At 52.9% G+C, this 57,671-nt stretch carries 45 protein-coding genes, 1 tRNA gene and 1 pseudogene (1 of these 47 only partly in view); 18 read left to right on the top strand and 29 right to left on the bottom strand.

The window, feature by feature from the left end; genetic code table 11:
- Both msrB and CA13_RS10940 read right to left on the bottom strand, forming a co-directional pair.
- A protein-coding gene (gene msrB, locus CA13_RS10945) for a peptide-methionine (R)-S-oxide reductase MsrB (protein ID WP_146396323.1) crosses the window boundary here: on the bottom strand, positions 1-87 show its start. 483 nt of this gene lie to the left of the window's left edge; the window shows 87 of its 570 coding nt (coding positions 1-87); it begins with the start codon at positions 85-87; its stop codon lies beyond the left edge, outside the window.
- Positions 88-245: 158 nt separating this feature from the next.
- Positions 246-995, bottom strand: coding sequence for a carboxylesterase family protein (locus CA13_RS10940; protein WP_419194185.1), 750 nt, complete (start codon positions 993-995; stop codon positions 246-248).
- Positions 996-1,274: 279 nt separating this feature from the next.
- On the opposite strand from CA13_RS10940, the gene CA13_RS10935 reads away from it, so the two are divergent.
- The 3 genes from CA13_RS10935 to CA13_RS10925 all read left to right on the top strand — a co-directional run bounded on the left by CA13_RS10935 (position 1,275) and on the right by CA13_RS10925 (position 6,520).
- Positions 1,275-3,377, top strand: a complete 2,103-nt coding sequence (locus tag CA13_RS10935; protein WP_146396319.1) for an elongation factor G — start codon at positions 1,275-1,277, stop codon at positions 3,375-3,377.
- 253 nt (positions 3,378-3,630) lie between these two features.
- On the top strand, positions 3,631-5,175 hold the full coding sequence (locus tag CA13_RS10930) for a sensor histidine kinase (protein WP_146396317.1): 1,545 nt from the start codon (positions 3,631-3,633) through the stop codon (positions 5,173-5,175).
- Entirely contained in the window at positions 5,165-6,520 is a 1,356-nt protein-coding gene (locus CA13_RS10925) for a sigma-54-dependent transcriptional regulator (RefSeq protein ID WP_419194184.1), read from the top strand. Before CA13_RS10930 ends, CA13_RS10925 begins: the two co-directional genes overlap by 11 nt.
- A 35-nt stretch (positions 6,521-6,555) precedes the next feature.
- Here CA13_RS10925 and CA13_RS10920 read toward each other — a convergent pair whose 3' ends face one another.
- From CA13_RS10920 to CA13_RS10885, 8 genes are all read right to left on the bottom strand, one after another.
- On the bottom strand, positions 6,556-7,413 hold the full coding sequence (locus tag CA13_RS10920) for a DUF1559 family PulG-like putative transporter (protein WP_146396312.1): 858 nt from the start codon (positions 7,411-7,413) through the stop codon (positions 6,556-6,558).
- 131 nt (positions 7,414-7,544) lie between these two features.
- Positions 7,545-9,341, bottom strand: a complete 1,797-nt coding sequence (locus tag CA13_RS10915) for an SLC13 family permease (protein ID WP_146396309.1) — start codon at positions 9,339-9,341, stop codon at positions 7,545-7,547.
- Between the two features lie 9 nt (positions 9,342-9,350).
- Positions 9,351-11,024 carry a sodium:solute symporter family protein gene (locus tag CA13_RS10910; RefSeq protein ID WP_146403596.1) on the bottom strand — a complete coding sequence of 558 codons (1,674 nt, stop codon included), beginning with the start codon at positions 11,022-11,024 and terminating at the stop codon, positions 9,351-9,353.
- 8 nt (positions 11,025-11,032) lie between these two features.
- Positions 11,033-11,284: a DUF3311 domain-containing protein gene (locus CA13_RS10905; protein WP_146396306.1), complete on the bottom strand. Its 252-nt coding sequence runs from the start codon at positions 11,282-11,284 to the stop codon at positions 11,033-11,035.
- 212 nt (positions 11,285-11,496) lie between these two features.
- Complete coding sequence (locus CA13_RS10900) at positions 11,497-12,267, bottom strand: hypothetical protein (RefSeq protein WP_146396304.1); 771 nt, start codon at positions 12,265-12,267, stop codon at positions 11,497-11,499.
- A gap of 292 nt (positions 12,268-12,559) precedes the next feature.
- On the bottom strand, positions 12,560-13,960 hold the full coding sequence (locus CA13_RS10895) for a S41 family peptidase (protein ID WP_146396301.1): 1,401 nt from the start codon (positions 13,958-13,960) through the stop codon (positions 12,560-12,562).
- A 182-nt stretch (positions 13,961-14,142) separates the two neighbouring features.
- The gene (locus CA13_RS10890; protein WP_419194183.1) at positions 14,143-14,997 is read right to left on the bottom strand and encodes a class I SAM-dependent rRNA methyltransferase; all 855 of its coding nucleotides are present in this window, start codon (positions 14,995-14,997) and stop codon (positions 14,143-14,145) included.
- Positions 14,998-15,020: 23 nt separating this feature from the next.
- Positions 15,021-17,840 (bottom strand): 2-oxoglutarate dehydrogenase E1 component, encoded by a 2,820-nt coding sequence (locus tag CA13_RS10885; protein ID WP_146396298.1) that lies wholly within the window; start codon positions 17,838-17,840, stop codon positions 15,021-15,023.
- A 293-nt stretch (positions 17,841-18,133) separates the two neighbouring features.
- On the opposite strand from CA13_RS10885, the gene CA13_RS10880 reads away from it, so the two are divergent.
- A complete protein-coding gene (locus tag CA13_RS10880; RefSeq protein ID WP_146396295.1) occupies positions 18,134-19,909 on the top strand; it encodes an ABC-F family ATP-binding cassette domain-containing protein in 1,776 nt (591 codons plus the stop codon).
- A 45-nt stretch (positions 19,910-19,954) separates the two neighbouring features.
- Here the strand turns inward: CA13_RS10880 and CA13_RS10875 are convergent, their stop codons facing one another.
- Positions 19,955-20,281, bottom strand: coding sequence for a hypothetical protein (locus tag CA13_RS10875; protein ID WP_146396292.1), 327 nt, complete (start codon positions 20,279-20,281; stop codon positions 19,955-19,957).
- A gap of 122 nt (positions 20,282-20,403) precedes the next feature.
- A tRNA-Ala gene (locus CA13_RS10870) sits at positions 20,404-20,476 on the bottom strand.
- A gap of 152 nt (positions 20,477-20,628) precedes the next feature.
- Here CA13_RS10870 and CA13_RS10865 point away from each other — a divergent pair.
- Positions 20,629-22,005 carry a 3-keto-disaccharide hydrolase gene (locus CA13_RS10865; protein ID WP_419194182.1) on the top strand — a complete coding sequence of 459 codons (1,377 nt, stop codon included), beginning with the start codon at positions 20,629-20,631 and terminating at the stop codon, positions 22,003-22,005.
- A gap of 73 nt (positions 22,006-22,078) precedes the next feature.
- Here CA13_RS10865 and CA13_RS10850 read toward each other — a convergent pair whose 3' ends face one another.
- Positions 22,079-22,807: a sensor histidine kinase gene (locus CA13_RS10850; RefSeq protein WP_146396289.1), complete on the bottom strand. Its 729-nt coding sequence runs from the start codon at positions 22,805-22,807 to the stop codon at positions 22,079-22,081.
- Between the two features lie 113 nt (positions 22,808-22,920).
- Here CA13_RS10850 and CA13_RS10845 point away from each other — a divergent pair, with 113 nt between their 5' ends.
- Positions 22,921-23,517 (top strand): hypothetical protein, encoded by a 597-nt coding sequence (locus CA13_RS10845; RefSeq protein WP_146396286.1) that lies wholly within the window; start codon positions 22,921-22,923, stop codon positions 23,515-23,517.
- Positions 23,518-23,594: 77 nt separating this feature from the next.
- Positions 23,595-24,854, top strand: a complete 1,260-nt coding sequence (locus tag CA13_RS10840; RefSeq protein ID WP_146396283.1) for an LL-diaminopimelate aminotransferase — start codon at positions 23,595-23,597, stop codon at positions 24,852-24,854.
- A 113-nt stretch (positions 24,855-24,967) separates the two neighbouring features.
- Here the strand turns inward: CA13_RS10840 and rpsT are convergent, their stop codons facing one another.
- Positions 24,968-25,240, bottom strand: a complete 273-nt coding sequence (gene rpsT, locus CA13_RS10835) for a 30S ribosomal protein S20 (RefSeq protein ID WP_146396281.1) — start codon at positions 25,238-25,240, stop codon at positions 24,968-24,970.
- Between the two features lie 158 nt (positions 25,241-25,398).
- Between rpsT and cobA the strand changes: the two genes are divergently transcribed.
- Genes cobA through CA13_RS10820 form a run of 3 tightly spaced genes read left to right on the top strand, consistent with a single transcriptional unit; the run spans position 25,399 to position 28,644 of the window.
- Positions 25,399-26,901 carry a uroporphyrinogen-III C-methyltransferase gene (gene cobA / locus CA13_RS10830; RefSeq protein WP_419194181.1) on the top strand — a complete coding sequence of 501 codons (1,503 nt, stop codon included), beginning with the start codon at positions 25,399-25,401 and terminating at the stop codon, positions 26,899-26,901.
- Positions 26,898-27,485, top strand: a complete 588-nt coding sequence (locus tag CA13_RS10825; protein ID WP_146396278.1) for a molybdenum cofactor guanylyltransferase — start codon at positions 26,898-26,900, stop codon at positions 27,483-27,485. The genes cobA and CA13_RS10825 overlap by 4 nt, the downstream gene beginning before the upstream one ends.
- Entirely contained in the window at positions 27,454-28,644 is a 1,191-nt protein-coding gene (locus CA13_RS10820) for a molybdopterin molybdotransferase MoeA (protein WP_146396275.1), read from the top strand. The genes CA13_RS10825 and CA13_RS10820 overlap by 32 nt, the downstream gene beginning before the upstream one ends.
- Before the next feature lie 114 nt (positions 28,645-28,758).
- Here the strand turns inward: CA13_RS10820 and CA13_RS10815 are convergent, their stop codons facing one another.
- From CA13_RS10815 to CA13_RS10795, 5 genes are all read right to left on the bottom strand, one after another.
- Positions 28,759-29,856, bottom strand: a complete 1,098-nt coding sequence (locus CA13_RS10815) for a Gfo/Idh/MocA family oxidoreductase (protein ID WP_146396272.1) — start codon at positions 29,854-29,856, stop codon at positions 28,759-28,761.
- On the bottom strand, positions 29,853-30,662 hold the full coding sequence (gene lpxA / locus CA13_RS10810) for an acyl-ACP--UDP-N-acetylglucosamine O-acyltransferase (RefSeq protein ID WP_146396269.1): 810 nt from the start codon (positions 30,660-30,662) through the stop codon (positions 29,853-29,855). Before lpxA ends, CA13_RS10815 begins: the two co-directional genes overlap by 4 nt.
- A 70-nt stretch (positions 30,663-30,732) precedes the next feature.
- A complete protein-coding gene (gene lpxC, locus CA13_RS10805) occupies positions 30,733-31,629 on the bottom strand; it encodes a UDP-3-O-acyl-N-acetylglucosamine deacetylase (protein ID WP_146396266.1) in 897 nt (298 codons plus the stop codon).
- A gap of 149 nt (positions 31,630-31,778) precedes the next feature.
- Positions 31,779-32,402, bottom strand: coding sequence for an OmpH family outer membrane protein (locus CA13_RS10800; RefSeq protein ID WP_146396262.1), 624 nt, complete (start codon positions 32,400-32,402; stop codon positions 31,779-31,781).
- A gap of 324 nt (positions 32,403-32,726) precedes the next feature.
- Positions 32,727-34,805 (bottom strand): M28 family peptidase, encoded by a 2,079-nt coding sequence (locus CA13_RS10795; protein WP_146396260.1) that lies wholly within the window; start codon positions 34,803-34,805, stop codon positions 32,727-32,729.
- 185 nt (positions 34,806-34,990) lie between these two features.
- On the opposite strand from CA13_RS10795, the gene CA13_RS10790 reads away from it, so the two are divergent.
- Positions 34,991-36,439 carry a DUF1501 domain-containing protein gene (locus CA13_RS10790; protein ID WP_146396258.1) on the top strand — a complete coding sequence of 483 codons (1,449 nt, stop codon included), beginning with the start codon at positions 34,991-34,993 and terminating at the stop codon, positions 36,437-36,439.
- Complete coding sequence (locus CA13_RS10785; RefSeq protein ID WP_146396255.1) at positions 36,436-38,901, top strand: PSD1 and planctomycete cytochrome C domain-containing protein; 2,466 nt, start codon at positions 36,436-36,438, stop codon at positions 38,899-38,901. The genes CA13_RS10790 and CA13_RS10785 overlap by 4 nt, the downstream gene beginning before the upstream one ends.
- A gap of 80 nt (positions 38,902-38,981) precedes the next feature.
- Here CA13_RS10785 and ppnP read toward each other — a convergent pair whose 3' ends face one another.
- From ppnP to CA13_RS10745, 8 genes are all read right to left on the bottom strand, one after another.
- A complete protein-coding gene (gene ppnP, locus CA13_RS10780) occupies positions 38,982-39,266 on the bottom strand; it encodes a pyrimidine/purine nucleoside phosphorylase (RefSeq protein ID WP_473087455.1) in 285 nt (94 codons plus the stop codon).
- Complete coding sequence (locus tag CA13_RS10775; protein WP_419194180.1) at positions 39,263-40,612, bottom strand: FAD:protein FMN transferase; 1,350 nt, start codon at positions 40,610-40,612, stop codon at positions 39,263-39,265. Before CA13_RS10775 ends, ppnP begins: the two co-directional genes overlap by 4 nt.
- Positions 40,613-40,778: 166 nt before the next feature.
- Positions 40,779-42,002 (bottom strand): NADH:ubiquinone reductase (Na(+)-transporting) subunit F, encoded by a 1,224-nt coding sequence (nqrF, locus tag CA13_RS10770; protein WP_146396253.1) that lies wholly within the window; start codon positions 42,000-42,002, stop codon positions 40,779-40,781.
- Positions 42,003-42,096: 94 nt separating this feature from the next.
- Entirely contained in the window at positions 42,097-42,735 is a 639-nt protein-coding gene (nqrE, locus tag CA13_RS10765) for an NADH:ubiquinone reductase (Na(+)-transporting) subunit E (RefSeq protein WP_146396250.1), read from the bottom strand.
- A gap of 4 nt (positions 42,736-42,739) precedes the next feature.
- Positions 42,740-43,366, bottom strand: coding sequence for an NADH:ubiquinone reductase (Na(+)-transporting) subunit D (locus tag CA13_RS10760; protein ID WP_146396247.1), 627 nt, complete (start codon positions 43,364-43,366; stop codon positions 42,740-42,742).
- Between the two features lie 2 nt (positions 43,367-43,368).
- The gene (locus tag CA13_RS10755) at positions 43,369-44,238 is read right to left on the bottom strand and encodes a Na(+)-translocating NADH-quinone reductase subunit C (RefSeq protein ID WP_146396244.1); all 870 of its coding nucleotides are present in this window, start codon (positions 44,236-44,238) and stop codon (positions 43,369-43,371) included.
- A complete protein-coding gene (locus CA13_RS10750) occupies positions 44,225-45,502 on the bottom strand; it encodes an NADH:ubiquinone reductase (Na(+)-transporting) subunit B (RefSeq protein ID WP_146396242.1) in 1,278 nt (425 codons plus the stop codon). The genes CA13_RS10755 and CA13_RS10750 overlap by 14 nt, the downstream gene beginning before the upstream one ends.
- Positions 45,503-45,541: 39 nt before the next feature.
- Positions 45,542-46,888 (bottom strand): Na(+)-translocating NADH-quinone reductase subunit A, encoded by a 1,347-nt coding sequence (locus CA13_RS10745; RefSeq protein ID WP_146396239.1) that lies wholly within the window; start codon positions 46,886-46,888, stop codon positions 45,542-45,544.
- A 595-nt stretch (positions 46,889-47,483) separates the two neighbouring features.
- Between CA13_RS10745 and typA the strand changes: the two genes are divergently transcribed.
- Entirely contained in the window at positions 47,484-49,337 is a 1,854-nt protein-coding gene (typA, locus tag CA13_RS10740; protein WP_146396236.1) for a translational GTPase TypA, read from the top strand.
- A 38-nt stretch (positions 49,338-49,375) separates the two neighbouring features.
- Here the strand turns inward: typA and CA13_RS10735 are convergent, their stop codons facing one another.
- Entirely contained in the window at positions 49,376-50,971 is a 1,596-nt protein-coding gene (locus CA13_RS10735; protein WP_419194179.1) for an SHD1 domain-containing protein, read from the bottom strand.
- A gap of 266 nt (positions 50,972-51,237) precedes the next feature.
- Between CA13_RS10735 and CA13_RS10730 the strand changes: the two genes are divergently transcribed.
- The 5 genes from CA13_RS10730 (at position 51,238) to CA13_RS10710 (ending at position 56,402) form a co-directional block, all read left to right on the top strand.
- Complete coding sequence (locus tag CA13_RS10730; RefSeq protein ID WP_146396230.1) at positions 51,238-51,687, top strand: TadE family protein; 450 nt, start codon at positions 51,238-51,240, stop codon at positions 51,685-51,687.
- A 65-nt stretch (positions 51,688-51,752) separates the two neighbouring features.
- The gene (locus CA13_RS10725) at positions 51,753-52,208 is read left to right on the top strand and encodes a TadE/TadG family type IV pilus assembly protein (protein WP_419194178.1); all 456 of its coding nucleotides are present in this window, start codon (positions 51,753-51,755) and stop codon (positions 52,206-52,208) included.
- A gap of 87 nt (positions 52,209-52,295) precedes the next feature.
- Positions 52,296-53,672 carry a vWA domain-containing protein gene (locus CA13_RS10720; RefSeq protein WP_419194177.1) on the top strand — a complete coding sequence of 459 codons (1,377 nt, stop codon included), beginning with the start codon at positions 52,296-52,298 and terminating at the stop codon, positions 53,670-53,672.
- Between the two features lie 174 nt (positions 53,673-53,846).
- The gene (locus CA13_RS10715) at positions 53,847-54,338 is read left to right on the top strand and encodes a hypothetical protein (protein ID WP_146396227.1); all 492 of its coding nucleotides are present in this window, start codon (positions 53,847-53,849) and stop codon (positions 54,336-54,338) included.
- Between the two features lie 120 nt (positions 54,339-54,458).
- Positions 54,459-56,402 (top strand): PleD family two-component system response regulator, encoded by a 1,944-nt coding sequence (locus tag CA13_RS10710; RefSeq protein WP_146396226.1) that lies wholly within the window; start codon positions 54,459-54,461, stop codon positions 56,400-56,402.
- Positions 56,403-56,404: 2 nt separating this feature from the next.
- Here the strand turns inward: CA13_RS10710 and CA13_RS10705 are convergent.
- A pseudogene (locus CA13_RS10705) lies at positions 56,405-57,671 on the bottom strand (hypothetical protein); the annotation flags it as partial.

The raw sequence follows: 57,671 nt of genomic DNA, 5'->3' as shown, positions 1-57,671 counted from the left end.
GGAGGTTGGTTCCTCAGCGACGCAAATTGGGTGAAGAAACACCACAGCCAAAAGGGCCAATAAGCTTAGTGGAACAGTTCGTTGCATCGGTGGACTCCCGGGAAACGGTTGCGAATGATCGAAATTCCATTGGTCAAAATGGTCGAAAAGAATGACCACCCAAACGGGGCATCACTATTCTATCCATAATGACCAACTGGCAACCAAAGTCGCCAATGATCGCGAGAAAGAATGTGTTCGTATGTTTACTCTTTCCGGTTGTGGCTCAGCATCCAATGAAACAGTTCCGGTGTTGCATACGTCGCTGACCAACTGTTGTGGTTGATATGTTCGAGCGATGTTAAGCGAACCATGGTCCCGCCAGCAGCCTGAATGGCATCGACCATTTTTTGGGATTGCTCAAACGGGACAACGCTATCGTCGACACCATGAAACGCCCAGATCGGAGTGTTGATTAATTTGGGGGCATCTTTGGGATCGCCCCCGCCACAGATTGGAACGACCGCAGCGAATCGTTCGGGATGATCTGCTGCCATCCGCCATGACCCGTATCCTCCCATGCTTAGCCCGGTTAAATAGACGCGTGTTTGGTCGATGCGGTGCGACTTGGATATCGAATCAAGTAGTTCGGCAAGCCGTTTTTGCTGAGTCGCCGAACTCCACGAATCCTTTGTTGGGCATTGCGGAGAAACCAAGATAAATGGGAGTTCATCACCCCGTTCGGCCATCATCGGTGGTCCCCACTTGGCAACCAAGCTCAACGGTCCGTTGCTTTCACCCCGCCCGTGAAGAAAGAATACGAGTGGAAAGGCCTTCTCGGATTCGTCGTAGCCCTTCGGCAAATAGAGCAGGTAAGGCACCTCGGCCGAATCCGAGGTTGCGAAGCGTAGTTCGACCTGCTCTCCGGATTGGGGTGATTCGGCTTGTGCGCGCCCTGCGGCGATGTGGCAACATGTTAAAACGGTGAACAAACCGATTGATTGTTTCGTGATCACGAAAGTCTCGTCCTGTAAATGGGGGGAATGGGAGGGAGGAACACGAACACATTGATGTGACGTATTTACTGTTGAACTGTCTGCCCGTGGATTCTGAGTTGGCTGCCCGTGGCATCTGAACCGCCTGCCTGCGGCATCCTGTCACAGGACGATACTGCCTTTGCATTTGCGGCGCAAGGGCTCTAAATTAGACGCTTCGTCTTCGCTTGGTGACTCCAGCCAACCTTGGTGGTTTGGCAACAGGAGTTTACCCGCTTCTGACTTTAAGGAGTCTCTCTGATGGCACGTACGTCCAATCTTCGCTGGAGGAACATCGCAATATGTGGTCACGCCTCGGCCGGCAAGACAACGCTTGTTGATCGCTTGCTGGCCGAGTTACAGGCCGTTCCCGGTAGCCCTGATGTCCGCAACGGAACCAGTATTTGCGATTTCGAACCCGAGGAAAAGGCTCATAATCATTCCATCGAATCGGCATTGGTTCATTTGACGTGCGGCGATGACGAATTCAGCTTGATCGACACTCCCGGCTATCCCGACTTTATTTCAGGCATGATCGGAGCCCTTGCCGCCGTTGAAACCGCTGTGGTTTGCATCGACGCTCATAGTGGAATCCAGATGAATTCGCGTCGAGCGATGGAAGAGGCCAGCAATCGAGGCCTAGCGCGAATCATTGTCATTACAAAAATGGATGACGCTCAAGCTGACTTCAAGTCGCTTGTCCAGCAATGCCAAGAGACATGGGGATCCGCCGTTATCCCGTTACAAATCCCCGTTGGGCAAGGTGAATCATTCCAATCCGTTGCCTCGGCAGTGGAATTGCCAGTGGAAGCTCGCGCGGCAGTCGTCAATGTTGCTCATGCCCACGAACAATTGGTCGAAGAGCTTGTCGAAACCGATGAAGCCTTGATGGAACAATACCTCGAAGGGAACATGCCTGAGGTTCCGGCGATAAAAGAGCTACTGCGAAAAGCGGTCATCAGTGGCGACGCCATTCCCGTTCTTTGCGTTTCGGCGACCGAGGGAATCGGTGTTACCGAACTAATCAAATTGCTTGACGAGATCTCGCCCGCGCCCGATGAACTCGAACGAACCGCGGTCGATGAAAACGGTGAAACGGTGACGCTCGAGCAATCTGTCGACGCTCCTCTGTCAGCCCAAGTCGTTAAGGTACGAGTCGACCCCTTTGTGCAAAAGCTCAGCTACGTCCGCATTTTCGGCGGTACTCTGGCGAAGGATCAATCGGTGCACATCAGCGGTACTCGTAAAGACGTGAAGCTTAACGCAATCATGCGAGTCCAAGGTGAGCAAACCGAAGCCGTTGATTCGGCATCCGCTGGTGAAATTGTGGCGATTGCCAAGATGGATGACTTACACGTGGGGACATCGATCGGCGCATTTGAATTGCCCAAAATTGACTTCCCTGAACCAATGGTTGGAGTGGCGATTTCGCCTACCAAGCGAGGTGACGAAAACAAACTTTCTACGGCAATGCACAAATTGACCGAAGAAGATCAAACGCTCAAACTTTCTCGCGATCCTCAAACCAGCGAAATGGTGATGACGGGGATGAGCGAATTGCATCTGCAAATGCTTCGCGAACGATTGGCTCGGCGTGACAAGATCGAAGTCGAAACCCACGATCCGTGTATCCCCTACCGGGAAACGATTACCACATCGGCGGAAGGCTCTTATCGGCACAAGAAACAATCGGGTGGGCGTGGCCAATTTGGCGAAGTTCACATTCGAATGTTGCCGCTGCCTCGTGGAACCGATATCGAATCGTTTGCGGTGAAAGCTCGCTTTCCAAGCTTGAAGAATTATCACTATCACCCCGAGAACAACTTTCTTTGGGTCGATTCGGTCGTTGGTGGTGTGATTCCCGGTAACTTCATGCCAGCGATTGAAAAGGGTTTCATTGAACGAATGGCTCGCGGTGTGATCGCCGGCCATGTAATCCAAGACGTTGCTGTGGAAGTTCACTTCGGCAAGCACCATCCCGTCGACAGTAGTGAAGCGGCGTTCAAGATGGCTGGCAGCCTCTGTTTTCGAGATGTTTTCAAACAGGCGAAGCCCGCGCTGCTAGAACCCGTCGTTCACTTGAATGTGCTTGCACCGGAGGACTCGGTGGGTGACATTTATAGCGACATGAGCAGTCGTGGTGGACGCGTGCTCGGCAGCACGGCGATGCGGGGCGGTATTCACTCGATCGATTGTGAAGTCCCGCTTCGCAGCGTCGGGCATTACAACCGGACGCTCAGTAGTGTGACCGGAGGCCAAGGTAGCTACACGATTAGTTTTAGCCACTACGAGACGATGCCAGCGGACGTGCAACGCCAACTAATGGAGTCGGCCAAAGAAGAATTGGAAGAGACTTCGGCTTAGTTGTAACCCGGACGGGCCGGCGGGCGTCTCGGAATCGAGCGTTCTGGCATATCGAGCGTTCTGGCATATCGAGCGTTCTGGCATGAAGTAGGGTCGAACGTGCGACCATCGCTTCATGCTGGAACGGTGTGAACGCTTCGGCTCTGTTTCGCGTATTGAAGGTTCATGCGTTCCTTCCAATGCAGATCGTTTCTTTTGCTAATGATTTTCTGTACGTTTGTGGACTATTGTCCTCCTTCAATACCCGGTTTCCATGCGACTTGCTGCAAAATTGGTGCTGCTGTTTCTGGTTGGGCTGCTTCTGATTGTGGGGCTTTTCGCCTACCTCACGATCAGGCAAGACCGCGAATTGGCCATTGCGGAGCATGAACGCTACGCGTCCGATTTGGCGGCGACGATCGAGCCGTCGCTGCGCGATGCGATTGCCAATCGCGACGCCGTGCAGTTGCAGCAGATCGTTTCTCGGTCCACCCGTAGTGTCCGGCACGCGCGTGTTCGGTTAGTGGAAATTGGTGCGCCGTCTCGCACCGATTCTCATGGCACTGGCGATACTCAACCGACCGTTCCTCGAAGTATGATCGTCACCACGGAGGAAGTGACGACGATCAGCATGCCTGATCCGAGCGGTACCAAGTTCTTATACACCTATGTCCCCATTCGCACCGGCACAGACGCTGCGGCTGAAAGTATCGAAGTCTCTGCCCCCGATACCGAAGCCACCAACTGGGTTCGCCGTTCACTGCTTTCTTCGATCTTGGCACTGCTGGGCGTCGCGACTTTATCCGGTGTTGTGATTCTAATCGGTGGCGTTGCCATGGTAGGTCGACCACTAAACCAATTGATCGAAAAAGTGGAACGGATTGGGCAGGGTGATTTTGGTAGTCCGATCAAGGTGAAATCGAACGACGAACTTGGCAGTTTGGCAACCGCAATCAATACGATGTGTGCCCAATTGGCCTCGCAACGAGAACGACTCGAAGCGGAAACCGAATCGCGAATCGAAGTTGTCCAGCAGCTTCGTCATTCCGATCGACTTAGCAGTGTCGGACGCTTGGCTGCAGGGCTTGCACACGAAATTGGCACGCCACTGAACGTGATTAGTGGACGAGCGGAATTGATCACTAGCGGCCAATTGTCGTCGCAATCGGTTGCCGACAGTGCCTCGGCGATCAAGATGCAATCCGATCGAATTACGAAGACCGTGCGAGAACTATTGGACTTTGCTAGACAAAGCACGCCCCATCGAACCGAGCAGTCGCTGGTGGAATTGATCGAGCGAACCGTCCACATGGCAAAACCGTTAGCGGCGAAACAGAACGTCACTCTTGCCGTTCATTTACCGGGCAGCGATTTGGCGGCCGAACTCGACTCGAGCCAAATTCAACAAGTTTTGATGAACCTTATCGTCAACGCCATCCAGGTTCTTTCGGAAGAAGACCAAACTGATAGCGGGCGAATCGACATCACGCTTTCCGATTCAATCGCCCAAATTTCTCAGGCCGAAGATTCACGGGCCGAAGATTCTGGGACGAGATATCGAACGATCGCGATTTGCGATAACGGCAACGGTATCGCCAAGCAAGACTTACCTCACATCTTCGAACCCTTCTTTACAACCAAAGATATCGGTCGCGGCACAGGACTTGGTTTGTCAATTTCGCATGGTATCGTGCAAGAGCATGATGGATGGATTGATGTCGAAAGTTCCGTCGGTGAGGGGAGTTGTTTTACGATTCACTTGCCGGCCAAATCAAGCAAACGCTCACCGCAACACAACGAGAATGCCGATGAATCATGAAGGACGCGTGCTGATCGTGGATGACGAAGTCAGCATGTGCGAACTGATTGCGACGACATTGCAAATGCGAGGGTTTGAAACCGTCTCGTGCCATAGTGCATCTGATGCGATCGGTTTGATCCGCAAGTCGGAATTTGATGTCGTATTGACGGATGTCTGCATGCCTGGGACCACCGGTTTGCAATTGTGCCAGCAAATTGCTGCACTTCGACCTGATGTTCCGGTGGTGGTGATGACGGCGTTTGGCAGCCTTGAGACTGCCGTTGCAGCGATTCGTAGCGGAGCATACGACTTTATTGTTAAGCCAGTTGAAATGCGAATCCTGGCAATCACGATCGCTCGTGCCGTCGAAAAGCGGAAACTCACCGGGCAAATTCGATTGCTGGAATCCCAGTCCTTTGCCAGCGATGGGGATAGCGAATTGCTCGGGGACAGCGAACCGATGCGACGAATGCACGACCAATTGGCCCGTGCAGCACCGAGTGATGCATCGATTTTGATCACGGGCGAAAGTGGAACTGGAAAGGAATTGGTCGCCCGGTCGATTCACCGCCACAGTGGCAGATCGGAAAAACCGTTCGTGGCCGTCAATTGTGCGGCGTTGTCCGAGACGCTGTTGGAAAGCGAACTGTTTGGCCACACCCGCGGCGCGTTCACCGACGCACGAAACGAACGGCGCGGGTTGTTTCTTGAAGCCGAAGGAGGAACCTTGTTGCTTGATGAAATGGGCGACATGCCGCTTGCCATGCAAGTGAAGTTACTGCGTGCTTTGGAAGAGAAACGCCTACGTCCGGTCGGAAGTGATCACGAGATTGAATTTGATGTGCGTGTCTTGGCGGCAACCCACCGCGACTTGGAATCTGCCGTTGAGGACGGGCGTTTTCGGCAAGACCTGTTCTATCGAATCAACGTTATCCAATTGCACTTGCCGCCACTCCGTTCGCGTGGCGCCGATATCCTAAGGTTGGCAGCCCATTTTATTCAACTATTTGCCGAGAATTCAGGCAAGCCCGTCTTAGGAATTGCTGAACCGGCAGCCGAAAAGTTGCTTGAGTATTCTTGGCCGGGAAATGTCCGCGAATTGCGAAATGCCATGGAGCGGGCGGTAGCACTGACTCAGTACGATACGGTGACGATCGACGACTTGCCTGACAAAATTCGCGACTTCCGAAGCGGTTCGGTCTTTATCGGTGGCGACGATCCAACGGAATTGGTCTCACTCGAACAAATTGAATCGCGATACATCGAGCATGTTCTAAACGCCGTTAATCAAAACCGCACCGAAGCGGCCAAGATTCTTGGCGTTGATCGCAAAACGCTATACCGGAAATTGAAAACGACGTAGCGTCGGTTCACGAGTTCGGCCCTCGACGCGGTCGTTTATCTTGCCGTGAATCGGTAGGTGAATGCGCCGAGCAATCGGTTGGGCTCTTTGTGGCATCTCGCACATGCCTTTTCGCACCGAAGTGCCCCAAGCATCCGAACTTTGCCATCGTGATTTTCCACAACCACGTCGTCTCCGTCTTCCATTCGCTGGATCGCTTGGTTCTCGAACGCGTCGTAATCGCGAGTCAAAGTCGTTTCGACTTGGAGTGGAGTGTTGGAGACACGCTCTTCTAGAACGTAGACTTGAGCGTTTTCAATCGAGACCAATTGAATCTCGTCGAGATCCCATTGGAATGAGGAATCGTTTGTTGGTTTTGGAGTCAAATGCCGAAAGCCGATAAAGTGCATCGGCATGTGTGACCCAAGTGACGCGGGCACGTCGGTCGTTGTTTTCGATTTTGTTGTTTCAATTTGCGTGGGTGGTTTTGTTACGTCGATCGGTTTTGAACTCTTGCTTGGATTCGGCAGCTCATTCTGTGTTGCGCGAGTGCCGAGTGCGCCCCATAGCCCATAGGGCGATTTTTCCTCACCATCGACATTGTCGACTTCGATCGAATCGGTCACGAATTTGACTGCGCCGTCGCCCATAAGAATGTGAACCCCTCCACGCCCTAGTCCGAAGCCGAGAGCCGCTGCAAATGATTGGCGGGTCTCGCGGTGGAATTGATGGAATGGTTCGTCGTCGAATTTGGAAGGTCGCGTGATCTCGAGCATGTCCGTCTTTTTCAAAATGGACTGCGCGTCGTCCGAGGATCGAGCCGTTTCGGAGGTCAAGAGTGGCCGATAAAGAAGAGCAAGTGAAAGCCCGGTGAACACGACTAGCAGGCAAAAAAACGAAACGATCCAGCGCATGGTCGGTGATCCCGAATAAGAGGCGACGCAGATGGGGCGTTATTGGATTTTACCCTCTTGTTGGTTCCAGGGTAGCTTTGCCAGTGGTTCGGTTCAGAAGAATGACGCTTGATTCGCGTCAATTTGTAATGCTAGGACGCGAATGGATAGAAAAACGGTATCGTAATCATCGCTATCGCAAAAATGATCAAGCTCAGTGGCAATCCGAATCGAACGTAATCGGAAAATCGGTAGCCACCGATACCGTAGACCATCGTATTCGTTTGATAGCCGAATGGCGTCAAGAAGCTTGCTGATGCCGCGATCATCACTGCGATCACAAACGGCATTTCGTCCACCCCGAGGCCTGCTGCGGTTTGCCGAGCGATCGAAAGCATTAGGATCGCCGCCGCATTATTGGTGATCAATTCGGTGCACATCATCGTTGTGAAAAGGATCGCCGCGAGTGATCCGTATGGATTGCCACTGACAATTCCAAGGATTCCACTAGCGATCGCACCTGCTGCGCCGCTTCGTTCGAGGGCATCGCCGATTCCAATTGCCGCACCAATCACGATCAATACCGACCAATCGATACTGCGTCGCGCTTCGGTCGTGGTGCAACATCGAAATCCGATCATCGCGATTGCCGCCAACAGAGACGCCGTCAAGATGGAAACCGGCGTTAGTGACGCCGCGATCACCATTAGTAGCATGACCACTAGTGATACCCATCCGAGTTCGGGACGCCGGACGGTTCCATTGGCAACGGTACTAACCAAGTAGAAATCGCGAGACTCGCGGCGCTGGTGTAAGAACGAAGGCGATGCTTCGAGTAGTAGAACGTCGCCGACTTCGAGTTCGACATCTCCGATCTTACCGGACAATCGTCTGCCCCCACGCGCGACTGCGACGACTGCCGCGTTATAGTGCGAACGGAATTTGCCTTCGCGAATCGACTTGCCTAGTAACGCACATCGCGAGCTGACGACTGCTTCGACCAACGTCCGTTGCCATGCGGGCACTTCAAGTTTGCGGGCTTGGTCATCGGGAACGGTAAGTCCTCGGATCTTTCGCAAATCAACGACACTGTCGAGCTCGCCGACGAGAATCAATGCATCATTGGCTCGCAGAATTTCATTCGGTTTTGCAGCAGCGATGACGCCCGCTTCGCGTTGAATTTCGGCGACGTAGAGTCCTGGCAAGTTTCGTAGCCCCGCATTTTCAATCGTTCGACCGACCAACGGGCCATGGGGTTCGACTTGCATTTCCACGGTGTATTGACGAGGGTCTTCCGAGACACTGACCGCGGGTTTTCGTTCGGGAATCAACCATCGTGAAAACAGGATGATGTAAGCCAATCCTGCCAAAGTCGCTGGAACACCGACCCATGCAGGGGCGAAGAAACCAATGGTTGCACCGGTTGCGGTTTCGTAAGTATCTTTCACAATCAGGTTGGTGCTCGTCCCCATCACCGTGCACATTCCACCAAGAATGGCTGCATACGACAACGGTAAAAGCAAGCGACTATTGCTGACCGAAATTCGCTTGCTCAAATCGTTGACCACCGGCATGAGTGCTGCGACGACAGGGGTGTTGTTCAAAAACGCACTCATTCCTGCGACGGGAATCAACAAGCGGATTTGCGCGTCTCGCAGGTGTTTTGCTTTGTTCAACAGCCACCCAGTGGCCAATTCCGTGCCTCCCGTAAACTCCATTCCAGCAACCGCAGCAAAGAGCAACGCAACGGTAATCAATCCGCGATTTGCAAATCCCGCGACCGCTTGAGTTTCGTCAGGCAGGAGCGTGGTGCCAGTAATGTTTTGAGCCAGGACCAAAACGCTTAGGCACGCCAGGGCCAAAAGATCCGTCGCAGCAATCCGCATCGCTAAGCTGATCAACAACGATCCAGCGACGAAAACCGTTAACCATGCTTGCCATGTATCCATCGGTTTTCGCTACGCTTTCTCAGGGAAAAATTTTAGCAGGGTTGCTTCACTCGGTTTCGGAGTGATCAACGACACGATGATCGTTGCCGCTGCGGACGCTAGGAAAATCGTTGCGACCGGCATGGTGTGAATCGTCTTTTCCCCGAGCGTGATATCCACCGACCAATTGTCAATTGCACCAAAATTCGACGCGGAAAAGAGCCAAAACCAAACGCCAGCAGCAGTTAATACCCCCGCGTACGCGCCCCATTTTGAAAGGCCTCGCCAATAGACCGCTAGTAGCGCCAAGGGGAACAGGCTACTGAACCCGCTAAAGCACCAAATCCCGAGTTGAAAAACTCGAGTTTGTGCGATGTTGGTTAAGCTTAGCATAAACGTTATCGTGACGATCGCTATGATGAAGCAGCGGGAAATTAGGATGATTTGGCGATCATTGAACCGGTCTTTGCCTCCGTAGTGGACCACAATGTCCGTGGTGAACATCGTACCGATGCACAAAAATTGGCTGTCCAAACTTGACATAATCGCCGCCAAAATACCGGCCAGTAAAAAGCCGCCGAGGATATCGCCCGAAAGTGACTTAACCATGAACCCGAGCACCTTGTTCGGATCGCTTGCGATGGGCGGCGGTATGTTGATCAGCCCTGTTGTTGCCCAAACACCGATCAAAACGCAGGGGATCCAAACGATCAAAATGAATACGGGATGCGCAACGACAGGCAATTTGAATGCATTGCCACTCTTGGCTGTCAACCAATGTTGGAACAAGTGTGGAAACATGCCGACTGAAAAAGGGATCAGCATGTAAGTGAAGAACATCCAAGGATCGAGTCGCTCGCGAGTACGAAATTGTGGTGGAGCTTCGACCGATTCGATTTGATCTTTCAAGTCGACCTGAGCACGCACACGCCGCGACTTAGGGATTTCTTGGCTCACGATTTGTAATGAGTCCAAGAAGCCCGTTGGTGGTTCGGTGCGAACGACTCGCTCGCCGTCAACGATCGTGTGGGCACGCCCAGTTTCGACCGACTTCGTAGCGAGTCCCGTTGCGATCAAATAAAACGCGACCACGCCTAGGACCATAAAAACTAACGTTTGGAATGTGTTGGCCCACGCGGTTCCTCGCATGCCTCCAAAGAAAACGTAAACGAGCACGACGACACAGATGACCAGTTCAGTGAGCCAAGGTGGAATTCCGCCCGATTCGCTCATCCATAGGAAATCGCCTCGCGTTGCTCCCTCGATCGCTTTGCCCGCAGAGATTACTCCGACGAGCAAATAGGGAACGACCAAACCGACCAAGATCGGAACCAGTACCAAACCGATTTTGTCGCTTTCAAGCCGATCTCGGAAAAAGCCGGCTTGCGTGGTGTAGCCATATTTCTTGCCCCATGACCAAAGCTTCACGCCGAGGACGAAGAAACAGAGGGAGTGGATGATGCCCGAGGACGAGGCCAACATGCCATACACACCGACGCCTTCGGCAAACGCTTCACCGGTCGACCCAACCAACGCAAAGCCGGTCATTGTCGTGCCGAACAGCGACATCAACAGCAAAAAGGGGCCGATCGAGTGACTCGCTAGTAGGTAATCTTTCGACGTTCCCTTGAACAATCGCGACGAGAAAATTCCCAGGCAAAGGAGCAAGCCAAGGTAAACGCCTATGATCAGAACCTTAATCATGCCTGGACTCATGCTGCACCTCCGTCACGCTCGGTGGCTGCAACCGCGTTTGCGCCGGCGGTATCGTCATCTTCCAAGTTCTTCGGCCAAGCGAAGGAGGCCGCCAAGAACCAAACGATGCTAGCGGCAATCGAGATGCAAGCGTGATAGGCAAGCGTCCAAGGGAGGAAGCCAAAAACGAGATGGTCGTTTTCCCAATTCCAGACGTCTTGATGTACCACCACCAAAGCGATGATCAGGCCGTAGATCAGATATTTCATAGAATGCCAGAGAGCATGGTAGGAGTTTTATGAGGAAAATTCACATGTGACGAAAAGCCACACCGGCTCATTTTTAGCAGAATTGGGGCTCTAAGGTCAGCACAGCACTCTGAGTGATTCGTAGCGAGCTATTTTGCAACGAGAACGAAAAACGCCGGACTCGATTAGCCCGGCGCTGGATGAATTTCGATCAGAAGAACTCTGAGTTTTGTTTAAAAGGGGTCGCCACCGAACGGGTCGGCACTGTCGCCACCGAACGGATCCGCCGTATCGCTTCCTCCGCCGAAGGGATCAGCAGGTCCACCAGCGTCTGCTCCGCCAACTCCCGTATCGACGCCGCCCGATGGAGTGGTTGCTTCGGGTTCCGCCTTCATTGTTTCGGCGAACGCGTCATCGGATTCAAGTTTCGGGGCACCCGATGTCGTGTTTGCATCATCCGCAAATGGATTGTTGTCCGCAGCGTCTGGGATTGGCGGTGGTGCGATTGCGTTTCGGTTTTGCATCGGTACCGCCACGCGTGGCGAAGTTGATGGGGCTTGTGAGCCAAGTTCACCGTAGCGTTGTTGCGACCGAGCGGCCGCGATTGCCAATGCTTCGAGGCGTGCTTTTTGCCGAATTTCTTCCAGTTTCAATCGTTCAGGACCCTGGAAACGAGCAAGCGAGCGTCCGATGATGGCACTATTGCCCGTCGCTGCTTCGAGTTGGGCACCCTGACGCCAATCGTTCTCGGTCTCGTATTGGCGACCAGTCGCATTGGCGACCAATCCCCGGAAATAATAAGCTCGCGGGTCTTTGCTGCCATTATTGATGGCCATCGATAAGTATTCGTTTGCTTCGTTGTATCGACCGGCGTAATAGCAGTGTACGCCACGTCCGTACATTTCAGCCAAAACTTCGGATTGTGCACTGGCAGGTGTCGCCGACGCGATCCACGATAGTGAACACAAGGCCGCGACGGCCGCGACCAATAAGGATTTTTTCATCGTGCTAAGGCCCCTTTCCGGGAGGGTATCAGTGGTAGAAAAAGTGTGCGGGAGCTGAGAAAACGCCAGCAGAAGGTGGTCCCTTCCCTAAACTCTACTTATCCAAGTCCAACTGGGCAAACCTTTTCTTACCTTAGGAGGCCAGGATGGGCGATATGTCCAGTCAAACAAGGGTGGTGAAAACGTGATTTTGTCGATTTTGCCGGTTTGAATTTTGTCGTTGAGTGCCAGTGCGATGGTCGGGGGCGATGGTCGGCTGACCCTGAATCGTCCATCCGATCTCTAGAGGACCCTAGGCGGCCGTCGCAGTTGAATCCGCCGCTTGGTCGAATTTGGAGTCCTTTTCGCCGGGGGTGACGGATCTTTTGCCCTGCTGGTTGATGCTTCGCAAGTACTCCAACGCTCGCGTCAATTGCGGATCGATCGTTGACAAGTCGGTGGCTTGGTCCGTTGCCGGATTTGTTTGTTGGATGTCCGCAAGGCTCGGGTACGACGCCTCACTCCATCGCTTCATGAGGGCTTCGCGAATCTCGTCGTCCAGGCTCACGTCCATGCCTTCATTCGGAGCGACACCCCAAGTTTGGTCTTCGGTTGCATCTTTGGGCCGATGGATGTTCTTGCCGCTTGGCCGATAGTATCGCGCGACCGTTAACCTCAAAGCGCTGCGGCCGTATTGAAGCGGCAAGACGTTTTGAACGGTCCCTTTGCCATAGCTTCGTGCTCCAACGACCACCGCTCGTTGGTTGTCCTGCAGTGCCGCTGCGACGATCTCAGAGGCGCTGGCGGAGTTTTCGTCAATTAGGACGGCGACTGGGATCTTCCTGTTGACCAATGTTCCATTTTCAGCATCATATTCCGCTTCCACTTTGTCGCCACGTGTTCGCGTTGACACAATGCGTCCCTCGTCCAAAAACATGTTGGCAATGTCGATTGCCGAATAGAGCAACCCACCACTGTTGCCTCGTACATCGAAGACCATTCCACGAAATTCGTTGTCCAAGTCGGCGAGAACTTTGCTCAATTCGTCGGTCGTCTTATCACCAAACGACGTCAAGCGAACGTACGCTATCGATGGATCTTCGCGAAGTCGATAAACCCATTGGTTGTCTTTGTCGCGGTGGTCGCCAATCACGGATTCAAGTTCGATGGTCGCGCGTCGGATTTCCAACGTCACTTCTTCGGCTGTTGCCGCGTCTTGTTCCAAACCCAAATCGCCACGACGGACGACGACGCTGACGATCGTATCAAGAGGTCCCTTTAATCTTGAACTGACGTCTCGCAGATCCATTTTCGAGACGTCTTCTCCATCGATTTTGATAATCGCATCCCCGGGTAACATGCCCGCTTTCAATGCCGGGGACCCGACAAGGGGCGTGATCACGCGAACCGGTTGGTCGGCGGACGGTTGATCGACATAGATGCCAATGCCCGCGAACTCCTGGGTAATACTATTTTGAAACGATTCGTAAAACTCGACGGGAATGAATTCGCTATGTTGATCAAGTTGGGACGTCATCCCGTCCATCGCCGCGACCAATAAGTCATCCTCATCGATCGGGTCAACGTAGTAGGTGTTGATCAAATCGAGCGCGTCACCGACCATTATCGCGGTTTTTGCACGCCGATGCGTCAGGTAGCACAGCAGCGAAATGCAGCAAGCGATCAGGATAATATTGAGGTTGCGTGGCGGCATAGCGAGAGCATGGAAGAGGAGTTTCCGGATCAATAAGCAAGTGAATTGTATCGTCTTGGTTCGATTTTGGCGAATCAAATCGCGGAGTTTCCAGTCGTACGTTACCCAAGAAAGCTCGTGTTTTTTTGGGTGATCCTCCGCTAAACCGTTTCGATCCTCCGCTAAACCGTTTCGATCCTCCGCTAAACCGTTTCGATCCTCACAAAGAAACCTGTGTCGAGCTTTCGGCCTGATAGGTCATGCAAACCCGAACGGCCCGATGAAATTTTTAATTGCCCGCGTTGGCTGATTTCCCGCAGTCCAGGGGATCGCGTGAGATACTCCTCTACGTCCATTGCGTTGACTTGCGGCGAATGTCCCGTGATGAGCATGCGAAAATTCTCAGGATCGATCAATTTGAGACAGTCGTCTAGCAGTGGCCAGAGGTCTCTTTCCAATCGCCATGTTTTCCCTTTGGGCGTATGTCCATAGGCAGGCGGGTCGAGCACGATCGTTTGATACCGTCGACGACGACGAATTTCTCTGGCGACAAATTTGGCGGCATCGTCAACCAAATAGCGAATCGGTGCATCGGAAAGACCATTGAATTTCGCAGCGATTTTTGCAGCCGCGACGTTCGGTTTCGCTGCATCGACATGAACCACTTCATAGCCGGCGATGGAGAGTGCCAATGTGCTTGCGCCGGTGTACGCGAACAGGTTCAACGCGAGCGGACGGTCTTGGTGGCCCAGTGCGTTTTTCGCATCGTTGGAAATCCACTGCCAATTGTCAGATTGTTCTGGGAACAAACCGATGTGGCCAAAAGGTGTCGGACGCACGGGCATGCGAAAGCCACCGCAATCGACTGATAAGTCATCGGGCCATTTTGAGCGGTGTGTCCACTGTTTCGAATTCGGGTCGTAACTTGAATCGAATTTCGTCCACTGCTTCGGCTTTGCCACATTCACGAATTCGGCCGCAGGAGACGGGCGTTTGACAATGTGACCCGAAATCGATTCGAGCTTGGAGCCGTTGCCAAAATCGAGGAGTTGATACACCAATTCAACCGTCTTTCACCACGTTATGCCAAGTCTGCGAAAGAGGCTTCCATCAATTCCGCTTGTTCCATCTTGTGTGCTGCCATGCTTCCTGTGCTCGGGCTGGCCGATTCTTCTCGAGACACGAGTGAGAATTTGTGGTTCTCGGCCAATTGGTCGCCATAGCTCAGTTTGATGTACGACCACGCACCCATATTGGTAGGCTCGTCTTGGACCCAAAAAATCTCGCTCCCCTTGGGAAGCCCTTCAATCGACTCGGCCAACTCTTCGTAGCTAAGCGGATACAGTTGTTCGATCCGCATGATCGCAACATTATCGAATTTGTTCCCTTTGCGATTTTCGAGCAAGTCGTAGTAGATCTTGCCGGTACAAATCAGCAATCGTTTGCAATTGGCCAGCGGGATCATTTCATCGGGAAGGATCTTTTTGAACTCGCCTTCGGCTAAACCTTCGAGCGAACTGATCACCAGCGGATGCCTGAGCAGGCTCTTGGGTGTCAGCACGACCAACGGCTTTCGCCATTTTCGAATGACTTGGCGTCGTAAACAGTGATAGTACTGAGCCGGCGTTGTCGGTTGGACGACTTGGATATTATGCTCGGCACTCATCGCCAAGAATCGTTCCATTCTTGCGCTACAATGCTCGGGGCCTTGGCCTTCGAATCCGTGTGGTAACAGCATCACCAACCCGCTCAGGCGACTCCACTTGTCTTCGGCGCTAGCGATAAATTGGTCCACGATCACTTGGGCGCAATTCCAAAAGTCACCGAACTGAGCCTCCCAAGCGACCAATCCATTTGGGCGGTCGAGCGAGTAACCGTATTCGAACCCGAGCACGCCCGCTTCGCTAAGGGGGCTGTTGTGAAGCTCAATCGTCGCTTGATCTTTGCTTAAATTGCCTAATGGCGTATACGATTCGCCCGTCTTGGTATTGTGTAGAACCGCGTGACGTTGGCTAAATGTTCCGCGTTGGCAATCTTGTCCCGTCATTCGAATCGAATGGCCTTCGACCAATAGCGTGGCAAATGCCGTTGCTTCGGCGCTCGCCCAATCGAGCGGTCGTTTGCCTTCGGCCATTTCGCGACGGAGTGTGAATGGTCGTTTCAGCTTCTTGTTCAATGCGAAACCATCGGGCATTCGCGTGATCGAATCGAGCAGTTTGGCGATCTCTTTCACATCGAATGTCGTGTCGGTCGGTTCGGTCGGTTCGGGGCCGCCGAAATAATCAGACCAATTCGCCGCCAATGTTTGTGTATCGGGAATGAACGGTTCGTTTTTGCTCGCCTCGAATTCGCTTTCGAGCTTTTCGGTCCGTTCACGCCCGATTTCTTCGGCTTCGTCGGGAGTGATTTTTCCGATTTCCAAAAGCCGATTGAGGTACTGTTCGCGAACGCTCGAACGTTGGTCGATTTTGGCGTACATTTGTGGCTGAGTGAACCGCGGTTCGTCGCCTTCGTTGTGTCCCCAACGCCGATAGGCATACAGGTCGATCACCGCATCACGATGGAATTCTTTGCGGAAATCCATCGCAACTGAGACCACTTGCGCGACCGCTTCGGGGTCTTCGCCATTAACGTGGAAGATCGGGATTTGCAGCATTTTGGCGATGTCGGTCGCATAGGTGCCACTACGGCCTTGTTTCGGTTCGGTCGTAAAGCCGACTTGATTGTTGATGACGATGTGCAGCGTTCCGCCCGTGCGGTAGCCTTCGAGTTCGCTGAGGTTTAGGGTTTCTTGAACCACTCCCTCGCCCGCAAAGGCTGCATCGCCATGGATCAAAATCGTCATCACTTCTTGACGCTTGCTGTCTTTGCGATGGTCTTGTTTGCAGCGACACCGGCCCATCGCCACGGTATTAACAAATTCCAAATGGCTCGGGTTGAAGCACAGCGAAATGTGAATCGTGTCGCCTGAAGCGGTCACCCAATCGCTGCTGTAGCCGAGGTGATAACGAACGTCACCACCGCCGCGGCTCAGTTCGGGGCTTGGATCATCGAAGGACCAGAAAATATTCGTGCCCCGTTTCTTCAGGATGTTCGCCATCACGTTGAGTCGACCGCGATGCGCCATCCCCATGACGACTTCTTTGACTTCGTGTTGACCTGCTTTTTCCAGCGCCAGATCCAACATCGGAATCAGCGTCTCGGCTCCCTCGAGTGAAAACGTCTTTGCACCGACAAACTTGCGGCGCACAAATTCCTCGAAAATGGACGCATCGGCCAGCCGAGCGTAGATGCGACGTTGGACTTGATGGGAAAGTTCGAGCCGATTTTCGGTCGTTTCCATCCGCCGCTGCAACCAATCGCGAATATTGCGATTGTCAATGTGCATGAACTGAGCACCAATGCTGCGGCAATACGTGTTCTGTAATTTGGTCAAAATGACGTTCAGCGTGCTACCCGAAACATTTTCCAAAGCACTGCTGTCGAGCGGACGTTGTAGGTCCTGATCCGAAAGTCCGTAAAGGTTGGGGCTCAGTTCCGGCGTGTCGGGATGGAACATGTCGAGTGGATCGAGCTTGGCGACGAGGTGACCCCGCACGCGGTACTCGCGAACCAATTGGTTGACCCGGTCTTGGATCCTGGACATCCAAAGTGCCTGGTCGGTCCCCTCATCCCCAGTGGAACCTCGTCGATGATTCCTGCTGAGTTCCGTCGAGGGCGAACCACTTGCCTTATTTCTCGGAGCACCCGCAACAGCGGTTTTCCCCGTTCCAGTGGCACTTCGATTGGAAGCGACGAGGAATTGTTCGAAGTATTCACGCCAGGAGTCAGAGACACTCGACGGATCCCGGAGATATTGGACATACAAGTCGTCGATGTAGTCCAAGCTGTAGCTATTCATATCGGCAAATCAGCCGTCTTGTTGCTGTGAGGCCATGGGAATGGGATAGGCCAAAATTCTAGCCCAACGCGATCATGTGCGCGCACCCCTAGGAATCTAAATTATCAGCGAAATTTAAAATATCAGCCGTTTGATTCCTAGTAGCGTATCACTCGAATAATGGAGATTCTTGTGTAGGAACCGCCAAATACGCGAATGTTCGTGGCTATGGCAATTCGCCTTTGGTTGATAAATTCTTCGTTCCATTTTCGACACAACGCATTTTCGACACAACGAACTTTCATTCATCAAGCATGGCTGTACTGCTGCAACTTCGCGAAGCTTCCAAACGATTCGGTGACCAAATTGTCCTCGACAACGCCGACGTCTCGCTCGTCGACGACGTGAAAGTTGGTTTTATTGGTCGAAACGGGTCCGGCAAGTCGACGCTGCTGCGCGTCTTATTGGGCGAAGAAGAGCTCGAGCAAGGCGAAATTGTCCGGCATCCGTCGCTAAGAATTGGCTATTTGCGTCAACACGACCCGTTCGTTGCCGGCGAGTCGGCTTTGGACTTTTTGATGCGGGACAGCGGCCAGCCCGAATGGCGATGTGGCGAAGTCGCCGGGCAATTTGAACTCAAAGGGACCTACCTTGAAGGGCCTGTGAAAGCTCTGTCGGGTGGTTGGCAAACGCGAGTCAAATTGGCTGCGCTTCTGCTCCACGAGCCAAACCTGTTGATGCTCGACGAACCGACCAACTTCCTTGATTTGCGGACCCAGATTCTGCTCGAACATTTTTTGCGAGAATTTCGGCAGGCAGCCCTGATTGTCAGCCATGATCGGGCATTTTTGAAAGCGACCTGCTCCGAAACGCTGGAGTTGTCGCGCGGCAAGTTGACCATGTTCCCTGGCAAGATCGGCCCATTTCTAGAGTTTCGCGAAGAGCGGCGCGAGCATGACCGTCGTGTCAATGCGACCGTTATCGCCAAACAGAAACAATTGCAGCGATTCATTGAAAAGAACCGAGCGAACGCGTCGACTGCTAGTCAAGCAAAAAGCAAAGCTAAGCAGCTCGAACGACTGCAGACGTCGGAAATCCAAACCGATGAACCGACGGTATTTATGAGAGCCCCGAAAGTCGAACCGCGTCAAGGAACTGCGCTCCGATGTAGTGAATTGGCGATTGGGTATCCCGATCACTGCGTCGCGGATGGGATCACGTTGGAAATCGAACATGGTCAACGGGCGGCGATCGTGGGTGACAACGGCCAAGGAAAAACGACGCTATTGAGGACGTTGGTCCATTCACTCGATCCGCTCGGCGGAGAGATGAAGTGGGGATATGGGGTTGAAATCGGCACTTATGCCCAGCACGTTTACACTAGCCTCGACGAACGGCACACCGTTATTGAACACCTCGAATACAACTCCAATGCTGACACAACCAAGCAAGAGTTGTTGGCGATGGCCGGTTCGTTATTGTTTCGCGATGACCAAATCAATAAGAAGGTGAAGGTCCTTAGCGGAGGCGAGCGAGCTCGTTTGTGTATGGCAGCCTTGCTGCTTGGAAATGCGAATGTGCTTGTGCTTGACGAACCGGGTAACCACCTTGATGTGGAAACCGTCGAAGCGCTGGCCGAAGCAATTTCGCTTTATAAAGGAACCGTGGTCTTCACCAGCCACGATCGGTACTTAATGCGTCGGATCGCGACGAACGTCATCGAAGTCCGGGATGGCAGTGTCAAGAATTACTTTGGTGACTACGACTCCTATCTCGAATCGGTGGAAAAACAAGTTGACGATGGTGAACGCGACCGCCGAGCGCAGTCGGGGGCGTCCAAAACGGCGCCATCAAAATCAAACGGCATGGACTATCGTCAAAATATTCGCGATCAACGCAAAGCGGAAAAAGAGATCAAAAACCTCGAAAAGAAGATTGCTCGACTCGACGAAGAAAAACGCGAACTCAACAAACAAATGCTGACGGAGACCAAGCCCGACGCCGCGATGACTTTGTTTGAGCAAATCAAAGCACTCGAGGGAGAGCTGACCAAAGCGGAGGAGCGATGGTTAGAGTTGAGCGAGGCCTGAGCGAGGAAAGAGGCCTGCGTGAGGAAAGAGGCCTGCGTGAGAAGGTCAGTGTCGGTGTTTTGATTGGTGACGTAGGGTACGGATCGCATCAAGTCCGGCCAGGATGACGATCGTCATCAATCCCACCGCTACGCTCATCCAAACGCCGATCCAAACCGGACCCGGTCCCACCACCGCAGCAACAAGGACGGCGATTCCACAGACGGCAAATATACTGTTTACCCAAGCTCGCGCCCGTTTTCGCTGCGATAGATATTGGCGGTCCTCCTCGTCGTCGAAGGACTCGTTCCCCCATCCTCGTCGTTCATTCAGGTGCAACCAAACGGCAAAGCCGAGCAGAGTCAAGCCGATAAGAATACTTCCAGCAAACATTGCCGCCGAAAAACCTTTTGCCGTTTGTTTGGAAGGAGGCCTATGGAAAGAGCCTCGCGATCAACCACGAGGCTCTGTATGCATCAAGCTCAATTCGAGACGCAAAACGTTTGGTTTATAAATGGAGGATAACGGACTTGAACCGATGACCTACGCGCTGCCAGCGCGTCGCTCTCCCAACTGAGCTAATCCCCCGAAAAAATCGGTGCAATCACTGATGGATCTAAACCATAATGCCTGCAGCGGCACCTCGTCAAGTGCCAACTTTGCGCTAGCTGAACGGGGTCTGGCGGATTAAGCTAGGGACCCGGTAAGCAATCGAATCCCACCTATCTTCCTCACGATCCATGAAAACGAAACTCCCCACTCTGCTCGTGTTCTCATTGTGCTTCGCTTCTTTCGCGATTCTAAGTCCCCTCGCAACAGCCCAAGAATCCAACGGGAAAGGGCCCGTTTTTACGGCCGCTCCTGATTCCGAGCCGAGCTACCCGTTGATGGGGGAATTTGCCGGTGAGATCAAATTGGGGGATGCGGAGCCACAGACCGTTGCCATCCAAATTCGTCCACTCGGAAAAAACGCTTTTCAAGCGATCCAGTTCGCAGGTGGTTTGCCAGGACAAGAAAATTGGCAGGGCGAGCCGGTTGAATTGATTGGCCGGCGCAGCGAAGGTTTCGTCGTCCTTTCGGGTGGCCCCTACGTTTTGATTGTCGAAAAAAATGGCTGTACGGTTATCGACCGTAAAGGAGATCGAATTGGCAAACTGTCACGAGTCACCCGGCATAGCCCGACCCTTGGCGCCCCGGCACCGAAGGATGCCATCGTGCTGTTTGACGGAACCTCGACCGACCAATTTACTGCCGCTCAAATGACCAAGGAGGGATTGCTTCAGCAAGGTGCAACGATCAAACCGATGTTGCATGACTTCAATCTGCATGTCGAGTTCATGTTGCCTTACATGCCCGAGGCCGATGGGCAATCACGGGGGAACAGTGGTATCTATTTGCAGAGTCGCTACGAATGCCAGATCCTTGATTCCTTCGGGACCCTTCCCGTGTTCAATGGTCTCGGAGCTCTCTATCGGTTCCGCACACCTGATTTAAACATGTGCCTGCCGCCGCTGGTTTGGCAAACCTATGACATCCAATTCACCGCAGCACGTTGGGCCGCAGATCAAACAAAAATCCGCGGTGCTCATGTCACTAGTTGGGTTAACGGTGTGAAGGTTCAAGATAACATCGAAGTGCCCTCGCAAACCGGTAGTGGGAAAGTGGAGGAACCAACACTGCTGCCGACGCTAATACAAGACCACGGTGATCCCGTTCGCTTTCGTAACGTTTGGGTCGTTGACCGTGGTTTGACCAATGGCGAATTCCCAATTATTCCAACCAAAGAAGAATTGGCGGCAATCAAAGCGAAGAAAGAAGCGGCCAAGGCAGCGGTAGAAAAGGCAGCGGCAGCAAAGAAGGCTGCGGCGAAGAAGGCTGCGGCGAAGAAGGCTGCGGCGAAGAAGGCGGCGGCGGATAAAGCTGCGGCGAAGAAGGCTGCGGCAGATAAAGCGGCCGCAGAGAAGGCAGCGGCAGAGAAGGCAGCGGCAGAGAAGGCAGCGGCAGAGAAGGCAGCGGCAGAGAAGGCAGCCGCAGAGAAGGCAGCCGCAGATAAAGCAGCCGCAGAGAAGGCAGCGGCGGAAGCGAAAGGGCCGGAACAACCCAAGGCTGCCGAGTAAGGATCGCCAACACCGAGTACTGCGTTGCTGAGCGTTTCGTTACCGCAGTCCTCAATCGAGAACCTCGTACTTCCTAAGTCGCCAGCCGTTTGGGGACTGGGAATTCGAGCACAAATTTAGTTCCGCGGCTCACTTCACTTTGCACACTGATGCGGCCTCCATGGGCTTCGATGATCTTTCGCGCCGTCGGTAGCCCGAGTCCGCTGCCGCCATCCTTGGTGCTGTAGAACGGTTCGAACATGTGGAGCACCGTGTTGTCGTCTACGCCGCTGCCGTTGTCGATCAAGTCGAGTGCCACGCCAGTGCGAGTCGCATAGGTTCTGGCCCACAACTGGCCTCCCGGTTCCATCGCCTCAAGTGCGTTCTTGACTAAGTTCATCAAGGCTGCTTGCAGTGAATCGCTGTGCAGCAGAATCGCGGGCAAGTCGGGGTCGAGGTACTTTTCAATGTCAATGTCCTCGCGGTCCGCTTGAGCCTGGTAGGCACGCAGGACCGTTTCGATTTGGTCGTTCAGGCTGCCTGGAACCAAATCGATGTCTCGCAGTCGGGCGTAGCGCAGAAAATCCCGCAACAACGCCTCCATTCGTTCGCATTGTTGGCGGACAATGTCAACACGGTCGAGGGATCGGCGACGAATAGGGGATTCGATTTCCGTTAAATCCTCGCTTAACAAGTCGATGTTCATGTGGATCACCGACAACGGATTTTTGATTTCGTGCGCTAGCGAACCGGCCAATTCTGCCAATTCGTCGTACTGGGCTCGCATTGAGTCGACATCGGCCTTGAAGTCGTGAGCTGGCATGGCAAAAAAAGTGAAAGGGCGTCAAAGTGAAGAACGAGGAACCGTTTGCGGTCATTCAAGCAGCTATCCTCTACAATACCGTCTGACGAGTGATCTTGGGACAGGACAATCCAATGGAACCAACCACAAAGATGAATCCCTACGCTCCCTCCATGGTGGTGGATCCGGGTGATCGGCCACCACGCCCGAAAGTCGTCTCGGGGTTGATCACGACCCACGAAGTCGGATTCATGACGATTGTGATGACAATGGTTTCGGGTGGGCTATTCGCCGTTACTTTGGTCGCTCTCTCCCTGTTTGGCGCGATGCTGTTTAGCGGCTCAAGCAATGACGTGTCCGGGATTTTATTGTCGATGCTAATGGGGACGCTCATGGCGTTTGGGTTCGGAGCGGTTTTTGCGTTGATCGCGGCGCTTCCGGTTGTGCCCATCTGTGCTTGGATATACACAATGGTACGTCCATCGGACGCGGAGTGGACGCCCACGTCGATTCGGCTTTTTGGTTGTGTGGCCGGCGGGGCGACTGGGTATGTTTGCGTTGCCGTTCCAGGCTTGCTTACAATCTCCCCCGAGGGATTTCTCTACGGCTTTGTCCCCGCAATTTTCGCGGCTATTTCCGTTCCGCTGTTGTTGCATCGACTTGCCCGCCGCTGCCAAGCGGTTCTCGATCAACCGCCCCCTGTTGATGTCGTGGAATCAGAATTAACTTAGAGCCTATCCGGGTACTGAGCCTATCCCGATACTCAGAGCTTTCCCTTTTCATGAACCTTTGAAAATCAATAAAACGTATGTCAACTGCTGCCCCTGAAACCACTCGCGACGATCCCTATTTCCAGAAGCTATTCGCAGACCGCATTGGTGGTGTGAATTACGGGAAAGACACCGAGATTTACAAATTCGAGAAGATCAAGCGAGCCAAACGGAAAGCGTTGGCGGACCATCCCGAGCGAAAATTGCTCGATTTCGGCATCGGTGAAAACGATTCAATGGCCGACGCCTCCATTCGAAAAGTGATGAACGAGGAAGTCAACAAGCCTGAAAATCGTGGTTACGCCGACAATGGCGTCATCGAGTACAAAGAGGCGGCTGCTCGGTTCATGCAGCGACATTTCGGTGTCACGCTTGATCCGGCGACACAGATTACTCATGCGATCGGCAGCAAGCCGGCCTACGCGATGCTGCCAGCTTGCTTTATCAATCCCGGTGACGTGACGATGATGACGGTTCCCGGGTATCCGGTCGCCGGAACCCATACACGCTATTACGGCGGCGAAGTCTTTCGGCTTCCGCTATTAGCCGAAAACGGTTTCTTGCCTGATTTCGATTCGGTGCCGGATGACATTTATCGCCGTACCAAAATGTTGGTTTTGAACTATCCCAACTCGCCCACTGGTAAGACGGCGACTCCTGAATTCTACGAAAAAGTCGTTGCTTTGGCGAAAGAAAAGCAATTTGTCGTGGTCCAAGATGCCGCTCATATTTTGCTCACCTTTGACGGTGAACCGCTTAGCTTTCTACAGACGCCTGGGGCGTTGGATGTCGGCGTTGAAGTTCACTCGATGAGCAAAGGTTACGACATGATCGGATGGCGAATGGGATTCGTGTGCGGTCACGAGCGAATTGTCTCAGCGTTCGCCGATGTGAAAGACAACAGCGACAGCGGTCAATTCATTGCGACTCAAAAAGCCGCCGCCGCAGGGCTCGACGATGACTCGATTCCCGATCGGATCAACACGAAATATCGTCGACGACTTGAAAAGCTTGTTGCCACCTTGAACCAGTGTGGCTTCGATTGCGAAATGCCTGGAGGAACGTATTTTCTTTACGCCAAGTCTCCGAGTGGAACCAAGTCGGGTGAATCGTTTGCCAAAGCGGAGGATGCGACCCGTCATTTGATCGAACAATTCGGAATCGTCACGGTCCCTTGGGATGACGCAGGATCGTTCTTGCGATTTAGCGTCACGTACGTCGCCGACACCGAGGCGGATGAAGATGCATTGATGCAAGAAACCAAAAAGCGTCTCGGAGACGCTGGTTTGGTTTGGTAGGCTACATACGCGTTTCAAATTGAACACGAAAAAGAGCCATCCGCAATAATCAATGCGGATGGCTCTTCGTTTTGGATTGTTTCAGGCTGAGGCTGAGGCTTTCAGGCCGGGGCTTAGGCTTTTCCGCCCGCTTCCTTAACCAACTTGCTCAATCGGCTCTTGGTACGAGCAGCCGCGTTCTTGTGGATGATGTTCTTGCTAGCCGCTTGGTCCAGCTTTTTCACTGCCACGCGGAAAGCCGCTTGCATTTTATCCGTATCGCCTTCTTTGACCGCATCGCGAACCGTGCGAAGTGTCGATCGCATGTTGGTTTTGGACGCGCGATTGCGAAGTCGCAATTTGGCGTTTTGGCGGAGTCGTTTCTTTGAACTTAAGGTATTTGGCATCTTCGATTCTGGTTTTCTGCAAGTGTGTTGGCAGTAAAGTGGTGTTCTAGCAGGTCTCTCCTGCGGCACCCAACACGTATGAAGGAATTTCTTGGGCTGCGTAGTATGGCAACCCTTGTGCCATCTGTCCAGAGTCTACTTTTAAGGTGAAACTAGGCATGATGAATGGAAAGGTTTACCTAATCGGAGCGGGCCCCGGAGACCCGGGCCTGTTGACGCTGCGCGGTGCCGAACTGCTCAGCCGCAGTGATATCGTGCTCTACGACGGTCTCAGCAACGTCGAAATGCTCGCCCACGCCCCATCGGCTACGCATATTTGTGTCGGAAAGCATGGCCAGCAAAGGATTTGGCGCCAGGACGAGATTATCCAAGAAATGCTCACTCACGCCAAAGCAGGCCGAACGGTGGCCCGGTTAAAAGGAGGGGACCCGGCTGTTTTTGCTCGAACGGCCGAAGAAGTGGATGCCCTCGTTGGATCAGGCGTTCACTACGAGATTGTCCCAGGAATTACGGCGGCATTGGCGGCCAGTTCTTACGCAGGCATCCCGATCACTCACCGAAAACTCGCCTCAGCTGTCGCTTTGGTCACGGGGCACGAAGAACCTGGCAAGGCCGAATCGGCACTCGATTGGGATGCTTTGGCACGTTTCCCCGGTACGCTGGTGATTTACATGGGAGTCACAACGGCGGATATTTGGACGCGGGCACTGATCGCCGCCGGCAAACCGCCCGAGACCCCCGCGGCGCTTGTCCGCAGGTGCAGCCACACCGACCAGCAGACCTTTCGATGCCGACTCGATGAAGTGTCTGATCGCTTGTCTCAGGCCAACAAGATACGTCCTCCGGTGATCGTGATTCTTGGACCCGTGGCCGAACTTGCTGATACCGGCAACTGGCTCGAACAAAGACCACTGTCCGGGCAAAGCGTCTTGGTGACGCGGCCGTCGGATCAAGTGGAACAACTCGCCGCCCCGCTTCGCGAACTCGGCGCGACGGTCTTGGTTCAACCAGCGATTCGAATCGAGCCTCCCTCCGATTGGGCCGACGTCGATGCCGCGATCGAAGATTTGGCCAATCAGGATTTTGTTGTTTTCAGCAGCCGGAATGGCGTCCAATTTTTCCTCAACCGCGTGCTGGAAACCGGATTTGACATGAGGGTCTTCTGCGGCTGCAAAATCGCATGCGTCGGAAAAAAGACAGCCGATGCTCTAGCCCAATACCATTTGCGCGCTGACATCGTTCCAGCCGAATTTGACGCCGAGTCGCTCGCAGATGAATTCGAAGATCAAGTCACTAGTAAAAGGGTGATGTTGGTCCGAGCTAGCCGAGGACGCGACACGCTTGCGAAAAGGTTAAGCGATGCTGGTGCCGACGTGAATCAAGTGGTCGCTTACTTGCACAAAGACATCGAAGCGGCCGACCCCAAAATTCAAGCTCTCGCAGCGAAAGGGAAAATCGATTGGATTACCGTTTCTAGTAGTGCAACTGCGGAGAGTTTGTATCGGATGCTTGGTGAGTCGATGACGAAATCGAAAATCGCTAGCTTAAGTCCGATCACTTCGGGAACCCTTCGAAGTCTAGGATTGACCGTTTCTGCCGAAGCGAATCCCTACACGATCGACGCCCTGGTTGATTCTCTTTTGGCTGAATCGCAACCATGAGCATGGTGAATCGTGACCTACTTGGGATCGTTTTGTGCGGTGGTCGCTCGTCCCGAATGGGAATGGACAAGGGGAAGTTGCTGCATCCAAATGGAGTGACGTTTCTTGAGCATGCGAAGCAACGAATCGGCGAAGTTTGTGAGCTTGTTTTCATGTCAGGTCACACCGACGACGAAACGAACTTTCCCACGCTTGCTGACCCTGTGACGTTTAGGGGGCCCGCGACGGGGGTCGCTATGGCTGTTGATTTTGCCGCCGGACAAGGTTTGGCCGGTTGTTTGGTAACGCCCGTCGACATGCCAAACTTAACAAGCCATCATTTGCGCAAGCTCGTTGATTGCTGGCAACACTCTCGATCCGAATTGGTGTGCTTGGCGAGCGAGTGTGACAACCGAATCGAACCGCTTGTATCGATCTATCCCGTTTGCTTTCGAGACGAACTAAGCGAACTCGCTGAAAGTGAACATCGAAGTTTGTCACGGTGGATCAATGCTCGGAAACATGCGATAGTAACGGTGCCTCCCGCTGCCTGCAAAAACGTGAATACTCCCGATGAAATACCAAACTCCCGACGCCGCGATTGATGGCCTTGCCAAGTTGCTTGCAACCGTTTGCGTGCAGTCAAGCACTCGGCAACAAGTCGGTCGCATTCTTGCTCAGGACATCGTCGCGGACCGTGACAGTCCCGCAGCGGATGTTTCCGCGATGGATGGTTATGCAATTCGGGTGAGCGATTTGAAGCGTAGCGGCCCCATTCCTGTTCGCGGGGAGTCGTCTGCGGGTGGACCGCCCCCGGAGATGCAATCCGGTTCGATCGTTAGAATCTTTACCGGTGCGGTGATCCCCGATGGATGCGAAGCGGTCGTTCGCCGCGAGGATACGAAGGAAAGCGATCGAGAAATCGTTTTTCTGGAGGCAGCGATCACAACTCGTGCTGGCGATAACATTCGCCGTGCCGGTGAAAATGCCAAAATGGGTGGCGTGGTAGTGAACGCGGGAACGAAAGTTACTGCGGCAACCGCAGCGACGATGACTAGTGTTGGGGCATACCAAGCGGATCTTTATGCTCCAGTGCGAGTGATTGTTTTAACCACGGGTGACGAAGTGGGGCGGTTCGAGAACGAGTCCCCAAAACCGTGGCAATTGCGTAACAGCAACCGTGATTCGATTGTGTCGTTTTTGTCGGCACAACCGTGGATTGATGTTGTCGAGCCAAGTCATTGCCATGATGATCGTGACGTACTCACTCGATCACTTGCGGATTGTCTGCAGCGGGCTGACGCGGTCTTGGTTAGCGGCGGGGTTTCCAAAGGTGACTACGACTATGTCCCTGATGTGATTCGCGAAAACGGGGCGGAAATCGTCTTTCACGGTTTACCGATTCGACCTGGAAAACCTATCCTCGGCGCAGCCACCTCGGGCGGAAAGCTGATTCTCGGTTTGCCGGGTAATCCGGTGAGCGCCATCGTGGGTGCAAAGCGGTTTGCGGAACCACTGCTAGCGAAAATGAGTGGCCAAACGGATTGGAAAACACCGCGTCCGATCCTTCGACTGAAGGACTTCGGCGACAAAACGTTGCCGCTCGTTTGGATGCGATTGGTGCGGATCGTGGGCCAAGGCGTTTGTGAACTTGTCCCTAGCCAGGGATCGGGCGACTTGGTTTCACTGGGCCAAAGCAGCGGCTTTGTTGAAATTCCCCGAGGGGAATCCGGCGAAGGGCCTTGGCCGTTTTACGCGTGGTAGGTTGCCACAATACAACACCGCACAGCACGAGTGCATCTTGTATTTGTAGGCCAGGACTGGTCCTAGCCTACGATGATTCCACGACAATGAATCCACGTCAAGGATGGAAATGCACTAAGCTGCTTTGCGGCCTTGATGCACTCGACGGCTTGCCGATTCAATTCGTTCGCGTACGGTCGCATGAGCACCGATTTCGGATCGGCCCGCTTCTTCGTACCACTGACGTTTAGCGATCGAGTCGAGGATTTGGTCGGCGACGGTGACAGCTCGTGCACCTGCGTCACCGTTGACGGTTGGCGAGATGCCGGATTGAACGCTGATCACAAAATCATGTAGCTCGTCCAAAATCGCGTTTCGCGGTTCGAGTTCTTGCGTCACGCATTGAAGCGGTCCCGAGAAGATTTCGTCCGCACAGCCGAGTGGGTTTTCGATCTCGTCTTCAAGATCAAATTGACGATCGATGACTCGATCATTTGCGCAGACTTTTGACAATTGCGGCGTGCCAAAATCAATGTCGGCGAAACCGTTTGGTCCAAAGACCTGCATCGCACGCGCCGGTGTTGGGCTCAAGCGTGAGGCTTTCAAGTTTGCGACCAAGCCACATTCGAATTCGATACGCGTTTCGGCCATGTCTTCGTGATCACTGATTACCGACACACCGCTGGCGTGAACGGAACGGATCGGTGCATCGGTCAGAGACAATACCAAATCCAAATCGTGGATCATCAAGTCCATTACGACGCCAACATCCAAGCATCGGCCTGGGAATCGAGAGGCGCGAACGGCTTCCACATACTTGACATCGACAGCCAAGTCTTCGAGTGCCGTGAAGGCGGGGTTAAACCGTTCGACGTGACCGACTTGCAAAGTCAGCTTCTTTGCATTGGCGATCGCAGCCAATCGACGTGCATCAGGCCCGTTCGCGGCAAGCGGTTTTTCAGCAAGGACATGCTTGCCCGCTTTTAATAAAGCGGTTGCAATTTCAGCGTGCAAATCGGTCGGTGCTGCGACGACAGCCGCGTCAATCTTGGGGATACAGTCGCGATAGTCTGCGTAGGTGGGAACGTCAAATTGTTGTTTGATCGTTTCACGAGCTTGTTCGAACGGATCACTGACCGCGACCACTTCAACGCCGTCAACTTGTTGCAACAACTTTGTGTGGATGCGTCCGAGATGACCAGCACCGATGATGGCGATTTGTAAAGGTTTCACGCTGCTTTTCTCCTTCGGTCACGTCCACGGCCTTTGTCGCCGCCAACGGAGTATTCTAGAAAATCGAATAATTCACGGAGCACAGGTCGAATCGGCCCCGTGGATAACAGTTGCTCTCGGGCCGAATCCACACCAACGTACGATCGATACAACAATCGATACGCTTTGGTTAACGCGGCGGTGTCTTCTTTGGAGTACCCATGACGTTTCAGGCCAATCGAATTGACCGCGCGGGGTTTTGCCGGTTGGCCATCGACAATCATGAAAGGGGGGACATCGTGCAGGACGCGGCTCATCGCGCTGACGAAGCTGAGCGATCCGATCGATGCAAAATGTGATACCCCGGCACCGCCTGCGATCGTGATGTCGTTTCCAATGTGTGCGTGTCCGCCAAGCATGACGTTGTTAGCCATCACATTGCGGTCACCGACGCAGCAATCGTGGGCAACGTGCGCCGAGGCCATGAAATAGTTGTTGTTGCCAACGCGTGTAATGCCGTCTTCTTTTTCCGTTGCACGATTGACGGTGCAGTATTCACGGAACACGTTCCCATCACCGATACAGACTTTGGTCGGGGCTCCCTTGTAGCTAGTGTCTTGCGGATCGGCACCGATCACTGAGCCAGGGAAAACGTGGTTTTCTTCCCCGAAAACCGTGTCGCCGGTTAATACGACGTGATCCTCGATCAAACATTCGTCACCGATCTGAACATCAGGGCCAATGACGCAAAAATGGCCGATGCGTACATTTTTTCCCAACTTTGCACGCGGGTCGACCACCGCAGTTTGAGCAATCATCGTACCCATAGGTTGGCTCCAAACATCTTTCAAAAATATTGACGGGTTCATTCGCAAAGGTTATTCAACAGCAGTTTGACTAGGCCGCTTTGCGAGTGAAGTCCGTCGATTTGGTTAGTGGGATTTCGAGTGCCGCTTGCTCAGCGATTTGCTGAGCCATACGACCGTTAATGTTGTGTCCGCCGCGGAAGGAAGAAATGTTTCCGACCAATTCGACATCGGCGAGTGCTAAATCCCCAATCAGGTCAAGCAATTTGTGCCGGGCACATTCCTGAGGAAAGCGGTAATGGTTTTCGATTGGTCCGTTGTCATTGATGATCAACAAGTCCTGGTTGGTGACGTGGGATGCGATCCCCTGACTGCGAAGGATTTGCGCCTGCTCTTCGGTAATGAATGTCCGAGCGGGGGCAATTTCGCGAATGAATCGATGAGGACTTAGCTGGCACGAATAGCATTGTTCCTGGATGGGAGTGGCATCATCGAAACTCAATCGGTATTCGTAAGTGGCCGGTCCCCCCGTAGACGGAGTCGCTTCGATCCAACTGGTGTCGCACGAAACGTAGATTCGTTCGCGAATAACCAACCGACGCTTCGGTTGCGATTGGATGATTAGTCCGGCGTGACGAAGTGCTTCGACGAACGCCATGCTGCTACCGTCGAGCCCAGGCAATTCTTCGGCATCGATTTCGACAATGCAATTGTCGATTTCCATCCCGACAAACGCGGCCATCAAATGTTCAATCATCTCAAACCGAGCTTCGCCGGATTGTAAGATCGTCCGCAAGTTGGCATCGTGACGATTGGCGACGGTCGCTTGGCAACGAGGTATTGATGCCAAATCGGTCCGTACAAGACAAATGCCGGTGCCAACGGGCGCCGGATTCATTACCACACGCACGTCCTGTCCGCTCCAGTAGCCACGGCCACGGACTTCACAAGAGACAGCGATAGTGTGTTCGTTGCGTGAAGGGGTCACGCTCGGTCTCCCTTCCGAATAAAACCGTTACATCCTTGTAACAGCCCAGTTGTTTTAAAAACGTCAGGCCATCGGAGCCCGACATGTCATTTGATCTTATCGGTCAGCCGATCACGGCTGACCTGTTATTCAATCTCGCGAGACGCGAATTATCGATTTAGAGCTGGCGAGCCATTGCCAGTTGCAATGTTGTCCTTGCCCATCGATTGATCGAGGTACTGCATCACACCTTTGGTCATGTCGAGTGCTTCGTCATGGTAGACGATGTTCTTCATGACGCCCCGGATGACCGATTCGCCCTTTTCAAGATCCATGTTTTCGCTGTTGTAACGAAGGACCATGTTGATCTTGTAGTGTTGGGCCAAAAATTTGACTCCGGACGCGATGCGTTGGTAGTTGTCGAAGTAAATCCGTGCTTCGGCGTCGGCAAGTTCTTTTCGTTTGCGAGCAATTTCGAGACGTAACCGCGATTCCATCGCAGCGACTTGCTCTTCTTGTGCAGTGTATTCAGGCGAACCAACCTTGAAGGCTTTGAGCTTCTCAGCGGCTTGCTTTAGCTCTTCTCGCTTGACTTGAATTTGTGCGTCGAAGCTCTTTAGATCGCTTTCGACAGAGGCCACTTGGGATTTGATCCCGGCATGGTTCTTGAAGATGTAGGCAACATCCACGACTGCGACGCGATGTCCCGCCGAGGACGCAGCTTCCTGAGCCGAAGCCTCTGTCATTCCGAGTCCGAAGATCCCGAAATTGGAACCTACGGTTGTCATGCTCATGATGGCAACTAACGTAGCCGTTTTGCAGATAAATCGCACGTCCGCTCTCCTTGCGTTGTGGGTGCGCTGTTGTTCTCTCGACGCTCGTGCAAATTGCTCGTTTTATGAGGCTTCCATCGCCACCATCGAGACACTCACGTCGATTTTCCCCAAAAATCCTTTGAGGAACTGAATCGCCTCGGATTGTGTCACCACTTCCTTCGGGCGTAAAGACTAATTTGCCAATTCTTGAACACAGCACACATTTTTTTGGGAAGTTCTTATTAAGTTGTCTCGCGACGGATTCGGCTGGTCATTGTTGGAGTGAAAGCCATCAAAAAATGGTTAACCGTCCGGACGAGCTTCTAACCGTACCGTGATGTGCAAGGATTGGTTTTCGCGAGTGATTTGGATTGTCAAAGAATCGCCCGGTGATTGGCGACGCAGGAAATCGATCACTTCCGTTTTGGTTCGAACCGGTTGTTCGCCGAATTGTTCCAAACGGTCACCCGCTTTTAACCCTGCCTTTTCAGCTGGCCCTCCAGCGGTGACACCCGAAAGCACCATTTGATCGCTTAGATCATTGAGCTTCACTCCCAAAAATGCCGTCAGTTGGCGGCGAATGGGGACGTTGTTCTCTGTTTCGGTGTAAATCGGTCGCTGCGGATTGGTGGCCACTTGAAAGGCGACATCACAAACCATATCGGTTATCCGGGTTAAGCCGCCGTAATCGATTTTGTTAAAATCATCACTTGGCCGGTGGTAGTCGTTATGAAGCCCCGTAAAAAAGAACAAAACCGGGATTCCTGCTTCATAAAACGATTGATGATCGCTCGGCCCATACCCCGTGTCGACTTTGTTCAGATCAAATCGATAGCGAGTGTTGAGTGTGTCGACGATGTCGCTGAGCCCCTTTCCGCTGCCCGTTCCATAAATTGTCAATTCGTTGTCTCGCAACCGTCCGACCATGTCCAAATTGATCATCGTGACAGTCGAAGCGAGCGGGAATCGAGGATGGCGAACGTAGTACTTGCTTCCAAACAGCCCTCGCTCTTCTCCCGTAAATGCAATCAAAACAACGCGGCGATGTGACGCCATCTTTTCCATCCGGCGTGAAAGCAATTCAGCCATCGCCATCATCGTCACGGTACCGCTGGCGTTGTCGTCTGCTCCATTGTGAATCGCTACGGTTCCTGGTGCCAATGACCCATAGCCACCCATGCCAACGTGGTCATAGTGGGCTCCGATTACCACGGTTTGTTCGGCCAGTGGTCCGCGGCCAGGCAATTCACCGATGACGTTTGCCGTTTTCGCATTCGCTGGTTCAATCGCCACGCTCAAATCGAGCGAGACATTTTCAAGTGCCACGCTTTGAGGCCGATGGGTTTCATCGATGCTGTTTTCAATTTCGACAAGAGAGCGACGGATCGAACGAGTTAGCAGCAAATCGATTGTATCGCGAGCAATCGATACTACGGGAATCGATGTTTCCTGTGCTTCCATGCCTGTTTTCACGGTAAAGCGACTGCCACCTGCTTCTGTGACAGCCAAAACGCCCCGTTTGCTCTGTTCCCATTCTTTTTGTAGTCCCTCGCGAATGGACGCCGTTTCTTCAATGCGTTTTCGAAGTTGTGCACGAATGTTGATCGCCTCGGCGGGCAACGAAGCGAGTTGTTTGAGCATCGCTTCGCGTCGAACACGCTCTCGTTGTAATTGATCTTCGGCCATCGTCAAACTCGCAGCGATGCTCGTCGGATCGTTCACCATCAACACCGCCGCAGCGCCGTGCCGAATTGCATTTTCCACTTTCGATTGAAAGAAAGCGTGCTGAGTCGTGTCTCTTCCATCAAAGGGACTATCGGGATCGTTTATCCCCGGTTCTTTCCGCAGTACGATGACTGCCTTTCCGGCCGCATCGATGTGAGCGTAATCGTCGTATCCAAATTTCGGGGCCGTGATACCGTAGCCGGCAAAGACGATTTCTCCATCCACTTTCCCTGTCAGCGACCCAATCGCCAACGGGTTCATCCCGGCCGACAAATTCTCGGTGACATCAAATGTTGGTGTGTTTTTAGATGGGGCGGAAAAAGAGGCCAAACGCAAACGTACGTAATTGTTCACCTGTTTTCCCGCACGGGCGCCGACGGGGATTTCGAGTTCTTGAAACGGTTTGCCAGCAAACAACTCGGTCCGTAAACCCGCATCGCGAAAACGCTCGGCGATGTAGTCCGCCGCCATATGGATCGTGTCGTCCTCGACACCACGGCCCCGAAGCTCCTCGCACGCTAAATACTCAAGGTCAGCCCGTTGTTGGATCTGCCACTGGATTCTTGGGGGAATGGTTAGCGGTCGTTCGGCTTGAATAACCGAAAAACAGCCAATTCCCCCTATAAGAACGATCAATAGCGTCATGCCAATTCGCATTGCTTCACTCCTTCGACGTTACAAGTCCCATTTTCCACCGTGTACAATCCAACAGAGTACTCGGCAGATAATATCACCAAATCGCTTGTAAAGCGAGGAAGTGAAATCCCACGCTCCATTACATCTTGGCGAACGATTGTGGGGCGTTCCCCAATCGATTCGCCTCCTCCCTTCTATCCTCTTTGATGATGCCGCATCCTCACCGACTTTATGACAGTTTGCTTAGTCGCCGAGATTACTTGACCCGTTGTGGTTTGGGACTTGGTAGCCTTGGATTGTCATCACTTCTCGCTTCCGATGGATTCGCATCGGGCGCTTCCGTTGTTTCGGCACGATCGACACTTGCTCCCAAAATGGCACCTTTTGCGGGCAAAGCGGAGCACGTCATACACATCTTTGCAAACGGTGGGCCTTCGCAAGTCGACACATTCGATCCGAAGCCGATCCTCAACAAAATGCATGGCAAAACTTTGCCGCTTGAACTTCGCACGGAGCGAAAAACGGGCGCCGCTTTTGGGTCCCCATTCCAGTTCAAAAAATATGGCGAAAGTGGGATCGAAGTGAGCGAGTTGTTTTCGCATGTTGCCGAAAGTATCGACGATATCGCTGTGATCCGTTCAATGCATGCCGACGTTCCTAACCACGAACCGTCGTTGATGCTAATGAACTGCGGCGATGCACGGTTGCCTCGTCCTTGTCTCGGTTCGTGGACGACATACGGGCTTGGTACTGAAAACCAAAACCTACCCGGTTTCGTTGCGATGTGCCCCGGCGGTTATCCGATCCAAGAATCACAGAATTGGCAAAGTGCGTTCTTGCCCGGCATTTACCAAGGAACCTATATCGATTCTCAGCACACTTCGATCGAGAAATTGATTGAACACATTCGCAACCAACGGACAACAACCGATCAGCAACGCGAACAACTTGATCTCATGCAGAAACTCAATCGCGCACATGCCGACGATCGCCGTTGCGATGGTGATCTCGAAGCACGAATCGAATCGTTTGAATTGGCCTATCGAATGCAAATGGATGCATCTGATGCGTTCGATATCGAAAAAGAACCTCAGCACATTCGGACGATGTACGGTGAAGGCGTCCAAGCTCGGCAAATGTTGATTGCTCGTCGATTGGTCGAGCGGGGTGTTCGCTTTGTTCAACTGTGGCACGGGGCCGGACAACCGTGGGACCAACATGACGACCTCGAAGCGGGGCATCGGCGGTTGGCACGCGAATGTGATCAGCCGATCGGTGCATTGCTAAAAGATTTGAAACAGCGCGGACTCCTTGAAAAGACGCTCGTTATTTGGGGAGGCGAATTTGGACGAACGCCGGTGGTTGAACTGCCAACGCCTGGAGCCAATCAAGGGAAAATCAACGGGCGTGATCACAACCACTATGGATTCAGTATGTGGATGGCGGGGGGCGGTGTCAAAGGAGGCCAAGCCTACGGGGCCACCGATGAATTCGGATTCCAAGCCGCCGAAAACCCGGTTCATGTCCACGATTTGCACGCGACAATTTTGCGTTTATTGGGCTTCGACCACGAACGATTGACATTTCGCTATGCCGGTCGTGATTTTCGTTTGACGGATGTTCATGGCAAAGTGATTAAGGAGTTGATCGCATGAAAACGATTCTTACTTTGGTCGTACTGTTTGCCCTTTCGTCCGCCGTCGCCGTCGCAGAACCGTCCGTCACCGATATCGATTTTTTTGAAAACTCGATTCGGCCGGTGTTGGTCGACGCGTGTTACCAATGTCACAGTGCCGAGCACGATACTAGCGAAGGGGGGCTCCGACTCGATTCGGCAAATGGATTGTTGGTCGGTGGTGATAGCGGACCTGCGATTGTACCGGGCAATCCCGACTCGAGCCTGTTAATCCGCGCAATCGCTTCGGTCGACGGAACGCTACAAATGCCGCCGGATGGCGACCGCTTGGACGCATCGACGATCGAGCAGTTCAGGGAATGGATTCGCCGAGGTGCCGCCGACCCACGAAACGATGCGAAGTTGCCGCCTGCGAAAGACATGCAAGCGGCCGCAAACCATTGGGCTTTTCAACCACTCGACCCTGCACCATTGATTCCCTATTCGGATTCCGCGATCGCGATCAAACCGATTGACCATTTCGTTGCCGTCGCACAAAAGTCGCTCGGCGTAACACCCAATCCATTTGCTGACCGTCGGACGTTGCTTCGTCGTGTTTCCTATGACTTAATCGGGTTGCCGCCGACTTACCAAGAGATGGTTGATTTTGAAAACGATGAATCGCCCGATGCATATGAAAAAATTGTCGAACGATTGTTGGCTTCGACAGCCTACGGCCAACGCTGGGGCCGATTGTGGCTCGATGTGGCTCGCTATGCGGATACAAAAGGCTACTTGCCGGGTGGCGCCAATTTGCGGTTCCCGTTTTCGTACACCTACCGTGACTATGTGATCGATGCTTTCAACAACGATAAACCCTATCGCGAATTTCTGATCGAACAAATCGCTGCTGATAAACTTGGACCGGGTGATGATGCACGTCTCGCCGCACTCGGGTACTTGACGCTCGGTCGCCGGTTCTTAAACAACCAAGACCATATTATTGATGATCGTATTGATGTCGTGACGCGTGGCATGCTTGGGTTGACCGTCGCGTGTGCTCGCTGTCACGACCATAAATTCGATCCAATACCCACCGCCGACTACTATTCGCTACATGGCATTTTTGCCTCTTCGCGTGAACCGGACGAATCGCCGCTGCTTGGTGCAACACCGGCTACGCCTTCGTATCGCGAGTTCCTTGAGGCACAGAAAAAAGTTGCAGAAAAAATCGCTTCGAAACAGCAATCGCTGGTGCGAGAATTTATCAAAACTGAGCGAGACCGACATCAGGAATATCGCCAAGCGGCGGTGGACTACGTGGCACTTGATCCCTCCCCCAAGCTCGATCCGTTTGCTGGTGAGCGGAAACTAAATCCTCAGTGGCTAACCCGTTGGATTGCTTGGCTCGCCACAGACCAAGTCCAATCGGGTGACAGTTCGATTCCCGACGATCCGTCGGACGAGGAAGTCGCAAATTGGATTCGCCGCGACATTAACGAAAAAAGTGCTGGTCTGAAGCGAGAGGCGGAATCGCTTCACTGGACACACCCCGGGGCGCCTCGCCGTGCGATGGCATTGGTCGATATCGATCATCCTCGTGATTCGCGAATTCTGCGCCGCGGAAAGCGTGGCAACGAAGGGGATGTCGTACCGCGACGATTTCTTGCTGCTTTATCGCCTGTGTCCACGCCACGCACACCGTTTACGAACGGAAGTGGTCGATTGGAACTCGCTCACGCGATCGCCGATCAGCCGTTGGCAGCACGAGTGTTAGTCAATCGCGTTTGGGGTTGGCACTTTGGTTCACCCATGGTCGATACGCCAAGCGATTTTGGAGTGCGGACCGAGTCGCCACGGCTCGTTGATGCGCTGAACTATCTAGCCGGTTCATTTGTTCGTAGTGGAGGGTCGGTCAAGCATTTGCATCGCGAGATTGTTCTGTCAGCGACCTATCGCCAAACTAGCGACGTTTCAGATGAGGCGACTATGGTCGATCCCGAGAACACCACGTATGGCCACTTCAATCGCCAGCGTTTAGGGTTTGAAGCGATGCGAGATTCAATGTTGTTTTTTGCCGGAGTGCTTGACACAAGCCTTGGTGGATTGCCGGTGGAATTGACAACGTCACCATCGTCAAATCGCCGAACGGTATACGGTTACATTGATCGCAGTAATTTGCCCGGGATGTTCCGTACCTTTGATTTCCCCAATCCCGATGCGACCAGCCCAAAGCGATTTCAAACGACCGTCCCCCAGCAGGCGTTGTTCATGATGAATAGCCCGTTTGTGATCGAACAGGCCGATCAGATTGCCGTTCGATGCATTGAATCGTCACCCGAAGAAACGGTCGTGGAAATGTATAAAACCATTTTTCAGCGATTGCCTAGCGAAAGTGAGAAACAAATGGGAGTCACGTTCTTGCTAGGCGATCATCCCGAAGGGAAATCACTGTATGCTCAAACGCTGATGCTTACCAACGAGGCGATGTTTGTAGATTAACTTGGGGCTGTTTCCATCTGCACTGCAAAGAATTCGCCGCGCACGATGCTTTGGCGAACCCAACGGCGGCAATGGTACGATCAACTGTAAAAGCACAGGTACGCAGTTGCTTGCTTAACCTTCAATTGAAATTTTTGGTTTGCCGCAACACGGAATTCGCTCCCGGTTTTGAATGATTGGAAGTCTGGTTCGCCGGGCAGTTTGACGATCAATTCACCTGAAACGACTTTCACTAGCTCGTTTTCACTTGTCCCAAATTCGTATTCACCAACGGCCATCACTCCCGATGTCACACGGCCTTCGCTGTTTTCGAAGCCAATCGATTTGACGTTACCGTCGAAGTATTCGTTTACTTTCATGGTCATGGTTGATTCTCGCTGTTATGGGTGGATTCTTCTTGTTCCATTTTTGCTCGCAACTCTTTGCACGCTTCGGACGGCGTTCCACAGAGCGAGCAACTCGTGGTTCCATCCGGGTTTTGTTTGCCACCGATCCCGCCACAGGATCCGCTGATCGACCGGCCCCCCAACATGACTCCGATTGCCATGGCCACCAAAATGACGCCAAAGCCAACCACGGTGACGATCAACGTGGGTAACAATCGCTGAAGCCAAGATTGAACTTCGGCCGTTTCCTGGTATCGAGGATTGCTGTTGATGATCTCGTTATCCGTTGCGTAGCTCGCAAACGCTCCCGTCCCCTCTCGTTTGATACCCTCGGGCGTGCGGCGGATGATGAAGACGTGAAGGTTCTGTTTATTTGCTGCTTTGAGTCCCGCTTCGCTGCCCAGGACGTTGATCGCGGTCGCCCACGCATCGGCCATCATGCAAGTGTCGGCCACCACGGACACCGACGCCAAATCGTGCTCGATCGGGCGTCCGGTACGCGGGTCGATCGTATGGGAGTAGCGTTTGCCGTCGACTTCAAAGAAAATCCGATAATCCCCCGATGTCGCCATTGCGGAATCGACAAGCGGATGTGCCACGGCAACAGGGGATTGGTTTGTCGCGTCTTCCGCGGCAACGGGATTCTCGATTCCTACCTTCCACGGTTTGCCGGCTTTGCTTCCGGTCGTGCGAACTTCGCCGCCGATTTCGACAAAGACATTCTTCGCCCCGAGTTCGGTAAGTCGCTTGACGACCCGGTCAACGCCGTGGCCTTTGGCGATCGACGACAAATCGACTTTCAATGTCGGGGTGCTTTTCTTAAGCGCGGGCGGATCTACACGGGCCGACAAATTTTCGTAACCGACCGACTCACGCAAAGTGGCAATCGCTTCGTCACTTGGAACTACGTTGGTCTTTGGATCGGGGCCGAAACTCCAAGCGTTGACTAGCGGGCCGACTGTTACATCGAATGCCCCGTCGGTCGCTTTGGAGACTTTGATCGCAGCCAAGACGACTTGGGCGGTTTCGGGGCTGACGGGAAACCAGTCCGTTGAACCAGAGGCATTGAACAGGCTTAATTCGGACGACTTTAAGTAAGTCGACATTTGGTCGTTGACGGATCGCAATTCCGCATCGATTGCGGTTGCAACGTCGACATCGAACGACGGGGGATCGAAGACTTTGACCATGTAGGTCGTCCCCATCGTCTGACCGCGAAGCTCTTGGATGGTTCCTTTGTCAGTCGGCGCGTCCGCATGGGACAACGTGGCGACTAGGCACAGCCAAGCGAAACAGAAACGGAAGGGCGTCATTCGAAGGGACATGTGATTTACAGTAGGCCGGTCGGGCCAACCGAAGCTGCTGATGTAGTCGCAAATTGGCATCTTGCCGCTAAACATCAGGCTGCAGTTGAACCTGCGGCAGGGATGTATGCTGGAACGGTTTTTGCCAATATTCCCGATGATCGTGGACGCAACGGATCGACGATGCTTAACCGCCGAAGTCGTCGTAGGCAATGTTTTCCGGTTCGACACCAAGGTCGTCGAGCATCTTGAAGACGGCTTGGTTCATCATGGGCGGGCCACAAATGTAGTATTCGATATCCTCAGGCGCCGGGTGAGTGCTGAGGTAGTTTTCCAGAAGCACTTGGTGGATAAAGCCTTGGTAGCCAGTCCAGTTGTCTTCGGGCAATGGCTCGGACAATGCGATGTTGAACTTAAAATTTGGGAACTCTTCTTCGATTTTTCGGAAGTGGTCCACGTAGAACAATTCGCGAGACGATCGACCGCCGTACCAGTAGGAAACTTTGCGATTGGTTTTTTGGCGTTTGAACAGTTCAAAGATGTGACTTCGCAGCGGAGCCATCCCTGCACCACCACCGATGTAGACCATTTCGGCCTCGGTGTCTTTGATAAAGAATTCACCGTACGGACCGCTGATGGTTGCCTTGTCGCCTGGTTTGAGGCTGAAGATCCAGCTACTCATTTTGCCAGGTGGGGTTCCTTCGGGAGCACGGGGCGGTGGGGATGCGACGCGGATGTTGAGCATGATAATGCCCTTTTCACCCGGATAGTTAGCCATCGAGTAAGCTCGGACTACGGGCTCGTCGACTTTCGACACGTAACGCCAAACGTCGAACTTGTCCCAATCTTCGCGGAACCGGTCTTCGATAACGAAGTCTTTGTAGTGGACGGTGTGCGGTGGGCATTCAATTTGGATGTATCCACCAGCACGGAAATCGACTTCGGCTCCTTCGGGTAATTCGAGAACGAACTCTTTGATGAAGGTCGCGACGTTGTTGTTGCTACGAACGGTGCATTCCCATTTCTGGGTGTCGAACGCTTCCGGTGGTACATCGACCACCATGTCTTGTTTGACTGCCACTTGGCAACTGAGTCGTTCTCCTTCGGCTGCCTCTTTTTTGCTGATGTGGCCTTTTTCGGTAGCCAGAATCTCACCGCCACCCGATTCGACTTTTACCTTGCACTGGGCACACGTACCGCCGCCACCGCAGGCACTCGAAACGAAGACGCCGGCCTCGGCGAGGGCGCCAAGCAGTTTCCCGCCGGCGGGAACTTCGACTTCTTTTTGATGGTTGATCATGATCTTGACCGGCCCCGACGCGACTAGCCAGCTTTTCGCTAATAGGATGATCAAAACCAATGCGATCACGACAATCGTGAACATTGCGACGCCAAGTAAGACGGTGTTCATCAGTGTAAACTCGTCAAAAAATTCAAAGGGTTGTATTTTCCACGTTTGAGTCCCGGCAACTCAGTAGTGCTTTGCCGCCGGAACTAACGAAGTTCTATAATTGGATACCGCTAAACGACATGAAGGCTAACGCCATCAAGCCAACGGTGATAAAGGTAATGCCGAGCCCACGGAGCGGAGGAGGGACATCGCTGTACTTCAATTTTTCACGAATCCCGGCCAGTGCAGCAATTGCAAACGCCCATCCGATTCCGCTGCCGAGTCCGTAGAAACAGGCTTCTACAAAGTCGTATTTGCGTTGTTCCATGAACAGCGAACCACCAAGAATGGCACAGTTCACGGTGATCAATGGCAAGAAAATCCCTAACGCGTTGTAGAGCGGAGGGAAGAACTTATCGAGCGTCATTTCGAGAATCTGGACCATCGCCGCGATCACGCCGATGTAGCTTATGAAGCTAAGGAAGGTTAGATCCAACGAGGAGAAATCAATCGTTGATGGGTCGATGAAGCCGTTGGCCCAAACCAGGGCTCCCTTCTTCAATAACAACGAATAGATCAATTGGTTGGCAGGGACGGTAATCGATTGAATCACAATCACAGCGACACCGAGGCCCAACGCGGTTTTGACATTCTTGCTAATCGCCAAGAACGTACACATACCGAGAAAGAACGACAGCGCGAGGTTCTCGATGAAGATCGATTTGATCAGAATGCTGAGGTAATGTTCTAACATTGGATTAAGCCTCTTCGATTTGTTCAGGCTTGAACGCGCGAATCGCCCAGATCATGAAACCAATCAGGAAGAACGCACTTGGGGGAAGTAACATCAGGTTGTTTGGGTTGTACCAACCACCGTTTCGCGTCAGCGGCAGAAGCTCAATTCCGAACAACGATCCGCTGCCAAATAACTCGCGAAAGAATGCGACTGTTAACAGGACAAAGCCGTAGCCGAGTCCATTGCCGATTCCGTCAATAAAGCTAATGCCAGGCGTGTTCTTCATCGCGAATCCTTCGGCGCGTCCCATCACGATGCAGTTCGTAATGATCAAACCGACGAAGACCGATAGTTGCTTGCTGATATCGAAAAAGTAGGCTTTGAGCAGTTGGTCGACCACAATTACCAGCGAAGCGATCACGACCATTTGAACAATGATTCGAATGCTGCTTGGGATGTAATGCCGAATCGCGCTGACTGCCAGATTACTGAACGCAGTAACAAACACAACCGCGACAGCCATCACGACCGACGTTTCCATTTTGGTCGTGACCGCAAGAGCACTGCAAATCCCAAGGATTTGAAGGGCAATCGGATTGTTATCGACAACCGGTCCGAATAGGACGTCTTTCACTTTGGAAGATGCCATCGCTATTTGTCCTCTTCGTTGGAGTCGTTATTCGTGGAATCATTATTCGGAGAATCGTTATCGGGCGCTGCCGCCGCGATTTGGTCTTTGAGCTTGTCAAGGAAAGAACCGTACCCGTCATCACTAGCCCAGTACCGAATCAAGTTTGTCACTCCGCGGCAAGTGATCGTTGCCCCCGAGAGTCCATCAACCGCGTAAGGGTCGCCGGGAGGAGCAGGGCCTTTAAAAACCATCGCTGCCGGTTCGCCTTGTTCGTTGAAAAGTTTTTGGCCTACCCATTGGGCTTTCCAGGATGGATTATCGACTTCACCACCAAGCCCAGGCGTTTCGCCATGCTCGTAAAAGGTCAAGCCTTCGATCGTTTCCAAATCGCTCTTCAAAGCGAGGTATCCATAAAGCGTCGACCACAGGCCTTTGCCATAAATCGGCAAGACCACTTGTTGAATGCGGTCGTCCCCAGGTTTTTTGACAAAGAAAACTCGAGCGACTTTTTCGCGTCGTTGTTCGCCCAAGTCAAATTCAGGGTTTTCGATCGCGATACTCATGTCGAGCTTGTCGACCGCCTCGCGAGGATCGTATTCCTTTTTGTCCAGATCGGTATTGTATTGGCCGGTTTCCAAGTCGACCAACTCTTCGCTCACTCGCGAGTAAAGCTCGTCAATTTGTTTGCGGGTCAACTTGCCAGCGGAAATTCCGAATTCGCCCATCGCCAACCCCGATGCATCGAGGATGTTGCGTTGGCGGTCAAGTCGCTTGTTCTCTTCTTGTCGTGGACGCAGCGCAACCGCAGCGGAGCTGACCGCTAGCGAGCAAACCACGCACAAAACCGTTGCCACGGCAATCGTATAGAAAACTGAATCACGTTGTTGCATAGCGTGCGAGCCTCCGTCGGACGTTAAAGTAAACCACAAAGTAATCGATCAACGGAGCAAACACGTTGCCAAACAAAATTGCCAACATGATTCCTTCGGGGAACGCGGGATTGACCGCTCGGATCAAGATCGTCATGAAACCGATCAGCCCGCCGTAGATCCATTTACCTTTCTCGGTCATCGCAGCACTGACAGGATCGGTTGCCATGAAGACCAAACCGAACGCCAAACCACCGATGACCATATGCCAATAAAAAGGAACGCCCATCATCGGGTTGGTACCCTGATTGAAACCGTTCAGTAGTAGCGACGTCACCAAGGCACCTCCGACAACGCCGGACATCACTTTCCACGAACCAACGCCTGCGGCGATCAGAATCGCCGCACCGACGAAGCATAACAGCGTGCTTGTTTCACCAATACAACCTTGGATCGTTCCAAGGAAGGCACTCATCCAAGAGATCGCTCCGGTTTCGCCCCATGCGTAGGAGACCGAACCGAGTGAGGCGATGGCTGGATTGGCGATGGTTTCGCTCGGAGCGGCGTTTGCCATTTGGCCGAGCGCCGTCGCACCGCTGAATCCATCGGCTGCGGTCCATACCTTGTCGCCACTGATTTCACCCGAGTAGGCAAAGTACAGGAACGCTCGTGACGCTAATGCAACATTCAGGAAGTTTCGGCCGGTACCGCCGAAGACCTCCTTTGCCACAATGACACCAAAGGCGATCCCCAATGCGACTTGCCATAGAGGGATCGTTGGCGGTAGCGTTAAAGGAAACAGCAATCCGGTGACCAAGAAGCCTTCGTTAATTTCATGGCCACGAAGCACACTAAAGACCATCTCAATATGGCCACCGACAAACATACAGACGATGTATATCGGTAGGAAGTGAATCGCCCCGAGCACAAAATTGTCCAGGAAATTGCTGGGGTTGTGGCCGAAACCGATCGCTTCGTGGATCCAGTGGTGCCAATCACCGCTCGAATCCATTCCCACGGCAGCCATTTCTTGGATTGCATAGTTAGCTTGGTAGCCAATATTCCACATTCCAAAGAGCGTCACGGGGATCAAAGCAACCACCACTGTGGTCATCATGCGTTTCAAGTCGATTGCATCACGCACGTGCGTTGAACCGGTGGCGACTTCGCCAGGGGTATACAAGAACGTGTCAAGAGCTTCGTAGACGGGATACGCTTTTTCAAGCAAGGCACCCTTTTCGAAAAAAGGATGCACTTTGTCGAGAGCGTCGCGTAGTGCTTTCATGTTGATTTTCCCAAAATCGGGAGTGATGAATATTTTTGATTAACCTTCGCGTTCGATCGTTGCCAAACTTTCTCGCAACAACGAACCGAATTCATATTTTCCGGGACAAACGAACGTACATAACGACAAGTCCTCTTCCTCCAACTCCAAAACGCCCAGCTGCTGAGCTTCATCGGTATCCCGATAAATCAGCGATCGGAGTAGTTGAGTGGCTAGAATGTCCAGTGGCATGACTTTTTCGTAAGTCCCCAGTGGCACCATTGCACGAACACTGCCGTGCGTCGCCGTCGTGAAAGCGAACTTCTTATGAGGCGTTGCAGCCGAGGCGTAGACTCGCGTGGTCGAGAATTTTTCAAATCCTGGCATTTGCCAACCAAGGAATTCTCGTTCAGTGCCTTCGGCGATTACGGAAACTTGGGTGTGATAACGACCTAAGTAACCACGGTGCCCGGTTGCTTTGCGTCCGCACAAAACCGAGCCGGAAATGGGGCGGAAGTCGACGTCGGATTTCACTTCGCCTTCGATCAATTGGGCGATATCAACGCCAAGGTGCGTTTCAAGAAGTCGCGGTTGTTCAACAATCGGGCCTGCGAGCGAAATCACGCGGCGGTTATCAAGCGTTCCATTTTGGAAGAGCGAACCGATCGCACAAACGTCTTGGTAATTGATGTACCAAACCGTCTTGTGGGGGCCGACGGGATCGAGGAAATGAATGTGGGTTCCGACCAAGCCTGCTGGGTGAGGGCCAGAAAACGTTTCGACTTGAACACCGTCAATTCCCGCTCCGGGGATCTCGGCTCCTTCGCCATTGCAGACAAAAACCTTGCCTTCGGTCAACTGAGTCAATACGACCAAACCGAGACTGAATTGGGCCTTGCGACTTGCTATTGCGACAGCAGGATCCGCCGCCAAGGGGCTGGTGTCGATTGCTTGGACAAAGATCGAACTCGGTTTGGTCCCAGGTGCGGGAACCTTGCCGTACGGGCGAGTGCGAAGTGATGGCCAAAGTCCGCTGGCCAGCAATTGCTGCTCTACCCCGTCACGCCCAAGGGCCGATGGGTCGGCACCTTTGGCGTCGGCAAATTCGATCCGATCGTCGCCTTCGACTTCGATGACGAGTGATTCAAATTTCCGCTTTGCACCGCGGTTCAGTTCCACCACCTTGCCCGAAGCAGGGGCGGTGAAGAGGACGCCCGGTGTTTTTTTGTCTTCGAAGACTGGTTGCCCTTGGCGAACATTGTCACCTTCGGCGACCAGCATCGTCGGCTTCATTCCGACATAGTCATCGCCAATGATTGCCACACGGTTGATGTGTTTAGCAACCTCGACATGCTGTTCCGGTGCGCCCGCGATAGGCAGGTCCAAACCCTGTTTGATCGTTGTCATGGTTTTGAAGTGCGAAAGACTGTTTGCAAGTGATAAGCCGCATAGCCGCAACAATTTGCACTCACCAGAACCCCGCAAATTACCAACCTTTTGAAGAGTCCCCCGTTGCCGGAAAACCGTCACTTCGTAAAAAACTCACATGCAACCCCTGAGGCTCACAATGGAGCAGACAAGGTTGATTGTGAAAAAAATCACAAAGTAGGCTGGTTTCAAAGCTCGCGTTAGGAAAAACCGTGCGAGCGAGGTTAGTGGCACTGTACCAGCAGGGGTTTTGTGAAACCTTTTCCGTAGGATTTCCTTTTCCGTTGGATTTCCATGGAACCTGGCGATCGTGCCCAAGGTGGACGAAGTGTCGCGGGTGTGAATATTGCATAGCCTAGCGCCGCTGGCAACGGCATACCGCTCTACTTAGAAATATTCGATTTAGGAATCGCGGTAACGATGGTTCGGTCCCCCGTAAGTCACTCCAAGGGGGCTCGGGGGGCATCGGCAAAAGTTTCGGCTCGACGAAAAAGAGAAAAGCGGGTTTGATAGGGTGGACTAGGCGATTTCCGCTTGAACATCCATCGCAACGCTTTCCTCAAAGTTCTTCTCAATGTCGTCATCGCTTCTTCCTGCTCTCGACTCAGCGGCCAACCAAGTGCGCCGAGACGATATCCGCAACGTCGTTATCATTGCCCATGTTGATCACGGCAAAACGACACTCGTCGATTGTTTGCTTCGCCAAAGCGGGCAATTTCGTGATACCGAGCTCAAGGGGGAACGCATTCTTGATTCGAACGATCTTGAGCGGGAACGAGGAATCACGATTTTGGCGAAGAATATCTCGATTCCTTACCGTGGCGTCAAAATCAACTTGATCGATACCCCCGGTCACGCGGATTTTGGTGGCGAAGTGGAACGCGTGGTAAAGATGGCCGATGGAGCGCTCGTGTTGGTTGACGCTGCCGAAGGCCCGATGCCGCAGACCCGCTTTGTGCTTGAGAAGGCGTTGCAGGCCGGTTGCCGCCCGATTGTGGTCGTCAACAAAGTCGACCGCCCCGACGGACGGCCGCATGAAGCCCTTGATGAGGCCCTCGAACTTCTCGCGGAACTCGGTGGCGAAGAACAACTTGATGCAGCGGCGTTTGTCTACGCAAGTTCCAAAGAAGGCTACGCGACCGCTGATCCCGACAAACCGACTGCCGATATGCAGCCGCTGTTGGATTTGCTTGTCGATTCGTTGCCTGGTCCCGAGGTCAACCCGGATGCACCGCTGGAAATGATGGTCACGACGCTCGATTGGAGCGAATATGTTGGCCGAATCGCGATTGGCCGTATTTCAGCTGGCAAAATCGACGCCGGGCAAACCGTCGATTTGCACCAAAAAGATGGCGTCAAGAAAGTCAAGGTTGCGAGTTTGTATGTCTTTGACAAGCTCGGACGCGTTGCGACCGAGACGGCTCGGGCCGGCGATATTGTCGCGATCGAAGGAATTGCCCAAGTGGAAATCGGTGATACGATCACAATGGTTGACAATGGCGAAGCATTGCCACGACTCAAAGTGGACGAGCCGACCTTGGAAATGGTTTTCAGCGTCAATTCGTCGCCGATGGTCGGTCGTGAAGGAAAGTATGTCACCACGCGACAACTCAAAGCCCGACTTGAAAAGGAACTTGAGCGGAACGTCGCCCTGAGGGTCGAGATGATCCCAGGCAGCGAAGCGTACGCCGTAAAAGGTCGAGGCGTATTGCACTTGGCGATCTTGATCGAAACGATGCGCCGTGAGGGATTCGAACTGAGTGTCGGGAAGCCGCGAGTGATTTTCAAAGAGATCGACGGAAAGCAGCACGAGCCGTTCGAAACTTTGCGAGTCGAGGTGCCCACCGAAGCGATGGGGCCCGTTATGGAATTGGTTGGTAATCGTCGTGGGCAAGTCGAAGAGATTGCACAGCGTGGCGAATACAGTTTGATTCGATTTCTGATTCCTTCACGAGGGCTAATTGGATTGCGAACTCGGCTTCTCAATTCGACTCGCGGAACGGCGATCATTCACCATCGGTTCGAGAGCTATCGGCCGGTTGAAGGTGATTTGCCCAAACGAGCCAATGGTGTTTTGGTGTCAATGACGTCGGGCAAAGCAATGCCTCACGCGATGTTCTTGTTGCAGGACCGCAGTGAAATGTTCGTGCCACCCGGAACGGAAGTCTACGAAGGCATGATTGTCGGCGAGAACGCTCGCGAGAACGACATGATCGTGAATCCATGCCGCGAAAAGAAACTCACCAACGTCCGAGCCGCCGGCAGCGACGAAAATGTGATTTTGAAACCGGCAAGGGACCTGTCGCTCGAAGCAGCCCTTGAATACATCGAAGACGATGAGTTGGTCGAAGTCACGCCCGATAACATCCGGATGCGTAAGATTTTGCTAAGCGAATCCGCCCGTCGCCGCGCAGGACGCAACGCATAGTTCGTCGTTGATCACAGCCCAGATCATCACAGCCCAGATCAACGGCTATTCTGCATTCCTTCGATAAAGGCTTGGTCCTTTTCACTCATCTTCGATAGGGGGACGGTGACAAGGTTCCCGTCTTCACGGCTGAGGACCAAGCTATCGTTGGCGATCAGCAGTAGCTTGGCACGGACTTTGAACTTGCTTGTTGCGTCGGTCCACACTCGAAACGGTGTCAACGCTTTGCCTGTTTCTGAATCCGTTGGTGTGGCCGATCTCGCGACGGCCGATTTTAGGCTGGCTGGCTGGGGAAGATCCTTTGGTGCGAGTTGAATCTTTTCGCGTTCCACGATTGCGCGTTTCGGGAATGGGCCTCGGAATTCGATTTCGACTCGGCCACTCGGCAAAACCTCTTTCACCGTCGCGGCCTTCCACCAATTCGATCTCTCGTTGACCTGCACGATTTGTCCGGAATAAAGCGGGGTTGCCCCGGTCACGGTGCGGCCTGTGGATTCGACATGCATGTGGCTGTCGTAAGACTTCACAAGCTTGTTGGTGCTGGCAAACTCGCGGTCCCATTTTTCGAGTGCCTTTTTGGCGAAGGTGACAACGACGCCGCTGTCGCTTTGAGTGAGTTTGCGAATCGTGGCGACGATTTCGCGATCAGGGTCAGCTGGTGTTTTGGCGGTCAGTTTTCTCAAAGCGTCGATGCGTTCTGATACATTTCCGGTTCGCATCGCCTTGAGCCATGCTGTTTTTTCAATTGCCGTCACTGGGCGAGCGGCTATTTCAGCACGCTCGGCGGCCTCGCGTTCTGCTTTCGCTTTACGTTCATCTGCTGCTGCTTTTCGCTTGGCTACTTCTGCTTCGGTTAGCAAGTGATAGCGAAGCCGAAGGGGGGCGGTCACCATCGCACCACCGAGTTCCACTTTCAACTGGTACGTGAAATCCATCGAACCCGGGAGGTTTCGTTTTTTGTCGAAGACCCATGTTCCTGAGCCATCGAGCTCAATCACCGAGTCTGTGTCTTTGAGGGGCATGATCAGCTTGTAGGTTTTTTTAATCGAAGCTTGATCGGCGTTTTGGTTGAGGAGCTCGTAAGTCATCTGCGTCGATGCCGTCCGAAGGTCACGATCATTGCGGTCGGAAAACGGAGGGAAGCCAAATCGGTCCTGTGATTCTGTTGCGGCAACGCCGACCGTTCCTTCCCGTTTCCAAGTAGTTTGGTCGGAGGGTGGTAGCGGTTCAAAGGGAAGTAACGACAAATGGCCTAATAGGTAAGGCAGTTGCGATTCACCTTGAAGGGCAACCAATTCGCCGAGCGAGGTAATCGTGACGGTATTGGAGGTTGTCGATAAGCCGCGATAGGTGGGGGTGCGGCCAAAGCCGGAGCTATGAGAAAACGAGTGCCGAGGCGGAAATGTTCGCCGTCGGGTCAAACTCTTGTTTTTTGTTGATTCCGATAGTCCACCTTGGAAGGTCATGCGGACTTCGCCATCGGAAAGCGATTCAATTTTGTAACGCGTGGTTCCTTTGAGCGAGGTTTGCGATGGGCCGAGGTCGAGGTTGATATCGAATTCGTATTCCACTTCCGACGGTACATTCGGCGTGTAACGAAGCGTTTGGGCCTCGGCAATTGAGTGAATTGCCATAAGGAATGCAAACAAGCGGGCTATCGTACGACCAGAGAAATACATCTTCATTGATTGAATCACATTGATCAGGGCGCTCGGAATCCAATGGAACGAGTTTCAGCTCGTAGCGGACGAGACCATTCTAACGGTGTTATTTTGTCGCAAGGCACACAATTCAATCGGTAGCTAGAAAGTTTTTCAAAAAGAGTTCGTCCTCTAATGGATTCGTGACCTAGGTTTGTTCTAGAGCCAAAAATTAGACTCTTTCAAACAACTCCTAAACCATGACCGTTCTCCTTAAACCAAAACGACGAAGGCCAAAGCGTCGCATCCGCAATGCGGTCGCTGCGGTTGAGCTAGCGATTTGTTTGCCCGTGTTAATTTTGTTAACACTCGGCACGCTCGACGTTTGCTCGATGTTGTTTTTGAGAGAAACCATCACGATTGCTGCGTATGAAGGCGCTCGTCAAGGAGTTGGCCGTGGTCACACCGATGCGGATGCGACCGATTGCGTGATGGAGTTCTTGGACCAACGCAATGTTCAATATGACGGATCGAATTTAGTCACGATATCGACACCGGGCTTTACGGACGCAGAGACTTTGGAGAATGTCACAGTGACGGTCACCGTTCCTGTTACAGAAAACTTGTTGATTCCCGCATACCTGTTTGGTGACATGACGATGTCTGCGGATGTGACCATGCGGAAAGAGTATACGAACCTCAGTAACTAATCCTTGCCCGTGCTTGTTGATTCAGGTAAAGAACCCTTTTTAATCGCCCAAACGGCAGCCCTTCCATGAAATACCTACGAACCCGAAACCGAGCTCGGAAGCGTTTTCGCGTTTGTCGCCACGGGCACCGTGCCGGTGCGACGATGGTTGAATTTGCGATAGTGGCGAACCTGTTCTTCATGGTGGTTTTTACCTGTATTGAATTCGCCCGAATGAATATGGCGCGTAACTTGGCGCAGGATGCTGCCTACTATGCGGCTCGCATCGCGATGGTGCCAGGTGCAACTTCTGAAGATGCCACTAGCGAAGTCAATCGGATCATGGGATCGATGTTCAACGAAGATGGCTTTAGTGTTGAAGTGAGCGATGTTGATTTCGAAGCCGAAGAGGTCATTGTTTCCGTTGATGTTGACCTAAAGAAGATTGCCCTGTTTACACCCATGTTCTTACCAGACTCAATCCTGCGATCGACCGCCGTGATGCGAACCGAACGCTACGAAGGTTTTTACGAGCAGCAGTGAGTTTGGCTCGCCGATACGACTTTGGAAAATTTGATTAACAACTTGATAGCCAACGCTTTTCCCCTTTCCCTTTTGCGATCTCCGATCATGACCAAGCATCAAAACCGATTACACCCAATGTGTGCCGAATTTGTCGGAAGTATGGATACTTGTCGTCAACTTATTGAATCGCCTCGACCGGCGTCCCGTCGAAACGGGACGGTGATGGCCTTGATGGCGTTCCTGCTTCCCGTTCTGGCTCTGCTTGCCGCGTTTTGTATCAATGCGGCTCAGATGCAATTGACGCAAACGGAATTGATGGTCGCAACCGATGCTGCAGCACGCGCAGGTGGGCGAGCCTTTAGCGAGCAACAAACCATTGAGGCCGCTACGGTCGCAGCGATCGCAACGGCGGCGCTCAATGATGTTAATGGTGAGCCGCTGCAGATTCGAGCGGGTGAGTCAGCGGCTGAGATTGAGTTCGGTATCACCACACAGCCTTCTGGATTGACTGGTCGATACGAGTTCAACAAGATGCCGATGGCGTTGGTCGAAAGTGGCGAGATGATCGCTAGCGCGATCCGCGTCAATGGAAATCGCGATAATACCTCCGTTTCCGGTCGTGTTCCGTTCATCATTCCAGGCATTTTAGATTCGCACGATTTTGCCTCCCATCAACAATCGGTGGCAATGCAAGTTGACCGTGACATCACTTTGGTTTTGGACCGCAGCGGTTCGATGTTTCCTGATCCAAGATACCATTGGCCCTACCACAAAGGGCCAAACTATATGACAGCTGCTGAACAGGAAGCAGCCGTTGCTGCGGACATTATGACCGCCGAACCAGAAATGAGATGGGTTCGAGTGTCAGGGAGATGGGAGAGGCAGCCAACCGGTAACACGGTCTATCAACGTGCTTCTGGAGTATCACGTTTGCGGTTTGAACAATGGTTGTGGGGCGAGCAGAATTGCCCAACTCAACCTTGGCAAGATTTGGTGCTTGCCGTCGACGCTTTCTTAAGCGTGCTCGATGCAACCGTTCAAGAAGAACAGGTTTCGTTTGCTTCATACTCAAGTAATGCCAGTCTCGATATTGGCCTAACGAAGGATTTTAGTAGCGTCCGTAGTGGGATCTATGAAATCGCCCCTAGCGGCGGTACGGCGATTGGACTGGGGATGCGAACCGGTATGCCGGCACTAACGAGCGCCGCAGCACGCCCCTACGCTGCCAAGACGATGGTTGTGATGACCGATGGCAACGAAAACAGCGGTAGCATGTACGCTTTGCCGAGTGTTCAACAACTCGTCGCTCAATGTCCACTAACCATCCACACCGTTACGTTCGGAAGCGGAGCGGATAAAGATGCGATGAGAGCTGTCGCGCTAGCGGGGGGTGGTAAGCACTATCACGCTGATACCGGCGCGGAATTAATTTCGACTTTTCAAGAAATCGCTAACAATTTGCCTTCGATCATAACGCAGTAAATTGAGAAAGTAGTCTTCCACCTAACGCATTGAATCCATTCATTGCTGTCGAGTGGGAGCATGTGAATCTAACACGCATTTTTGTCACCCGAAGCGTTTACGAGCATCGATGCCGAGCTCGCAAAACGCCTCGGGTTGATTCACTTGATTCGTGCATAACCTAAAAAAAACGACATGAAAAATTCAAACGCCCCATCCACCGGTAACGACTCGAAACCATTACCGGATTCACCGATTCGCCCCGCCAAGCGTGGTTCACAATTCGGCATGTTATTGTCGATTATTGTATCGAGCGGTGTGCTCATTTGGGCATTCACGATGCCGATGCGGCATGGTGCGATGCCAAACCAGTCGGTTGCCACGCCTGTTAGCTCGTCGCAATCCAGGTTGGTGGAGTCACAGCATCGAAGATTGCGTGCGGAGCAATATCGTGAACAAGCATTGTCGATGGATCGTGAGTTGATATCGAGGCAACAACGAAAAGATGCCTGGAAGCGGGAATCGTTGCCCGATATCAATCGCAGAACCGAAAAACGTGCTCAAGAACGCGTGGAACGTCTTTTGGTGCTTCAACAAAAAATTGAGGAATTAGAGGGCGCCATTGAAGACACACCCGAGTGGGAACGCCTTCAAAATCTATACATCGAGCGGAAAAATGCCGACTGAAAGTGGCTTTTCCGACAAGGGGATTTGAAAAGCGACATGCGCCGGTTCCTTGACTATCATGGGGATTGCGTTTGTCGGATCCCCCATTAGCTTTACTCACTTTCTGACCCAATATTGTCCATGTTGCTTTTTATTTGGCGTTCTGTTTCGCGTCCTGTACTGGGTGCTCGGTTGACATGTGGACTGCTGCTAGTGGCTGCGAGTTCCCCAGCGATTTCGTTTGCACAGGACGATTTGTTCGGTCCGCCACTGTCGGGAGGAATCTTTGACGCTCCTATCGACGGGCAAGAGGAAACTGCGGGTGCCATTGTCGGAAACACGGATGAAGATGCGGAACAAGAACCGGATCCATTGACTGAGCAGCTGCGGGTCAAGGCTCGCTATGGTGGTATCAAACGAGCCGAAGCGATCTCGTCACTCGCGAGAATCGGTCGATGGTCCGATGTGAACCGTGTGCTTTCCCAGGTCAACAGCGAAGATGCCGATGCGGACCTTCTTGCCGCAATGTCGCAGAAGATCGAACCGGCATTGAAACTCCGAATCGACCGTAGACCTGAGATCGATGACACGGCACGCGAGGCACTTAACAAGCTTCGAAAAGCAGAAGCCGACTTTGCACATTCGGAACAGCGGCTCGAGAATGCCGTAGCAAACTTGGGTGCAACTTCGGTAGACGAACGTATCGGGGCGATCCGCGCTTTACTAAGTGGCGGGAACGTTGCAATAAAAAACCTCGTCAATGCAGCGGTTAAAACCGAACCACCAGCACCTCGCGACGATATTTTGCGAACGTTGCTCCGGCTCGGCGACGGTGGTACAAAAGCACTTCGCCAATTGGCGCTCTATGGCGAACCATCGGTTCGTCTCGGTGCACTGAAATCACTTGTGAGAATTGACAAAAACGAGGCTGTCGACGAATTGGTCACGGCTGTCAACGCTAGCGACTCGACCGATGACGAGCTCGCGTTTGCGTCATCGGTTTTGGCCCAAGTACCTTCGGGGGCTCCGAACCGATCCAACAGTATCGCGTACCTTGGAGAACGACTTCAAGGCAAGCTTTCTGATGCCAAGCTCGTTGATAACGATCAAGCGACAATCGCTCTTTGGTATATCAATAAGAATCGCGACGGTATCGAGTTTCAGTCATCCAGTTCGATGATGGCTGCTTATCGAGACACTTCGGATGCTGCTTCCCGGTTGAGGCGTATCGATGGTTTGCCACCGGGAATTGCGAACGAAGTCATCGTGGCTGAGATGGGGTACCGCGTGATACTTGATCCCGATTGGGGTGACGAAGGACAGCTCAAAGCGATTCGCGGTGCGCTGGCTTCTGCTTTGGCTCAAACGAGTTTGATTGATGCGGTATCGCATGCGATGGAGTTGGATGCTGAGCCAGCAGCGATAGGCTTACTACGGCTCATCGGAGCGACGGATGATCCACTGCTGCATTCACGATTGCTCACATCGGCGTCCCCCGACCCATCGCCTTTAGTGATGGCAGCAATTTCCGCGTCGCCTCGGGTTCGCTATGAAGCGGCCACAGCTATTAGCGGATTTGAATTTTCGATGGACTATCCCGGCAGCAGTTTGGTTCAACAAACGCTTTCCGAAATGGCTTCGCTTAGCGATTTGCCTACTGCGGTCTTGGTGGAAACACGGGCGGACGTGCTGCTGATCCAGGAGAAAATCCTCCATGACCACGGATACGCCATTCGTGTGGCATCAAACACGGCCGATGCGGAACGCGCCGTTAACCTTGGTGGAGACCTAAGAATGCTAATTTCAAAGGTGCAGCTAGCCGATACAACCGCTGTCGAATTGGTCGACCGTATTCGTCGTCTTTCGCGAGGGGAACAGTTGCCGATTGTCTTTTATGGCACCGTTCCCGAGCATTTGGACACACCTCGGTGGGATGCACCCGTGCTTTTCATGGACCATGCGCCGGGTTCACCCGCAGCGCATTTCGAACTGCTTCACGACATGGAACGTCGGAGTCGCTTACCCGAAATGACACAGCTCGACCGTGAGTTGTATCGTCAAATCGGGACAAAAGCGATTCAATAGTCTTACTGGTCTTCGTCATCCCGGAGGAAGCTGAAGCCGGTTCGCTCATCGACCGATTTGTAGAATCCTGTCAACACATCGTTTGCTGAGCCACCGCCAGCAAGAAGCGCCATCATCCGATCGCGTGGTTCCTTGAAACGGCTCTTCAGCATATCCGTGTCAGGTTGGAAACCTGTGGGTTTAACCACATAGACGACTCGTTCGGGTTGGTTTAACGCTACGCCGGATTTGCCGACGTCCGTGGTAAAGACCGTCTTCATGAAGGCTTCGCCGACGGAGTCAAGTTCAGGAACATTGCCAATTGACGCTCCTTGGAAGCCGAACGAATCGAGCCAACTGAATGGTCCTAGTCCGGTCTGCACTTGGTCCTTTTTGTCTGCGGGGACGGCGTCGGCTAGATCTTTGCCTTCACCTTCATTCGCTGCAGCAGCAATTTTCTCCGCCGCTGCGACCGCCAATTTGCGTGCTTCTTGCATCCGGATTTCCGCGATCACTTCTTCGCGAACTTCTTCAAGCTTGGGAGTGTAGGCTTCGGATTCGGAGGTCTTCCATGAAACGTAGATTCGGCCTGCACGATCATCAGCGGTTCGCAGTGGCGAGTACAGTTCTTGACGCGGAACGGCTTGTCCTTGTTGAGACGCACCGCCGTACATCATCGTCACGAACGCCGGGCCACGACGCATTTGTAGCGATCCCACTTCTAGTGAATTGGCGATCGGTTCCGCTTCGATTGTCACTTCGGTATGCGGGCCCATCTTTTCGTAGCGGAATCCGAGTGATTCGCCAAGGGCTTTAAGATCGAGTGCTTCCGGTGGTTGAACATCTTGGCCAATCGATTTGTTACTTTCGTAAATGGCCTTCATGTTGAAATAACGACGCATCTTCGAATCCAATTCGATTACCGCCGAATTCATCCGCTCCATCGCGATCGGTTGAGCAAGCGAATTGGCGATTTGTTCGCGGACGTCTTCGAATGATTCGACCTTCGATTCGGCTTCAGGTTCGGCTTCTTCGGTCTGGTCCGAGGTTGCTGTCTCGGAATCGGTGGAAGCTTGTTCGTCCATCACCTGGTCGGTCGCAGGCTCTTCCGGTTTCGCTTCTTCGGTCGCAGGCTCTTCCGGTTTCGCTTCCTCGGTCGCAGGTTCTTCCGGTTTCGCTTCCTCGGTCGCAGGCTCTTCCGGTTTAGCTTCTTCGGTTGCAGGCTCTTCAATCATTTCTTCTTCGGCTGTTTCCTGCATTGCAACAAAGCGAACACCGTTCGTGGATTCC

Origin of the sequence: Novipirellula herctigrandis, from assembly GCA_007859835.1 — a bacterium.
Classification (GTDB): domain Bacteria; phylum Planctomycetota; class Planctomycetia; order Pirellulales; family Pirellulaceae; genus Novipirellula_A; species Novipirellula_A herctigrandis.
This window is presented reverse-complemented; position numbering and strand designations above follow the sequence as displayed.

What these genes read in the sequence shown, in the direction of transcription:
- CA13_RS10935 (WP_146396319.1), top strand. Translation starts at nt 1,275, where the DNA reads ATGGCACGTACGTCCAATCTTCGCTGGAGGAACATCGCAATATGTGGT.
- CA13_RS10930 (WP_146396317.1), top strand. Translation starts at nt 3,631, where the DNA reads ATGCGACTTGCTGCAAAATTGGTGCTGCTGTTTCTGGTTGGGCTGCTT.
- CA13_RS10925 (WP_419194184.1), top strand. Translation starts at nt 5,165, where the DNA reads ATGAATCATGAAGGACGCGTGCTGATCGTGGATGACGAAGTCAGCATG.
- CA13_RS10920 (WP_146396312.1), bottom strand. Translation starts at nt 7,413, where the DNA reads ATGCGCTGGATCGTTTCGTTTTTTTGCCTGCTAGTCGTGTTCACCGGG.
- CA13_RS10915 (WP_146396309.1), bottom strand. Translation starts at nt 9,341, where the DNA reads ATGGATACATGGCAAGCATGGTTAACGGTTTTCGTCGCTGGATCGTTG.
- CA13_RS10910 (WP_146403596.1), bottom strand. Translation starts at nt 11,024, where the DNA reads ATGATTAAGGTTCTGATCATAGGCGTTTACCTTGGCTTGCTCCTTTGC.
- CA13_RS10905 (WP_146396306.1), bottom strand. Translation starts at nt 11,284, where the DNA reads ATGAAATATCTGATCTACGGCCTGATCATCGCTTTGGTGGTGGTACAT.
- CA13_RS10900 (WP_146396304.1), bottom strand. Translation starts at nt 12,267, where the DNA reads ATGAAAAAATCCTTATTGGTCGCGGCCGTCGCGGCCTTGTGTTCACTA.
- CA13_RS10895 (WP_146396301.1), bottom strand. Translation starts at nt 13,960, where the DNA reads ATGCCGCCACGCAACCTCAATATTATCCTGATCGCTTGCTGCATTTCG.
- CA13_RS10885 (WP_146396298.1), bottom strand. Translation starts at nt 17,840, where the DNA reads ATGAATAGCTACAGCTTGGACTACATCGACGACTTGTATGTCCAATAT.
- CA13_RS10880 (WP_146396295.1), top strand. Translation starts at nt 18,134, where the DNA reads ATGGCTGTACTGCTGCAACTTCGCGAAGCTTCCAAACGATTCGGTGAC.
- CA13_RS10875 (WP_146396292.1), bottom strand. Translation starts at nt 20,281, where the DNA reads ATGTTTGCTGGAAGTATTCTTATCGGCTTGACTCTGCTCGGCTTTGCC.
- CA13_RS10865 (WP_419194182.1), top strand. Translation starts at nt 20,629, where the DNA reads ATGAAAACGAAACTCCCCACTCTGCTCGTGTTCTCATTGTGCTTCGCT.
- CA13_RS10850 (WP_146396289.1), bottom strand. Translation starts at nt 22,807, where the DNA reads ATGCCAGCTCACGACTTCAAGGCCGATGTCGACTCAATGCGAGCCCAG.
- CA13_RS10845 (WP_146396286.1), top strand. Translation starts at nt 22,921, where the DNA reads ATGGAACCAACCACAAAGATGAATCCCTACGCTCCCTCCATGGTGGTG.
- CA13_RS10840 (WP_146396283.1), top strand. Translation starts at nt 23,595, where the DNA reads ATGTCAACTGCTGCCCCTGAAACCACTCGCGACGATCCCTATTTCCAG.
- rpsT (WP_146396281.1), bottom strand. Translation starts at nt 25,240, where the DNA reads ATGCCAAATACCTTAAGTTCAAAGAAACGACTCCGCCAAAACGCCAAA.
- cobA (WP_419194181.1), top strand. Translation starts at nt 25,399, where the DNA reads ATGATGAATGGAAAGGTTTACCTAATCGGAGCGGGCCCCGGAGACCCG.
- CA13_RS10825 (WP_146396278.1), top strand. Translation starts at nt 26,898, where the DNA reads ATGAGCATGGTGAATCGTGACCTACTTGGGATCGTTTTGTGCGGTGGT.
- CA13_RS10820 (WP_146396275.1), top strand. Translation starts at nt 27,454, where the DNA reads ATGAAATACCAAACTCCCGACGCCGCGATTGATGGCCTTGCCAAGTTG.
- lpxA (WP_146396269.1), bottom strand. Translation starts at nt 30,662, where the DNA reads ATGGGTACGATGATTGCTCAAACTGCGGTGGTCGACCCGCGTGCAAAG.
- CA13_RS10800 (WP_146396262.1), bottom strand. Translation starts at nt 32,402, where the DNA reads ATGAGCATGACAACCGTAGGTTCCAATTTCGGGATCTTCGGACTCGGA.
- CA13_RS10795 (WP_146396260.1), bottom strand. Translation starts at nt 34,805, where the DNA reads ATGCGAATTGGCATGACGCTATTGATCGTTCTTATAGGGGGAATTGGC.
- CA13_RS10790 (WP_146396258.1), top strand. Translation starts at nt 34,991, where the DNA reads ATGATGCCGCATCCTCACCGACTTTATGACAGTTTGCTTAGTCGCCGA.
- CA13_RS10785 (WP_146396255.1), top strand. Translation starts at nt 36,436, where the DNA reads ATGAAAACGATTCTTACTTTGGTCGTACTGTTTGCCCTTTCGTCCGCC.
- ppnP (WP_473087455.1), bottom strand. Translation starts at nt 39,266, where the DNA reads ATGACCATGAAAGTAAACGAATACTTCGACGGTAACGTCAAATCGATT.
- CA13_RS10775 (WP_419194180.1), bottom strand. Translation starts at nt 40,612, where the DNA reads ATGTCCCTTCGAATGACGCCCTTCCGTTTCTGTTTCGCTTGGCTGTGC.
- nqrF (WP_146396253.1), bottom strand. Translation starts at nt 42,002, where the DNA reads ATGAACACCGTCTTACTTGGCGTCGCAATGTTCACGATTGTCGTGATC.
- nqrE (WP_146396250.1), bottom strand. Translation starts at nt 42,735, where the DNA reads ATGTTAGAACATTACCTCAGCATTCTGATCAAATCGATCTTCATCGAG.
- CA13_RS10760 (WP_146396247.1), bottom strand. Translation starts at nt 43,366, where the DNA reads ATGGCATCTTCCAAAGTGAAAGACGTCCTATTCGGACCGGTTGTCGAT.
- CA13_RS10755 (WP_146396244.1), bottom strand. Translation starts at nt 44,238, where the DNA reads ATGCAACAACGTGATTCAGTTTTCTATACGATTGCCGTGGCAACGGTT.
- CA13_RS10750 (WP_146396242.1), bottom strand. Translation starts at nt 45,502, where the DNA reads ATGAAAGCACTACGCGACGCTCTCGACAAAGTGCATCCTTTTTTCGAA.
- CA13_RS10745 (WP_146396239.1), bottom strand. Translation starts at nt 46,888, where the DNA reads ATGACAACGATCAAACAGGGTTTGGACCTGCCTATCGCGGGCGCACCG.
- typA (WP_146396236.1), top strand. Translation starts at nt 47,484, where the DNA reads ATGTCGTCATCGCTTCTTCCTGCTCTCGACTCAGCGGCCAACCAAGTG.
- CA13_RS10735 (WP_419194179.1), bottom strand. Translation starts at nt 50,971, where the DNA reads ATGGCAATTCACTCAATTGCCGAGGCCCAAACGCTTCGTTACACGCCG.
- CA13_RS10730 (WP_146396230.1), top strand. Translation starts at nt 51,238, where the DNA reads ATGACCGTTCTCCTTAAACCAAAACGACGAAGGCCAAAGCGTCGCATC.
- CA13_RS10725 (WP_419194178.1), top strand. Translation starts at nt 51,753, where the DNA reads ATGAAATACCTACGAACCCGAAACCGAGCTCGGAAGCGTTTTCGCGTT.
- CA13_RS10720 (WP_419194177.1), top strand. Translation starts at nt 52,296, where the DNA reads ATGACCAAGCATCAAAACCGATTACACCCAATGTGTGCCGAATTTGTC.
- CA13_RS10715 (WP_146396227.1), top strand. Translation starts at nt 53,847, where the DNA reads ATGAAAAATTCAAACGCCCCATCCACCGGTAACGACTCGAAACCATTA.
- CA13_RS10710 (WP_146396226.1), top strand. Translation starts at nt 54,459, where the DNA reads ATGTTGCTTTTTATTTGGCGTTCTGTTTCGCGTCCTGTACTGGGTGCT.